Annotated in this window: 56 protein-coding genes and 2 pseudogenes (2 of these 58 cut by a window edge); 18 read left to right on the top strand and 40 right to left on the bottom strand. The window is 61.7% G+C overall.

The window, feature by feature from the left end; all coding sequences use genetic code 11:
• From QRQ56_RS33970 to QRQ56_RS33930, 9 genes are all read right to left on the bottom strand, one after another.
• A protein-coding gene (locus QRQ56_RS33970) for an ABC transporter substrate-binding protein (RefSeq protein WP_438745780.1) crosses the window boundary here: on the bottom strand, window positions 1–78 show its 5' portion. 1,227 nt of this gene lie to the left of the window's left edge; only the first 78 of its 1,305 coding nucleotides appear in the window; it begins with the start codon at window positions 76–78; its stop codon lies beyond the left edge, outside the window.
• Between the two features lie 26 nt (window positions 79–104).
• On the bottom strand, window positions 105–812 hold the full coding sequence (locus QRQ56_RS33965) for an ABC transporter ATP-binding protein (RefSeq protein WP_438745779.1): 708 nt from the start codon (window positions 810–812) through the stop codon (window positions 105–107).
• Complete coding sequence (locus tag QRQ56_RS33960; protein WP_438745777.1) at window positions 809–1,564, bottom strand: ABC transporter ATP-binding protein; 756 nt, start codon at window positions 1,562–1,564, stop codon at window positions 809–811. Before QRQ56_RS33960 ends, QRQ56_RS33965 begins: the two co-directional genes overlap by 4 nt.
• The gene (locus QRQ56_RS33955) at window positions 1,561–2,559 is read right to left on the bottom strand and encodes a branched-chain amino acid ABC transporter permease (protein WP_438745776.1); all 999 of its coding nucleotides are present in this window, start codon (window positions 2,557–2,559) and stop codon (window positions 1,561–1,563) included. The genes QRQ56_RS33960 and QRQ56_RS33955 overlap by 4 nt, the downstream gene beginning before the upstream one ends.
• Window positions 2,556–3,413: a branched-chain amino acid ABC transporter permease gene (locus tag QRQ56_RS33950; RefSeq protein WP_438745774.1), complete on the bottom strand. Its 858-nt coding sequence runs from the start codon at window positions 3,411–3,413 to the stop codon at window positions 2,556–2,558. The genes QRQ56_RS33955 and QRQ56_RS33950 overlap by 4 nt, the downstream gene beginning before the upstream one ends.
• A gap of 352 nt (window positions 3,414–3,765) precedes the next feature.
• Entirely contained in the window at window positions 3,766–4,893 is a 1,128-nt protein-coding gene (locus tag QRQ56_RS33945; RefSeq protein ID WP_438745773.1) for an ABC transporter ATP-binding protein, read from the bottom strand.
• Window positions 4,890–6,032 (bottom strand): M24 family metallopeptidase, encoded by a 1,143-nt coding sequence (locus QRQ56_RS33940; protein ID WP_438745772.1) that lies wholly within the window; start codon window positions 6,030–6,032, stop codon window positions 4,890–4,892. Before QRQ56_RS33940 ends, QRQ56_RS33945 begins: the two co-directional genes overlap by 4 nt.
• Window positions 6,033–6,134: 102 nt before the next feature.
• The gene (locus QRQ56_RS33935) at window positions 6,135–7,943 is read right to left on the bottom strand and encodes an ABC transporter permease subunit (RefSeq protein ID WP_438745771.1); all 1,809 of its coding nucleotides are present in this window, start codon (window positions 7,941–7,943) and stop codon (window positions 6,135–6,137) included.
• Window positions 7,944–7,952: 9 nt separating this feature from the next.
• A complete protein-coding gene (locus QRQ56_RS33930; RefSeq protein ID WP_438745770.1) occupies window positions 7,953–9,065 on the bottom strand; it encodes an ABC transporter substrate-binding protein in 1,113 nt (370 codons plus the stop codon).
• Window positions 9,066–9,188: 123 nt separating this feature from the next.
• On the opposite strand from QRQ56_RS33930, the gene QRQ56_RS33925 reads away from it, so the two are divergent.
• Window positions 9,189–9,671, top strand: a complete 483-nt coding sequence (locus QRQ56_RS33925; protein WP_438745769.1) for an Lrp/AsnC family transcriptional regulator — start codon at window positions 9,189–9,191, stop codon at window positions 9,669–9,671.
• Between the two features lie 13 nt (window positions 9,672–9,684).
• On the opposite strand, the gene QRQ56_RS33920 is transcribed toward QRQ56_RS33925, so the two are convergent.
• Entirely contained in the window at window positions 9,685–10,884 is a 1,200-nt protein-coding gene (locus QRQ56_RS33920) for a diaminopropionate ammonia-lyase (protein ID WP_438745767.1), read from the bottom strand.
• A gap of 251 nt (window positions 10,885–11,135) precedes the next feature.
• Between QRQ56_RS33920 and QRQ56_RS33915 the strand changes: the two genes are divergently transcribed.
• Window positions 11,136–12,326 (top strand): aminotransferase class V-fold PLP-dependent enzyme, encoded by a 1,191-nt coding sequence (locus QRQ56_RS33915; RefSeq protein ID WP_438745766.1) that lies wholly within the window; start codon window positions 11,136–11,138, stop codon window positions 12,324–12,326.
• 17 nt (window positions 12,327–12,343) lie between these two features.
• Here the strand turns inward: QRQ56_RS33915 and QRQ56_RS33910 are convergent, their stop codons facing one another.
• Both QRQ56_RS33910 and QRQ56_RS33905 read right to left on the bottom strand, forming a co-directional pair.
• Window positions 12,344–12,724 (bottom strand): RidA family protein, encoded by a 381-nt coding sequence (locus QRQ56_RS33910; RefSeq protein WP_438745765.1) that lies wholly within the window; start codon window positions 12,722–12,724, stop codon window positions 12,344–12,346.
• Window positions 12,725–13,128: 404 nt separating this feature from the next.
• Complete coding sequence (locus QRQ56_RS33905) at window positions 13,129–14,082, bottom strand: LysR family transcriptional regulator (protein WP_438745764.1); 954 nt, start codon at window positions 14,080–14,082, stop codon at window positions 13,129–13,131.
• Between the two features lie 140 nt (window positions 14,083–14,222).
• Between QRQ56_RS33905 and QRQ56_RS33900 the strand changes: the two genes are divergently transcribed.
• A complete protein-coding gene (locus QRQ56_RS33900) occupies window positions 14,223–15,083 on the top strand; it encodes an alpha/beta fold hydrolase (protein ID WP_438745763.1) in 861 nt (286 codons plus the stop codon).
• 148 nt (window positions 15,084–15,231) lie between these two features.
• A complete protein-coding gene (locus QRQ56_RS33895; RefSeq protein ID WP_438745762.1) occupies window positions 15,232–16,185 on the top strand; it encodes an alpha/beta fold hydrolase in 954 nt (317 codons plus the stop codon).
• Window positions 16,186–16,469: 284 nt separating this feature from the next.
• Here the strand turns inward: QRQ56_RS33895 and QRQ56_RS33890 are convergent, their stop codons facing one another.
• From QRQ56_RS33890 to QRQ56_RS33845, 10 genes are all read right to left on the bottom strand, one after another.
• Window positions 16,470–18,023 (bottom strand): tripartite tricarboxylate transporter permease, encoded by a 1,554-nt coding sequence (locus QRQ56_RS33890; protein ID WP_438745761.1) that lies wholly within the window; start codon window positions 18,021–18,023, stop codon window positions 16,470–16,472.
• Complete coding sequence (locus QRQ56_RS33885) at window positions 18,023–18,490, bottom strand: tripartite tricarboxylate transporter TctB family protein (RefSeq protein WP_438745760.1); 468 nt, start codon at window positions 18,488–18,490, stop codon at window positions 18,023–18,025. Before QRQ56_RS33885 ends, QRQ56_RS33890 begins: the two co-directional genes overlap by 1 nt.
• Window positions 18,491–18,500: 10 nt before the next feature.
• Window positions 18,501–19,034, bottom strand: a complete 534-nt coding sequence (locus tag QRQ56_RS33880) for a helix-turn-helix domain-containing protein (protein ID WP_438745759.1) — start codon at window positions 19,032–19,034, stop codon at window positions 18,501–18,503.
• 89 nt (window positions 19,035–19,123) lie between these two features.
• The gene (locus tag QRQ56_RS33875; RefSeq protein WP_438745758.1) at window positions 19,124–20,074 is read right to left on the bottom strand and encodes a PDR/VanB family oxidoreductase; all 951 of its coding nucleotides are present in this window, start codon (window positions 20,072–20,074) and stop codon (window positions 19,124–19,126) included.
• Complete coding sequence (locus QRQ56_RS33870; RefSeq protein ID WP_438745757.1) at window positions 20,075–20,584, bottom strand: MOSC domain-containing protein; 510 nt, start codon at window positions 20,582–20,584, stop codon at window positions 20,075–20,077.
• A 32-nt stretch (window positions 20,585–20,616) separates the two neighbouring features.
• The gene (locus QRQ56_RS33865; protein ID WP_438745756.1) at window positions 20,617–22,260 is read right to left on the bottom strand and encodes a thiamine pyrophosphate-dependent enzyme; all 1,644 of its coding nucleotides are present in this window, start codon (window positions 22,258–22,260) and stop codon (window positions 20,617–20,619) included.
• Entirely contained in the window at window positions 22,257–22,934 is a 678-nt protein-coding gene (locus tag QRQ56_RS33860) for a 3-oxoacid CoA-transferase subunit B (protein WP_438745755.1), read from the bottom strand. Before QRQ56_RS33860 ends, QRQ56_RS33865 begins: the two co-directional genes overlap by 4 nt.
• Window positions 22,931–23,593, bottom strand: a complete 663-nt coding sequence (locus QRQ56_RS33855; protein WP_438745754.1) for a 3-oxoacid CoA-transferase subunit A — start codon at window positions 23,591–23,593, stop codon at window positions 22,931–22,933. The genes QRQ56_RS33860 and QRQ56_RS33855 overlap by 4 nt, the downstream gene beginning before the upstream one ends.
• Window positions 23,594–23,613: 20 nt before the next feature.
• On the bottom strand, window positions 23,614–24,792 hold the full coding sequence (locus QRQ56_RS33850) for an acyl-CoA dehydrogenase family protein (protein WP_438745753.1): 1,179 nt from the start codon (window positions 24,790–24,792) through the stop codon (window positions 23,614–23,616).
• A gap of 17 nt (window positions 24,793–24,809) precedes the next feature.
• Window positions 24,810–25,805, bottom strand: a complete 996-nt coding sequence (locus QRQ56_RS33845; RefSeq protein ID WP_438745752.1) for a Bug family tripartite tricarboxylate transporter substrate binding protein — start codon at window positions 25,803–25,805, stop codon at window positions 24,810–24,812.
• Window positions 25,806–26,048: 243 nt separating this feature from the next.
• On the opposite strand from QRQ56_RS33845, the gene acuR reads away from it, so the two are divergent.
• The 5 genes from acuR (at window position 26,049) to QRQ56_RS33820 (ending at window position 30,418) form a co-directional block, all read left to right on the top strand.
• Window positions 26,049–26,720 (top strand): acrylate utilization transcriptional regulator AcuR, encoded by a 672-nt coding sequence (gene acuR / locus QRQ56_RS33840; RefSeq protein ID WP_438745751.1) that lies wholly within the window; start codon window positions 26,049–26,051, stop codon window positions 26,718–26,720.
• A gap of 14 nt (window positions 26,721–26,734) precedes the next feature.
• Window positions 26,735–27,718 carry an acrylyl-CoA reductase (NADPH) gene (gene acuI / locus QRQ56_RS33835; protein ID WP_438745919.1) on the top strand — a complete coding sequence of 328 codons (984 nt, stop codon included), beginning with the start codon at window positions 26,735–26,737 and terminating at the stop codon, window positions 27,716–27,718.
• A 99-nt stretch (window positions 27,719–27,817) separates the two neighbouring features.
• Window positions 27,818–29,029 (top strand): trans-sulfuration enzyme family protein, encoded by a 1,212-nt coding sequence (locus QRQ56_RS33830; protein WP_438745750.1) that lies wholly within the window; start codon window positions 27,818–27,820, stop codon window positions 29,027–29,029.
• Window positions 29,030–29,067: 38 nt separating this feature from the next.
• Window positions 29,068–29,559: an ester cyclase gene (locus QRQ56_RS33825; RefSeq protein ID WP_438745749.1), complete on the top strand. Its 492-nt coding sequence runs from the start codon at window positions 29,068–29,070 to the stop codon at window positions 29,557–29,559.
• 232 nt (window positions 29,560–29,791) lie between these two features.
• Entirely contained in the window at window positions 29,792–30,418 is a 627-nt protein-coding gene (locus QRQ56_RS33820) for a LysE family translocator (protein ID WP_438745748.1), read from the top strand.
• Here the strand turns inward: QRQ56_RS33820 and QRQ56_RS33815 are convergent.
• From QRQ56_RS33815 to madL, 4 genes and pseudogenes are all read right to left on the bottom strand, one after another.
• Complete coding sequence (locus tag QRQ56_RS33815; protein WP_438745917.1) at window positions 30,415–30,744, bottom strand: DsbA family protein; 330 nt, start codon at window positions 30,742–30,744, stop codon at window positions 30,415–30,417. The genes QRQ56_RS33820 and QRQ56_RS33815 overlap by 4 nt on opposite strands.
• A gap of 388 nt (window positions 30,745–31,132) precedes the next feature.
• Entirely contained in the window at window positions 31,133–31,852 is a 720-nt protein-coding gene (locus QRQ56_RS33810) for a GntR family transcriptional regulator (protein ID WP_438745747.1), read from the bottom strand.
• A pseudogene (madM, locus tag QRQ56_RS33805) lies at window positions 31,853–32,616 on the bottom strand (malonate transporter subunit MadM).
• A pseudogene (madL, locus tag QRQ56_RS33800) lies at window positions 32,613–33,041 on the bottom strand (malonate transporter subunit MadL). The pseudogenes madM and madL overlap by 4 nt, the downstream one beginning before the upstream one ends.
• Window positions 33,042–33,236: 195 nt before the next feature.
• On the opposite strand from madL, the gene mdcA reads away from it, so the two are divergent.
• From mdcA to QRQ56_RS33765, 7 genes are read left to right on the top strand one after another with little or no spacing between them, the layout of a single operon-like run.
• Window positions 33,237–34,883, top strand: coding sequence for a malonate decarboxylase subunit alpha (gene mdcA, locus QRQ56_RS33795; RefSeq protein WP_438745746.1), 1,647 nt, complete (start codon window positions 33,237–33,239; stop codon window positions 34,881–34,883).
• Window positions 34,884–34,893: 10 nt separating this feature from the next.
• On the top strand, window positions 34,894–35,211 hold the full coding sequence (mdcC, locus tag QRQ56_RS33790; protein ID WP_438745745.1) for a malonate decarboxylase acyl carrier protein: 318 nt from the start codon (window positions 34,894–34,896) through the stop codon (window positions 35,209–35,211).
• On the top strand, window positions 35,208–36,122 hold the full coding sequence (locus QRQ56_RS33785) for a biotin-independent malonate decarboxylase subunit beta (RefSeq protein WP_438745744.1): 915 nt from the start codon (window positions 35,208–35,210) through the stop codon (window positions 36,120–36,122). The genes mdcC and QRQ56_RS33785 overlap by 4 nt, the downstream gene beginning before the upstream one ends.
• Entirely contained in the window at window positions 36,109–36,846 is a 738-nt protein-coding gene (mdcE, locus tag QRQ56_RS33780; protein ID WP_438745743.1) for a biotin-independent malonate decarboxylase subunit gamma, read from the top strand. Before QRQ56_RS33785 ends, mdcE begins: the two co-directional genes overlap by 14 nt.
• Window positions 36,839–37,486: a malonate decarboxylase holo-[acyl-carrier-protein] synthase gene (gene mdcG, locus QRQ56_RS33775; RefSeq protein WP_438745742.1), complete on the top strand. Its 648-nt coding sequence runs from the start codon at window positions 36,839–36,841 to the stop codon at window positions 37,484–37,486. Before mdcE ends, mdcG begins: the two co-directional genes overlap by 8 nt.
• Complete coding sequence (gene mdcB, locus QRQ56_RS33770; RefSeq protein ID WP_438745741.1) at window positions 37,483–38,331, top strand: triphosphoribosyl-dephospho-CoA synthase MdcB; 849 nt, start codon at window positions 37,483–37,485, stop codon at window positions 38,329–38,331. Before mdcG ends, mdcB begins: the two co-directional genes overlap by 4 nt.
• Window positions 38,331–39,269 carry an acyltransferase domain-containing protein gene (locus QRQ56_RS33765; RefSeq protein WP_438745740.1) on the top strand — a complete coding sequence of 313 codons (939 nt, stop codon included), beginning with the start codon at window positions 38,331–38,333 and terminating at the stop codon, window positions 39,267–39,269. The genes mdcB and QRQ56_RS33765 overlap by 1 nt, the downstream gene beginning before the upstream one ends.
• A gap of 30 nt (window positions 39,270–39,299) precedes the next feature.
• On the opposite strand, the gene QRQ56_RS33760 is transcribed toward QRQ56_RS33765, so the two are convergent.
• The 6 genes from QRQ56_RS33760 to QRQ56_RS33735 all read right to left on the bottom strand — a co-directional run bounded on the left by QRQ56_RS33760 (window position 39,300) and on the right by QRQ56_RS33735 (window position 46,907).
• Complete coding sequence (locus QRQ56_RS33760) at window positions 39,300–41,054, bottom strand: FAD-dependent oxidoreductase (protein WP_438745739.1); 1,755 nt, start codon at window positions 41,052–41,054, stop codon at window positions 39,300–39,302.
• 72 nt (window positions 41,055–41,126) lie between these two features.
• Window positions 41,127–41,975: a sugar phosphate isomerase/epimerase family protein gene (locus QRQ56_RS33755; RefSeq protein WP_438745738.1), complete on the bottom strand. Its 849-nt coding sequence runs from the start codon at window positions 41,973–41,975 to the stop codon at window positions 41,127–41,129.
• Window positions 41,976–42,032: 57 nt separating this feature from the next.
• Complete coding sequence (locus tag QRQ56_RS33750) at window positions 42,033–43,103, bottom strand: ABC transporter substrate-binding protein (RefSeq protein WP_438745737.1); 1,071 nt, start codon at window positions 43,101–43,103, stop codon at window positions 42,033–42,035.
• A gap of 94 nt (window positions 43,104–43,197) precedes the next feature.
• Complete coding sequence (locus QRQ56_RS33745; RefSeq protein WP_438745736.1) at window positions 43,198–44,271, bottom strand: ABC transporter ATP-binding protein; 1,074 nt, start codon at window positions 44,269–44,271, stop codon at window positions 43,198–43,200.
• Window positions 44,272–44,299: 28 nt separating this feature from the next.
• On the bottom strand, window positions 44,300–46,030 hold the full coding sequence (locus tag QRQ56_RS33740) for an ABC transporter permease (RefSeq protein WP_438745735.1): 1,731 nt from the start codon (window positions 46,028–46,030) through the stop codon (window positions 44,300–44,302).
• Between the two features lie 121 nt (window positions 46,031–46,151).
• A complete protein-coding gene (locus QRQ56_RS33735) occupies window positions 46,152–46,907 on the bottom strand; it encodes an SDR family NAD(P)-dependent oxidoreductase (protein ID WP_438745734.1) in 756 nt (251 codons plus the stop codon).
• 178 nt (window positions 46,908–47,085) lie between these two features.
• Between QRQ56_RS33735 and QRQ56_RS33730 the strand changes: the two genes are divergently transcribed.
• Window positions 47,086–48,129 (top strand): LacI family DNA-binding transcriptional regulator, encoded by a 1,044-nt coding sequence (locus tag QRQ56_RS33730; protein WP_438745733.1) that lies wholly within the window; start codon window positions 47,086–47,088, stop codon window positions 48,127–48,129.
• Window positions 48,130–48,297: 168 nt separating this feature from the next.
• Here QRQ56_RS33730 and QRQ56_RS33725 read toward each other — a convergent pair whose 3' ends face one another.
• Window positions 48,298–49,872 (bottom strand): TonB-dependent receptor, encoded by a 1,575-nt coding sequence (locus tag QRQ56_RS33725; protein ID WP_438745732.1) that lies wholly within the window; start codon window positions 49,870–49,872, stop codon window positions 48,298–48,300.
• A gap of 18 nt (window positions 49,873–49,890) precedes the next feature.
• Here QRQ56_RS33725 and QRQ56_RS33720 point away from each other — a divergent pair, with 18 nt between their 5' ends.
• The gene (locus QRQ56_RS33720) at window positions 49,891–50,142 is read left to right on the top strand and encodes a hypothetical protein (RefSeq protein WP_438745731.1); all 252 of its coding nucleotides are present in this window, start codon (window positions 49,891–49,893) and stop codon (window positions 50,140–50,142) included.
• Between the two features lie 44 nt (window positions 50,143–50,186).
• Here QRQ56_RS33720 and hypA read toward each other — a convergent pair whose 3' ends face one another.
• The 7 genes in view from hypA to QRQ56_RS33685 are tightly spaced (at most 13 nt apart) and all read right to left on the bottom strand, a layout consistent with a single transcriptional unit that may run on beyond the window.
• Window positions 50,187–50,543: a hydrogenase maturation nickel metallochaperone HypA gene (gene hypA / locus QRQ56_RS33715; RefSeq protein ID WP_438745730.1), complete on the bottom strand. Its 357-nt coding sequence runs from the start codon at window positions 50,541–50,543 to the stop codon at window positions 50,187–50,189.
• A complete protein-coding gene (gene hypE, locus QRQ56_RS33710; protein ID WP_438745729.1) occupies window positions 50,537–51,604 on the bottom strand; it encodes a hydrogenase expression/formation protein HypE in 1,068 nt (355 codons plus the stop codon). The genes hypA and hypE overlap by 7 nt, the downstream gene beginning before the upstream one ends.
• Window positions 51,601–52,731 (bottom strand): hydrogenase formation protein HypD, encoded by a 1,131-nt coding sequence (gene hypD, locus QRQ56_RS33705; protein WP_438745728.1) that lies wholly within the window; start codon window positions 52,729–52,731, stop codon window positions 51,601–51,603. The genes hypE and hypD overlap by 4 nt, the downstream gene beginning before the upstream one ends.
• A complete protein-coding gene (locus QRQ56_RS33700) occupies window positions 52,728–53,420 on the bottom strand; it encodes a D-sedoheptulose-7-phosphate isomerase (protein WP_438745727.1) in 693 nt (230 codons plus the stop codon). The genes hypD and QRQ56_RS33700 overlap by 4 nt, the downstream gene beginning before the upstream one ends.
• A gap of 13 nt (window positions 53,421–53,433) precedes the next feature.
• On the bottom strand, window positions 53,434–53,715 hold the full coding sequence (locus QRQ56_RS33695) for a HypC/HybG/HupF family hydrogenase formation chaperone (RefSeq protein ID WP_007594357.1): 282 nt from the start codon (window positions 53,713–53,715) through the stop codon (window positions 53,434–53,436).
• A complete protein-coding gene (gene hypF / locus QRQ56_RS33690; protein WP_438745726.1) occupies window positions 53,685–56,144 on the bottom strand; it encodes a carbamoyltransferase HypF in 2,460 nt (819 codons plus the stop codon). Before hypF ends, QRQ56_RS33695 begins: the two co-directional genes overlap by 31 nt.
• Window positions 56,141–56,677: the 3' portion of a hypothetical protein gene (locus QRQ56_RS33685; protein ID WP_438745725.1), read on the bottom strand. 402 nt of this gene lie beyond the right edge of the window; only the last 537 of its 939 coding nucleotides appear in the window; its start codon lies beyond the right edge, outside the window; its stop codon occupies window positions 56,141–56,143. The genes hypF and QRQ56_RS33685 overlap by 4 nt, the downstream gene beginning before the upstream one ends.

Below are 56,677 nucleotides of genomic sequence, written 5' to 3'. Positions count from 1 at the left end.
GCCTGCGAAGGCGTGAGCAAGAAAGCTGCGGCGGGACTTTCCCGATGCCGACCCACTCTTGGTATCCTTTGGCGCCATGATTGTCTCTCCTGAGAATGCCGTCGCTACAGTGCGACGCCGAGGTAGCGATGAATGGTACTGGGGTCGCTCTTGAGCTGCTCCGGAGTCGCCTCGTGGACGACGACTCCCTTCTCCATCAGATAAATGCGCCCGGCAAGGTTGAGCGCGGTTCGCAAGTTCTGCTCGATGAGCAACACCGAAACCCCGCGAGCGGCGATGGCGGCGATTTCGCGCCTGATGTCCGCGACCAGCTTCGGCATGATGCCTTCGGTCGGCTCATCAAGCAGGATCAGCGAGGGGCGCCGCATCAGGCAGCGGCCGAGCGCCAAAATCTGCTGCTCTCCGCCCGAGAGCGTTCCGGCGGCCTGTGTCCGTCGCTCCGCAAGGCGCGGAAATCGACCGTAGATCTCGTTGACCAGCGCCGGATCCGGCAATCCGCGCAGGCCAAGGTAAAGATTTTCCTCCACCGTCAGCAGCGGAAAGATGCCCCGCCCCTGCGGGACATAGCCGATGCCGAGACTTGAGAGACGGTGAGGAGCAATTCGCCTGAGATCTGTTCCGTTGAACGTTACCGCCTCCGCCCGACGCGGCAGCAGCCCAAGAATGGCCCGCAACGTCGACGTCTTGCCAACGCCGTTGCGGCCGAGCAGCGCGACGGTCTCACCGGCGCGCACTTCGAGATTCACGCCGTGCAGAACCGGCACTCGCCCGATTGCAGCCGTCAGCGCAGAAACCTTGAGGACCGGGCTCATGTTGCCTCCTCGGCTGCGCCAAGATAGGCTTCCTGCACCTGTCGATCGGCAGATATCTCCCGCGGTGTTCCGCGCGCAAGAACCGCGCCTGCGGCCAGTACCGTGATGTGATCGGCGATTCCGAACACGACCTCCATGTCGTGCTCGATCAGGATGATCTGCATCGACTTCGAGAGCGCCACGATCTGCGCGACCGTACGTTCGGTCTCCGCCGGGCTCATGCCGCAGATCGGCTCGTCGAGCAGCAGGAGCTTCGGGCAATTGGCGAGTGCCAGCGCGATCTCGAGAAGCGCCACGTCTCCATACGCTAATGTGCCGGCAAGACGCTTGGCCTGCCGTGTGAGTTGCACCTCAGCCATGATTTCCTCGGCGCGTTCTGTGACGCGTCGATACCCGGCTGCCGGTCGAAACGGGTTGGTGATCTTCTCGTGGGTCATGACCGCAACGCGGATGTTGTCTATCACGCTGAGCCCGAAGAAGACGCTCTTGACCTGCAAGGTTCGCGATATGCCCCTCGCCGCTATCTGATGCGGCTTGAGACCCACGATGTCTTGCCCGTCGAAAATGACCTGACCTTCGTCCGCCCTGATGATCCCGGTGACGAGATTGAACAACGTCGTCTTGCCCGCGCCATTCGGACCGATGAGGGCGTGCAATTGTCCGAAGCGAAAATCCAGATCAACGGAGTTGACGGCCAGGAGCCCGCCGAACTTCTTTGAGAGATTCCGGATGGAGAGAGCGCTTTCCATCATCGCTCCTCCGTCGAATCCGGCTTGATGCCGGTTGCTCGGCTCCAAATGGCCTGAAAAGCGCCGACCATTCCCTGTGGTGCGAACATTACGACCAGGATCGTGATCGCGCCCACGGCAATCAGGTAATTCTCCCAAATGCCCGACATCACCTCACGGAACGCAATCAGCAACGCGGTGCCTAGCAGAGGCCCCAGCAGCGTGCCGACACCTCCCACTATCGCCCAGACGACAGCTTCACCAGAGACGTGGTAGAACATGTACGAGGCCGAAGCGTATCGGCCGAAAAGGCCGAACAGGCCTCCTCCGATTCCGGCGAGCGCCCCCGCCATGACGAAGGCCAGCCACCGTGTCAAATAGACATTGATGCCGATAAGCCGCGCCCGGCTTTCGTTCTCGCGGACGGCAGCGAACCGAAGCCCAAGCGGCGACCGAACCACCAGCGCGACCAGGATGTAGCAGGCCAGCGTGACCAGCAGGATGAAGTAGTATTGCGTGGTGCGATCGGAAAGGCTGAGCCCGGCGGACGCAAAAAGGGGCGGTGCGGAAAAGTTGATACCGTCATCGCCACCCGTTAGCTCCTTCGCCGACATAGCGATAAAATAGAAGATCAACGAGAAGACGACGGTGATGATGGCGAAATAATGCCACGTCAACCGAACAGCGAGTGCACCTGCCAAGGCGGCCATCAGTGTCGCGGCGGCCACCCCGAGCCCCAGCGCTGGCCACAGTCCGAGCCCGAGCTTTGAAATGCCGATTGCAACCCCATACATGCCGACGCCGAAATAGAGAGCTTGCCCGAACGAGAGCAGGCCGACATACCCGAGCAGAAGATTGACGCTCGCGGCAAGCAAGGACCAGATCAGGATCTCCGCAACGACGTTGATCCAGAAATTGGCACCGAACATCGGAAAGAGTATCGGCACCAGCGCAAGCGCGGACACCAATCCGAAGGCCGCGATGGATGTCGCGGCAGGTCGACGCGATGACGCATTCATCGGCTTGCTCCAGCGAACAAGCCGTGGGGGCGGGCCAGAAGCACCGTGCTCATCAGGGCGAGCGAGGCAATTCGAGCGACAGTCGGGTCGGCGAAGCTTGATACCACCCCCTCGAGAACCGCCACGAGGACCGCCGCAGCCACCGTGCCTTGCAGATTGCCCAATCCTCCAATCACGACCGCCATGAAACAGGCCGGGAGGATGTCGACACCGGTCCGAAACTCCACCGTCGTGATAGGTGCCGCGATCGCCCCACCAAGCAATGCCAAGGCAGTTCCGAGCGCAAACGTGAACGCGCAGACCAGTGTTACGGGAATGCCGAGCGCGGTTGCCGTCTCGCGGTCATGACGTACCGCACGGATCCACGTGCCAAGCCTCGTGCGCATCAGGAACAGGAAGAACAGGCAGATCGCGCTGGCGGCGAAGACGGCGGCAACGACACGATAGATCTCGTAGTCGATGCCGAAAATGTGGATCGTGCCCTCTACCGGCGGCGTCATACGTCGCGGCTGAGGTCCGAAGGTCGCGCGGACCACCTCCTGAAGTATCATCGAAAGCCCGAACGTGATCACGATGGTTAGCGCAGGCGGCCCCTTGGTCGGACGCACCACCATTCGCTCGACCGCCCAGCCGAGCAGAAAGCCAAGTGCCGGCACCAGCACGAGGGCGATCCAAAACCCGGTGCTGGTCGAGATGACCAATCCCAGGACTGTTCCGACCATGAAGAAGTCACCATGGGCGACATTGATGATATCAAGCAGGCCGAAAATGATGGAGAGACCGAGCGCGATGAGAGCGACGATCAATCCCCAGACCAGACCGTTGAAGGCCAGCGCGATGATCAGTTCAAGCATGGGCCCCCTTGCCGCTCCCCCGTTCCGCTTCATCGTGTTCGCAACGGCGATCCACGCAAACTTAGAAAATGCGCAAGGGGCTTCGCGGAAAAGGGCTTTCGGCAGTGCGGTCACTCCATGGGCACAACGCCCAAAGGAACGGCATTTTCTGCGCGTCAGCGACGCAGAACAGCGTCGATCAGTCCACCGCCGGCGGCCTCGTGTCCTTGCCCCGTACGCGCCTTCGCACTCGCGACCAGCTGCGCGAGCGTCGACCGCAGGGCACCGGACCTGAGCTGATCAGTTGCGCCCTCGATTGCTGCCGTTCGGCTCATCTTGAGATGCTCCTTCAAACTTCGACGGCTTCGGTAAACTACGGCTCGGCCGCGAACACCCGTGTATGGGCAGTGTCGATAGAGACCCGCACATGTTGACCGGATTGAAACAGAGGCAGCCCAGGAACTGCCGGAGTCCGTGCCGTCAGCCTCAGCCCGCCAATTCTCACCAGGACGGTTTGGTTTGTACCGGTATAGGCCGATTCAAGGACGGTCGCATTGCTGTCGTCGTGCGCCTCAAGACGAATGTATTCGGGCCGCACCGCGAGCCGACCTCGATCGCTATGCGAAAAGACTCTTTCTCTTTGCAAGATCATCTGCTGCCCGAGATCGGCGCTGTTCGCGGCGACGGCGTCGCCAAACCGGCCAAGCTCGACCGGCAGAAAGTTCATTTCGCCGATGAAGTCCGCGACGAAGGCCGTGGCCGGCTCCTCATAAAGATTCCTCGGCAGGCCGAATTGCTGCAAGCGACCGCGATCGAGAACCGCCACGCGATCCGCCATGGAGAGAGCTTCTTCCTGATCGTGGGTCACGAAGATGATGGTACTGCCCACCTCCTTGTGAATGAGCTTGATTTCCATCTGGAGCTGCTGGCGAAGCTTTCGATCCAGCGCTCCGAGCGGCTCGTCCATCAGCAAGAGCGGCGGGCGGAACACCAGGGCTCGAGCCAGTGCGACACGTTGCTGCTGTCCACCTGACAGCTGGCTGGGAAGGCGGGCTCCATATCCGTCGAGCGCGACGAGCTTCAATGCGTTTGCGACCTCCCGCTCAACATCGGAGCCGCCCAGGCCTCGCCTGCGCAGGGGATAAGCGATGTTCTCGGCAATTGTCATATGCGGAAACAGCGCATAGTTCTGGAACACCATGCCGAAGCCACGACGATGGCTTGGCAGATCGTTGATCCGCGCGCCGTCCAGCTTGATATCCCCAGAGGATGGCGTCTCGAAACCGGCGATCATCATGAGAAGCGTCGATTTGCCGGACCCGCTGGCCCCCAGCAGGGCCACGAATTCTCCCGCCTCAATGGACAACGACACGCCGTCGACAGCCTTTACGCTGCCGAAGCTCTTTGACAGCACGTCGATCGATACGGCGCCGCGCCGCGGTTTCGCATGGCCCGCGCGGGTCGGCGAAAGCTCGTTGGTCATGTCCGCGGTGATCGTCATGTCGCGTCCGTCTCGAAGATCTGACGTGGCGTCTTGGTCAGCCGCTCGCCGCCACTGTTTGTCACGACGACGGAATCACTGATGGAAAGACCGGCGGCCGAGGTGTACATATGGAAGACCATGCCCTCTTCGAGCACCCAGTCCGAACGTGGCGTGAAGCAACGATGGAGATCGCTGGTATGCTGAGACACCAGCGGGGTCACGCCGAGCGTGTAGCCTGTGATATTGTCGTAACTACTTCTCAGCCCGGCCGCCACGACGCCTTTTCGCACGATGCGATCGACGTCGGCTGCGACGGCCCCCGGGACGAGGGCGGCAATCTGGCGATCCTGCAGTTCGATGAGAGTTTCGGCCGCCTGCTTTTGTGCAGCCGTGGCGCGCCCAACGATAACCGAACGCATGATCCGAATGGTGTAGAAGCGCAGGCGCGGCAAAAGCTCAATATGAACGATATCGCCGTCGATTAGCGGGCGTTCTTCCAGGAAGCCGTGCAGCGAATCCCAACTGGATCCGACATTGAGCGGACCAACGAAGCCATCGTCGAACCCGAGCTGATAATAGGCGCTTGCGGCCGCGGCAGCGACGTCGCGCTGGCTTCTTCCCCGAGCGACCTCGCTGACCGTCCTTGCCAATGCGCTGTCGAGGAGCCCACCAGCCCGCTTCATATGTGCGATCTCTTCGGCCGACTTGCATCGCCTGAGGTCCCATGCGGAGCGCTCCAGGTCCCCGATCACGGAATCCGGGAGGAGTCGGCAAAGCGTTTGATAGCGCAGCACCGTGAACGAGTTCGATTGGAAATCGACGCCGATGCGCGAATGGGCGATCCGCCCCCTCCGCAAAGCATCGACAAGGACGGTCAACGGATCCTCCCAATCGCCAAAGCCGACGATGGCCTCGAACCAGCTACGCTGCCGAGCCGGCGGAATATCGAGCTTGCGAACCAGAAGGAATGGTTGGCCGGATGCAGGCACGATGCAGGCCCGCCAGAGATTTTCGGAGACGGTGTAGCCCGAAAGCCAGGCCATCATCTCGGGTTCGTCGAGGATTAGACAGTCGAAGCCACGCTCCTTCATGAGCAGCTGCAAGCTGCTCAGGCGGCTCTTATACTCATCGAGAGAGAATGTGAGGTCCCTCGTCATGTTCGCTTCTCCACAAAAATGAAACGCTGGGGGGCCTCAACGGATAATCGAGCGCCTCGACCGCATTCCCAGGTACTTCAAGCTAGACATTCTCTCAACCCTCTAACCATGCCCGGCTCGAACCGCGGCCCGATCCTGTCGGCCCTTGAGGGCCGCGCCAACGAAGAGGCGTAGAAGACACAGGGCCGCGAGGACGACCAGGAACAGGACGGCGATAACCGCAATTTGAGGGCTGATCTCCAGTCGAATGTTGTCCCACATTCTCATCGGCAGCGGTGTCGCAGACGGCCCGCTCAGGAAGAGACCGAACACCACATCGTCGAACCCGACGATGAAAGCGAATATGGCCGCGCTCGCGAGGGTGGGCAGCAGCAATGGGAGCGTCACCGTTCTCAGGGTCGTCAATGGACCTGCGCCCAGGCTCGCCGCTGCACGCTCCAGAGTACGATCGAATCGCTTCAACCCGGCGACCATCACGACGATGGCATAGGGAGCACCAATGAGCGTGTAGCTGAGCGCAAATGCGAGCGGCGACCCGATCAGGGGAGACTTCGCAAAGGCAAAGAAGAGCGAAACGGCCATCACGACGTGGGGGATGATCAAAGGCGAGATCAGAAGGAGGTAGATGGGAAGCCGGCCGGGAAAGCGATGACGAACCAATGCGAAGGCGGCAGGAATGCCCACGAGGGCGCTCAACAGGGCCGAGAACCCCGCCCAGCGCAGGCTGAAGCTCAGTGCGTCCAGCCACTGGCTGTTGCCGAACAGACGGGTGAACCAGCGAAGTGAGTAGGCCGGTGGAGGAAACGTCAGATATGGAGCGTCACTGAATGCAAGCGGCACTACGATCGCGAACGGCAGGACAAGCAGCAGAATAGCCAGGCCGGCGCAGAAAAACAGGAGAGGCCGGCGGACGAGCGACAGCAATTCATGCGAGCGCAGGAGAACACCGTGAAGTGCAGAGGACAAGCGTCCTGCCAGCGGATGCGCCAAGCTCAGACCGCTGGCAGCACGGTCTGACGAAATCCCCGCACCTCCTTGCGGACGGTCATCGAGCTCATCCGCAATTCGGTTCCGGAACACCAAGAATATAAGAATGACTGCAATCAGCAGCACGGACGATTGGGCCGCCGCTTCATTGAAATTGCCGAGGATCAGAACCCGCAGGCTAATTCCCTGCGCGATAAGATAGTCGTCGGGCCCCCCCAATAGTTCAGGCGTGATGTAGAAGCCGAGGCAAGACAGGAACACGAGCGTACACCCACTGACGAGGCCCGGCATGGAGGCCGGCAGCGTCACACGCAGGAATGCGTCGGAGGGAGGGCTGCCCAGGCTCTGTGCGGCATTCGTCAGACTGGGATTAATGCGGACGAGCGCCGCATACAGCGGGAACACCATCAAGGGGAGTTGGACCTGGACCATTCCGATATAGACGCCGGCAGAGTTGAAGACCATCTGCAGGGGCTCGGAGATGAGGCCGACGTTCAGCAGCATCTTGTTGATCGGGCCGCTTGGGCCAAGCAGCACGATCCAGGCGTAGGTACGAATGAGAACGCTCGTCAGATACGGCAGCGTGACGACGAGAAGCAGCGATGTCGCCACTCTCGGTGAACAACGAGAAATGGTGTAAGCCAATGGATATGCGACAATCAGGCAGATCGTCGTGACAGTTGCGGCGAGCTTGAGAGTCTTCAAGACGATCCAGAAGAACGAAGATGAGCTGGCAATCTCGGAATAGTTCTTGAGTGTCCAGCCACTCTCGGATTGAACGCTCTTGAGAACGAGTTGTGAGATCGGGAAAACGTAACCGATCAAAAACAGCGCCGCGATCGGGAGCAGCAGCAGGACGGGAATGAGCCATTCCCGCCTCGTGCGGTCGCTGCTGGTGCTCGACATCGTCGTGCCCTCGATCAACACCGTAGCCTACCGTCCGCCCGACAGCCATCGCTCCCACTGCGCCACCGCGATTTCTGTATTCGCCTTTCCATCGACCTGCGAATTCCAGAACGCATAGTCCTGCACGATCTGTTGCTTGCGCGCCTCCGGAGACGTCGGAAGAAGCTTGGCGCGCTCCGGAGGAACGAACTTGAAGGCCTGCGAATTGGGCGGAGCGTAGAGAATGTGTTGAACGAACTTGGCCTGGTTCTCCGCGCGAGAGGCGAAAGCGAGGAACTTGAACGCATTGTCCGCGTTCTTCGCGCCCTTCAGCACGACCCAGCAATCATATTGCAGCAAGCCTTGATTCCAGGTGTAGCCGATCTTCGCGCCCTGTTCGTTGGCTGCTGACACGCGACCGTTCCAGGCACTTCCAGCCGTGATGAGCTTGTCGACGATCAACTGCGGCGCCTCGGCGCCGTTGTTCCACCACTTGACGATATTGGGCTTGATGCGGCCGAGGCTCTTGAACGCGCGATCCCAATCGATGGGATAGAGCTTTGTCGGATCCACACCATCCGCCATAAGGGCAGCTTCGAACGTGCCGCCATCGGACGCCCATGTACCCGCCATCAGCGAACGTCGTCCTGCGAACTTCTGGACGTCCCAGACGTCCGCCCATGAGTTCGGTGCGTCGGACGTGAATTTCGCCGAGTCGAAGGCGATAAATAGTGAGTAGACGATGGCCGGCACCGTGTACTTGCCCAATTTGATCGGATCAAACCCGTCGATGTCGGATCTGTTGAAATAGCCGTAGTCGATCGGCGTCAGAAGATTGTCCCGCTCAAAAGTGGGGGCTTTGCCACCGGGCAGGATGGTAACGTCGTAGCGAGGTGCTCCCGCGAGAACGCTCGCCCGGACGGCACCCGTATCGGTTCGCGGCTGAGCGATCACCTTGATGCCCGTCTCGCGCTCGAAGGGCTCGAAATAGGCAATCCGCTTCGCCTCTCCCCATGATCCGCCGCCGTCGTAGACCACGACCTCGCCGGATCCTTTCGGAATTTGAGCAATAGCTGGCGCGGGGAGCAGAGATCGCGCCGCAGCCAGTCCCCCCGCCAGTGCAGTCCCCTGAAGAATTCGCCGCCTTACGATGTTAACCATCGTTGATCCTCCTCAATAGCTTGCCCAAAAACTGTCCATGCATATATTCTGACACCCGGGAGACGAAATTCGCCATTTTCGGTGCCATCAACGCCGAATAACTGCATTTTAAGGGATTCTTGAGTGGCTAACGGACGCGCGGATCTTGACCGCCTTGACTTCAAGCTGCTGATGTTGCTCCAGGAGAACAATCAACAGACCTCCGAAGAACTCGCCGAGCGTGTTGGCCTTTCGCCGACCTCTTGCCTGCGTCGGTTGCGTCGACTTCGCGAATCCGGCGCCATCATGTCCGATGTATCGATCGTTTCGCCGTCAGTCGCGGGAGCGCGGGTTACATCGATCGTGCTGGTGGCACTCGAGCACGAACATCTCGATCTCCTTGATACCTTCAAGACCCGCATGAGCGCCTATCCCGAGGTCACGCAATGCTATTACGTCACCGGATCGGCCGACTTCATACTTGTCGTGAACACCGGCTCGATGGAAGAGTACGGGGCATTTACGGAGAGAGCATTTTTTCCGGACAAGAATATCAAGTCGTTTAGTACCTTTGTGGCCATGCAGACCGTCAAGTTCACGACTCGCGTCAATCTCGACAATCATTGACGCTCGGCCCTCGCTACCGACTCCCGCTCCAGGCAGAGAGATCCGTCGGACCTTCCGTTGCGAAGAGCAACACTCTGGACGTGCGGTCGACGACCGGCTTGTCCTGCCCCCTACCTGCCGCGGCTCTTATCAGACCCGCTAGTCCCGCAGCTCCCGATTCCCCCACCCGCAGTGCAGGATCTCCGGACGTCCCTGTGTTCAGGAGACGCACCGCGTCGGCGGCCTCTTCGTCTGTCACCGCAATAAAGCCGGTCGCCAGAGAGTCTATGATCGGCCACACGAGCAGCGAAGGACTTTGGCATTCGAGCATGGACATGTTCGTGGCCGGTCCCGGCGGAAGCCGGACCGGCTCTCCGGCACGGGCGCTCTCGTACAGGCATGCCGATCGTTCGGGCTCGACGATCCACAATTGTGTTTCCGCGCCGAACAGTCCGCATGCCCATCCGTGCCCGAAAACACTTGCAGCAAGTCCGCCGACACCGGCCTGAACCAGCACGTGTGTAAAAGATGCTTCGGGCCCGTTGGCCGCCGCCATGATCTCGTCAATGAGGACCGCATAACCCTGGACCACGAAAGTGCAGGCCTTCTCATCTTCCCCAGGCCCAACCGTATCGGGAACGGCGATCCAACCGTCCTGATGCGCGGCTTTTGCGGCCGCTTCGACAGAGTCATTGTAGTCTCCAGCGACCCGTACGATGGTGCCGCCTAGTCGGGAGATATGAGCAGCACGTTCGTCGGTAACGCCTTCGTGGAGATAGACGACGGCCCGAGCCCCGATGAGCCTCGCCCCGGCCGACACGGAGCGACCGTGATTGCCATCCGAGGCGCAGGAAAAAGTCAGCGCTGAAAGCAACGAACGCACGCCAGGCTCGAGCAATTCGGCAGGCAAGATCGCCCGCCCGGTACACCGCCGAGCATGCTCCATGGCCATTTTCAGGACGGCATAGGCGCCGCCCAGACCTTTAAAGCTCCCAATGCCGAGCCGCTGCGTTTCGTCCTTTATCCACACTTCCGCGACGCCCAATTGTTCGGCCACGCCGGGAAGTGAAATCAGCGGGGTCGGCGCGTACCGCGGACATGATCGCAGCAGCCGGCGCGGCTCATCCCCTGCGCCTTGATCGCACCACCAGGGAAGCTGATGGGGACCTGCCGCGCGATTACGGAGCAAAATCGGGCGACGCTGCTCATGCAAACTCGGCGACGCGCCGTCCATAGGGTTCGAAAGCGCTCCCAAATCATCCTCCTCGACCGGTGCGACTGCCTTGGGGGCTAAAGTGCCAAACTGCGAGGCCGGTTTTGCGCATAGATTGGGCACTTCGCGAGATTTTCCTGCATTGTCCTGCCTAAAATGGCGGGTTTCCGCTTCGCCGATCGCTACGATTAGGAAAGCTACCCAATGGAACGCGCCGCAAGTCTGTTCGCGCGGCCGGCCCCAGCCTGTACAGCCGCGAAGAGGTCGCTTGCGTGCAATATTTGTCGGAACTCGAGATTGATCGCCTACGCCGGGATACGCCCGGAGTGACAACCCGGACTCACTTCAACAACGCGGGTGCAGCACTCATGCCCCAGCCTGTCGTGGACGGGATGATCAGCTACCTCGAGCGAGAAGCTGCCATCGGCGGCTACGAGGCTTCCGCCGAAAGCCACGATCGCCTCGAGCGGGTATATGACAGCATCGCTCAGCTCATCGGGTCCGCGCGCGAGGAGATCGCGCTTGCCGAGAACGCCACGCTGGCTTGGCAACGTGCCTTTTACTCGCTGCGCTTCGCTCCCGGTGATCGAATTCTCACGACCACGGCGGAATTTGCCGCCAATTATCTCGCCTATTTGCAGGTCGCACGCCGAACTGGTGCAAGCATCGAAGTCATCCCCGACGATGAGAACCGGGCGCTCGATCCTCGGGCGCTTGAGCATATGATCGACGAGCGGGTACGCCTCATCGCCATCACCTGGGTACCGACCAACGGTGGTCTCATCAATCCAGCGGCCGAGGTCGGACGCATTGCTCGCAAATATGGCATTCCCTATTTGCTGGACGCTTGTCAGGCAGCGGGTCAGATGCCGATCGACGTCGCGTCAATCGGTTGCGACATGCTGACGGCGACTGGTCGTAAGTTCTTGCGCGGTCCACGCGGAACCGGCTTTCTTTTTGTCCGGAGTGGCTTCCTGACGGGAATCGAGCCGGCCATGATCGACCTATTCGGGGCACGGTGGACTGGTCAGCGAGATTACGAGCTTCGATCTGACGCTCGCAGGTTCGAAACCTGGGAGGCCAATTTTGCGGCCCGACTGGGACTCGGAATTGCGGTGGACTATGCGCTTGCGCTCGGCATCGACAAGATCGAGCAGCGTTGCCGCCTGCTCGCAGAGGAATTGCGCCGAGAGCTGGCAGCCATCCCCGGGGTGTCAGTCTGCGATATTGGAAAGAATCTCGCCTCGATCGTATCGTTCACGGCTTCCAACGTCGACGCGCGCGAGATGATGCGGCGCTTGTCCACCGAGAATATCAACGTGTCAGTCTCTCCGCCAACAAGCACACCGCTCGACGCTGCAGCGAGAGAGCTACCGAATCTCGTCCGCGCTTCGCCGCACTATTACAACACGGTCGACGAGGTTCGTCGCCTGACGTCTGCAGTTCGACGTATTGCTGCTTGAGTCCGATTTGCAGGTCGTCAAGGCGCGATCGCGATCATCTCGATCTCCACGTTTGCGCCGAGCGGTAGAGAGGCGACACCGATCGTCGTGCGTGCGGGGTAAGGTTTTGAAAAATGGTTCGCATAGACGCTATTCATGGCAGGGAAATCGTTCATGTCGGTCAGAAAGACGTTGCATTTGATCACGTCGTCAAGCTTTAGACCTGCGCCTTCAAGTACAGCGCTGAGGTTTCGGAAGCACTGACGCACCTGGGCCTCTATCCCGCCATCTACCAACAGACCGGTGGCACTGTCGACGGGCGTCTGGCCGGACAGAAAGACCAAGCCGTCAACCTTCATGCCATGCGAGTAGGGACCTATCGCGGTCGCGCCCCTCGCCTCGATTGCTTCTTTCATCATTTGCCCTTTCCTCAATTCGAGCTTCGAAGTTCAGCGTCAAATATATCCGGCCGGCACATTGAATGCGAAGATGGAGGTTCCGGCCCCGACCGAGTTCACCTGCGCGGCCTCGACGATGTTTCCGCCGCTCTCGAACGGGCAACCCGAGACATCGGCCGCGATCCCAGTCAAGTCGCGGCTTGGTGAGGGATGGCTATCCCACGAGGAGCAAGGGCGGACGCGCTATTGCCCGGTCGAGATTCGTGACCACCGCTGTGGACCACTGCTCCGACCGGCAAGGACTGGAAAGTCAGGTGATTTGGGAACGACTATGGCAGGCCGACGGTCACCCCCGCATGACGCGGAGTGGCGTTCGCTACTCGCTGGAAGGAGGAGGCCGGAAGCCTTCGCGCGATGGCCATCCGCTAGAGGGTCGGCGCATCGGGTTCTCGTCGCGCGGACGAATTGTGGGCGTGAAGCATCACGTCCACCAGCCTTTGCCGCAGGCGCGGAACGACGAAATCGACGAAGGCGCGCAACTTGAGCGGTAGACGGTTCTGTGAGTCGTATACGAGGTGCACGGGACGCGCCTGAGGCTCGAACTTCTCCAGCACGAGCGCCAACCGGCCCGCCCTCACGTGCTCGGCGACCTGATAGGAAACCGCGCGCACGAGACCGGCGCCGGACAGCGCGGCATCGATCGCCGCGTCGATCGTATTGACGCTGAGGCGCGAACTGAACGTTGTCGAGATCTCGACGCCCGCCGCTTCGAACGTCCACGAACTGAGCGCCGATATGCTCTGGAACGAGATCACGCGATGTTTCGCGAGATCTTCAGGCGTATGCGGCGCGCCGTGCGCAGCGATGTAGTCAGGACTGGCACAGACGATATGCCGGACGGTGCCCAGCCGAGTCGCAACGAGGCTGCTGTCGGGCAGCGAACCGATCCTGATCGCGACGTCGACCTGGTCCTCCAGGAAATGCGCGACCCGATCTGTCAGCACGAGTCCGACGGATACGTCCGGGAAGGCGTCGAGAAAGCGGGTGACGACCGGAAGGACGTTCAACCGTCCGAACATGATCGGCGCCGTGACGACGAGATCGCCCTTCGGCTCGACGTACTCGCCGGCGGCAGCCCGTTCGGCTTCGTTCAACTGCTCCAGGATCGACTTCGCGGCGGTGACGTAGGACCGGCCGGCAGGCGTGAGTTCGAGGCCTTTGGCTGACCTGGTCAGAAGGGTCGCGTTCAAATGTTCCTCGAGCTCGGACACCTTCCGACTGACCGTCGCGAGGGGCAAACGCAGCCTCTTGCTCGCCTTCGAGAGGCTTCCGCATTCGACCGCCGCGAGAAGGACGGACATCGCATGCAATCGGTCCAATTTAGACCTTCCAAAATTTGAGAGGGTTATTTCCGATTTTATAGCCTACCCGCCCAATCTGGAAAGCCTCAGAACGACGTCATGGACCAAGGACGGCAGGCGGGATGCCCGCCCGGATCCGGACACGGAGGATATTTCAGATGACAACGCAGACCCTTCACCGCACCGCCACCGTCAAAGGCCGCAAGATATTCTATCGGGAAGCCGGAGACCCGGCGTCTCCGACTATCCTGCTTCTGCACGGCCTGCCCACGAGCAGCCAGATGTTCGGGGACCTGATGCCGGCGCTCGCCGATCGCTTCCATCTCGTTGCACCCGACTACGTCGGATTCGGCCACTCGGATGCGCCGTCGAACAAGGAGTTCGTCTATTCATTCGACAATTTGGCGGACCACGTCTCTGGTCTGGTCGACGTTCTCGGGCTGAAGGACTACATCCTCTACATGCAGGACTATGGCGGCCCGATCGGCTTCCGCCTATTCACGCAGCGCCCCGAGAAGGTGAAGGGCTTCATCATCCAGAACGCCAACGCCTACATGGAAGGTGTCGGCGACGCCCCCAAGAGCGTGCTACTTCCCTTGTGGGAAAATCGGACGCCCGAAACCGAGAAGCCGGCCCGCGACTTCGTCGGAATAGAGGGGACGAAATTTCACTGGCTGGTCGGCGCGAAAAATCCCGAGGCGATCAATCCAGACAACTGGGTGCTCGATCAGGCGCTGCTGGACCGTCCGGGCGTGCAGGACTACCAGGTCGATCTGCTCGATAACTACAAGACCAACATCGGTCTGTATCCGGAGTGGCAGGCAGCCTTCCGCGCCCACAAGCCGAAGACGCTGATCGTCTGGGGAAAGCACGATCCCTTCTTCATTCCACCGGGTGCCCGTTCGTACCTCAACGACATCCCGGAAGCGAAGCTAGTCTGGCTCGATGCGGGACACTTCGTTCTTGACGAGAACGGCACCCAGGTCGCGGCCGAGATCAAGACGGTCTTCGCAGACTGAAATCGTCTTCCTCGCAGCCGGCTACCTCAGGACAGCCGGCCACCATTCCAAGGAAATTCATCATGTCAACGCCGGGAGCCCACGTCGTGACCGGCTCTCGAAGCCGCCTACGAAGCACTTTCCCCCGAATCATCGAGGACGCAATGCCATGAAGAACCACTTGCGAAGCACCCTGATGGCGACCGCGGTTGCCTTGACGTGGTCTGCGGGCGCGATCAGGGCGCAGACGCCGTCGACGTCCTCCACCACGACATTTCACAGGGCATCGGTCGACGGCGTGAACGTCTTCTACCGCGAGGCGGGTCCGAAAGACGCGCCGACCATCCTGCTGCTGCACGGCTATCCGTCCTCGTCGCGACAGTTCGCCACTCTGATTCCGCTTCTCGCGGACCGCTACCATCTCGTGGCGCCCGACTATCCGGGTTTCGGCGAAAGCGACGCGCCGCCCGCGGAGCATTTCCGTTACACCTTCGACAATCTCGCCCGGATCGTGGATCGACTGACAGAGCAGTTGGGACTGAAGAGCTACGTGCTCTACAACAACGATTACGGCGGACCAATCGGCATGCGTCTCACGCTCGCCCATCCCGAGCGCGTGAAGGCGATCATCGTACAGAACGCGGTGTCGCACGAAGAAGGGCTCGGTCCGGCCTGGGACATCCGAAAAGCGTTCTGGAAAGACCGGGCGACCTACGAAGACAAGGTCATCCCGGGGTTCATCTCGCTCGATGGCGCCAAGACGCGACACCTCGGTTCTTCGCCGCGCCCCGAGCGCTACGACCCGGCCGAATGGGAGGCGGAGGCAGCGCATCTTGCGCGGCCCGGCCAACGGCAGATCCAGTCCGATCTGTTCTTCGACTACCGGACCAACGTTGCGAGCTATCCGGCCTGGCAGGATTGGTTGAAGCGCTACCACCCGCCGCTGCTCGTCATTTGGGGCAAGTACGATCCGTCCTTCGCGCTACCGGGAGCTGAGGCCTACCGCCGCGACGTGCCCGACGCCGAAGTCCATCTGCTCGAAGCCGGTCACTTCGCGCTCGAAGAGGGCGTGGACGAAGCCGCCAGGCTGATCCGCGACTTCCTCGCGAAAGTGAAACTCTGACGAACGGGAGATACGAAGAAAACGACGCTCGCGAAAACATCGGCTTTCTGTCTCGATCGCGGCCTTCACCCTGCGATCGCCCCGGCAGCCGAAGTGAATGCGCGCGTCGATCGCTGCTATCCGGTCATCGAACACGCACGTTTAGCGGACGAGGATTTCGGCTCGACGTGAGTCAGACCCAATAATGGAGACCCGATGATAGCTCCCTCCCCATCAATTCTGGTTGCGGCTCCTGTCCTAGCCGGGCTGACAGCGGGCAACCGGCTTTCGCAGGAGGACCAAACTTACTGGGCGGGGCGTGCGACCGTTGATTCGGTCCTGTCTGCGGGGTCGAGCGCCGTAAGCGCCTTCGGTTTCCGCACGCGCACGTAGACCTGCGCCGCCAGAAGTACCACGCACAGGACCAGAAAGAACGCGCTGATCGGCCGTTCGACGAAAATCATGGCATCGCCCCGTGAGACCAGGAGTGAACGGCGGAAGTTCTCTTCCAAGCGCGGCCCCAGGACGAAGCCGAGCAGAATCGAGGCTGGGTGAAAATCGAGCAGGAGCAGCAGATAGCCGATAAGCCCGACCACCACGGTCTCGCCGACCTGGAACATGTCGTTGTTGGTGGAGTAGACGCCGATCGCGACAAAGAACAGTGCGCTTGGATAGAGGTATTTGTACGGAATCATCAGGAGCTTCACCCACAGCCCGATCAGCGGGACGTTGAGCAGGACCAGCATGACGTTGCCGATCCAGAAGCTCGCGATCAGGCCCCAGAAGATATCCGGATGCTCCTTGATCAACTGGGGCCCGGGTACGATGCCCTGGATCATCAGCGCGCCAAGGATCAGGGCCATGACCGCGTCGCCGGGAATGCCGAGGCTCATGGTCGGAATAAAGTCGCCCTGTACCGACGAATGCGTGGAGGCCTCTGGACATGCGACGCCTTCGATCATTCCAGTTCCGAACTTCTCAGGCGTCTTCGAAACCTTCTTCTCGGCCGCGTAGGAGATGAAGGACGCGATCGTCGGTCCCGTTCCCGGAATGAGGGAACAAAGGCTTCCTATGATCGTGCCGCGCAACATCGCCGGGATCGAACGGCGAAGTTCATCGCGCGATGGACGCAGGTCGCGCAGGCCGACGTTCGAATACCGCGTGTTCACCTCGGAGTATTGGTTCACGCTCTTCATGAACTCGGCGATGCCAAACAGACCAAGCGCGAGTCCGACGAGTTCGATGCCGTCAAGAAGATTCGGGATTCCGAGCGTGAAGCGCTCCGTGCCGGTCTCAACATCCGTCCCCACTATTCCGAGGAAAAGGCCGAGCAACGTCATGGCGATGCCCTTGAGGGGCGAGCCCTTTGCCAGTGTCGAGCCGGCGAGCAAACCGAGAAGCATCAGCGAGCAAATCTCGGTCGGACCGAACTCCAGCGCGACCTTCACCAGCAAGGGAGCCAGAAAGATCATCTCCAGAATGCCCCAGGAAGCGCCGACAAACGAGGACAGTACTGTAATGCCGAGCGCCGCGCCGCCGCGGCCCTGCTTCGTCAGCGGAAACCCGTCGAGGCACGTCACAGCGTGCGGCGGATGGCACGGCAGGTTGAGCAGGATTGAACAGATCGCTCCGCCATATTGCGCTCCATAGAACACGCCCGACAGCATCAGGATCGCACCGACCGGCTTGATGCCGAACGTCAAAGGTAGCAGCACGGAAATGGTGGCAAGCGGTCCCATTCCCGGCAGGACGCCTACCATGTTGCCGACCAGAACGCCGACGAAACACCACATGAAATTCTGCGGCTCGAAAGCGACTCCGAAGCCATACCATAGATCGGAAAGCGCGGTCGCGAACATCAGAACTCCCAACGGTACAGCGGAAAAGGAACCTTCAGCACGAAAGAAAAGAGGAGACAGCCGGCGACCGCCACGACCGCAGCCAGGATGGCCGAGCCTTTCAGTGTGGCCGTCCTGTCGCCGAGCGCGGACACGAAGACGCACATGAAAATGGCCGCGGCCATTCCGAAATAGACGCCGAAGAGAATGAACATCAGCGGCCCCGCGAGGATGCAGGCCCAGCCGCGCCACTCCATCGCGGCCGGCAATATGCGCTCCCCCTCTTCGAGAGGCGTCGCCAATCCGGTGACGAAGATCAGCGCTCCGACGAGAACCATCATGATGCCGAGCATCAACGGAAACATGCCCGGTCCCACGTGTGCGAAGGTCCCGAGCGAATATGTCGTCGCGTTGACGCCGATCCCCGCGCCCAGCAGCACCATGAGAAGCCCGGCGTAGAAATCCTTCTTTCGCAGCATGGTCATCATCTGGGCCTCTCTAAGCGGTCTTGGTCGCTATTACGACCAGCGCCGATGCCGGTTCGGATGACACCTGAATCAGCTTGTGCGGGATCGTGGAATCGAACTGGATGCAATCGCCGGGACTCAAGGTCTCCTTGCGCTTTCCGATGACGAGCTCGATCCGGCCGGTAAGGATGAACAATATCTCCTCACCTTCGTGGTGGCTCATGATGCGGCCGCGCTTCGCCGTCTTGGTGGGCCGCACGATGAAGGCACGCATCGTACGATCGGGTGCCAGTCCGGCGACGAGCGACAGGTGCGTGTCGACGTCGCCCGCCTTCCCGTTCTTCGCGCGCACGATCGTGATCGGGTCGTGGTCATCAGGCTGGCCGTAGAAATGGTCTAACGTCGTCCCGAGCGCCTCGGCGATCTTGATCGCAGATCCTATCGACGGAGAGGAAAGCCCGCGTTCCAGCTTGGAAAGATAGCTGCGGGTCAGACCGGAATCGGCTGCAAGCTGCTCCAGAGTCATGCCGCTCTGCACGCGGAGGAATTTGAGGTTGAGTGTCATGGCGCCCAGATCTTCCCGAAGTTATTGCCTGCGTCGATCTCGCATCAAACCGCCAACAATTCAAACCGTGGACCGGGATCTCGGTCAGATCACAGATCCAGCACCAGTCTCTGTCCCGCGCAGTCCCCCACACAGACGATGAGTTCGTTCTGCCGCTCAGCGGGCGAAAGCACCCGATCGCGGTGGATGGGCGGCCCCTCGGTCCAGCGGGTGCGGCAGGCGCCGCAGATCCCACCGCCACAGGACACGGGCACCTCCACGCCGAGCGCGTCCAGCGTCCCGAGAAGACCAACGTCGGGAGTGACAGTCGCCAGCTTCTTGCTCGCCGACAGATAGAGCTCGTAGGGAGGCACGTCGCTTCTGGCGGGGACCTTCGGCGGCGTGAACATCTCGATGTGCTTGCGGTCCTCCGGCCAGGCCGAAACGGCATCTTCGAAGGCCTTCAACATCGGGGCGGGTCCGCAGCACGCCGCCAGACCGGATCCTGCGAAATCCCCGACGATCTCGGCGACGACGGGTTGGGCCTGCTTGGTCGTGTCGTAGAGGCGGACGCGGCCCGCTTCGATCGCCGGCACGATCATGTCGCGCAGAATCGGCAGCCCGCGGCTGGTCCAATGCAGAGCGTAGTTCGACTGCCCCCTTCGCTCGAGATGCCGGATCACGGAGATGAACGGCGTCACGCCAATGCCTCCCGCGACGAACACGTTCGTCCCCGCTGGATTCGGCACGATCCCGCCGCGCGGCAACGAGACGGAAATCGGCTGCCCCACCTCGACGCAGTCGTGCAGGAAGCTCGAGCCGCCGCGGCCTTCCCGTTCGCGCTTTACCGCGATCACGTAGCGCCGATCGTCGTCCGGCTCGTTGCAAAGCGAATAGGTCCGCACGAGACCATTCCCCAGGTGGACATCGATGTGCGCCCCGGGCCGGAATGGCGGCAGTTCCCAATCGTCCTGATCGACCAGCGTGAAGCGCTTGGTGTCGTGGCCTAGATCCTCGACCTTGGAGACAATTGTGGAGACCGCCTTGATCGCCTTCGCCATCTAGATTGGCCTCACGGCATCGCCAACCCGCAGGGTACCCCCAGCGATGATCTTGCAGTTCAACCCCGACCGGTTGATCAGCGGATCGAAGACCGATTTGCCGAGGATCTCTTCGATATGCCGGCATGGCGTCGAAAGGCGGGTCGCCTCTACGATCGTCTCTCCCAACCGGAAGCGGCGGCCGACGAGATGATTCAGCGGAACGCCCTCGACCGTCACGTTGCGGCGATGTTCCTCGGGCAGCAGTTCGATGTTGTGGTCGCGCCGCAGGGCCTCGAGCGTCTCCACCTCGAACAGGGTGACCTGCCGTCCCTCCTCCGGCTTGTGGGAGTAGAATCCGGTTTCATGCCCCACGAAATATCGATCGCCCTCGATGCCGCGTCCTGCGACGAGCTCCAGTGAAGGAAACGAGCGCATCGGCAGAAAGGCGCGCGGAGTCTTGTGCAGGAAGCGCACAACGCCTTGCCAGGACATGGCGACTTTGGCCTCCTCGGTTGCGATTGCGTCCATCTTGATTCTCCCCAGGTCCTAATCCGAACGATTCAACGCGACGCGGCGACCGATTTTTCGAGTGTCTGGCGCACGTCCGATCGCACCTCAATCACGACCGGTCCCTCGGCCGCCATGGCTTCCTCGACCGTCGACGGGGCACTTTCCGCGTCCTCGACGACGAAGCCCTTCGCTCCGAAAGCGCGTGCCAGAGCGGCGAAGTCGGGATTCGAAAGATCGGTGCCGTACGGGCGACCGGGAAATGCCCGCTCCTGGTGAGATCGAATAGTGCCGTAGGACCGATTATTGGATACGACGATTTTGAGGTTCACACCTCTGGCAACAGCCGTCGCCAGTTCGTTACCCGTCATCAGGAAGCCACCGTCTCCGCAAAAGGCGACCACCTGCCGCCCAGGAAAGCGAAGGCTCGCGGCGAGACCGGACGGAACTCCGCTTCCCATCGCCCCGCAAGCCGAGCCAACTAGCTGGGCGGTCGGCTCCAGGCCGAAGATTCGGTGAACCCATCCGGCAAAATTGCCGGAGTCCGTCGTGACGATACCGTCAGAATTGAAGTGCGTCGCGATGGCCGCCACGGCGTGGCCGAAGACGTCCGCTGTCGGTACGCCAGAACGAGGCCAACCGTGAGTGGCCGATCGCACGGCGGCGGCTGCCTCGAGCCAATCGGCCCGGTCTCGAGCCGTCGTAGCAACGGCGAGCATGGCCGACACGAACGCCTGCGCTCCCGAGACGACCGCAACATCGGCTCGGACGCGCTTTCCGATGACATCGGGATCTGGATACACGTGAACCAGCGCCTGGCGCGGCTCATCTTGTCTTGGAAACGCAAAGCCAAGCGAGGACAAATCGCCCAGGCGCGTCCCGACGGCGACGACAAGGTCGCAGCGTTCGAGCAGTTTCACGTGGGGCTGAGACGGAAAGAATCCGAATTGACCGGCCCACAGTGGATGTGCGTTCGGAAACTGGTCCTGCATTTTGTTCAGGGTAACGACAGGAACGTTCCACTTTTCGGCGAACATGATCAACTGGTCGCGGAACGATGCCGTCCGACATTCGCCGCCGATCAGCAGGATCGGCCGCTCCGCCGCCGTCAACGCCGCCGTGGCCTTTTCGATCACCGCAACGCTTGGCTCTGGACGCGCGAGCCCGTTGGTCCTGACAGCGAGCCCCTTGGCCGGTTCCTCGAGGAGATCCTCAGGCAGCTCGACGGCGACCGGGCCGGGCGTTCCCCCATAGGCTACCGCGAACGCGCGGGCCATCATCTCCGGAACGAGAGCCGCCGAATTCAGACGCACCGACCACTTCAGCACGCCATCGAAAGACCGGCCGCAGTCGATCTCCTGCACCGCGTCCCTCGCGAGGTTCGGACGATCGACCTGACCGACCAGCATGACCAGCGGAATCGCCTCCTGCTGGGCCACGTGCAGTCCGAGCGCAGCGTTGAAGGCGCCCGGACCGCGGCTCACCATCACGACGCCGGCGCGGCCTGTGAGCTTGGCGTCGGCTACGGCAGCAAGAGCCGCACTTCCTTCGTGCCGGCAGGTCACCAGATCGAAATCGCGGCGATCGCGCAGCGCGTCCAGCAGCGCCAGAAAGCTTTCTCCCGGTACGCCGAAGGCCCTGTCCACCCCGTGCGCAACGAGACAGTCGGCAACGAGTTCCGCGACGCGATAGGTCATGCGACGCTCCCGTCCTGCCTGATGGTCAGGGGATCGGCCATGACCCGCAGTGGCGCCTCCGTCCGATCTCGCAGCGCCTCGATCGCGAGGCCGTCGAGCAGCGCCCGGACGGCCAGGCCCTCCTCGGTTACGTCGATAATGCAGAGGTTGGTGAAGATGCGGGTCACCACTCCGCGCGCCGTGAGCGGATATTGACATCGCTCGACGATGCGGGAGCGGCCGTCCTTGGTGGTGTGGTCCATCATGACCCAGATCGACTTGGCGCCGACCGCCAGATCGATTGCTCCGCCGATGCCGGGCGGAGACCCGTTGTCACCGGTCGTCCAGTTGGCGAGATCTCCGTCCTTGGACACCTGAAAGGCGCCGAGCACGGCGACGTCGAGATGACCGCCTCGCATCATCGCAAACGAGAGGCTGGAGTCGAAGTAGGAGCCGCCGGTCCGGAGCGAGATGGGCATCTTCCCTGCATTGATGAGATCCCAGTCCTCCTCGCCCGCCGCCGGCTTCGGACCCATGTTGAGAACGCCGTTCTCGCTGTGAAGGATCACGCCCGACCCCTCCGGCAGGTAGTCGGCGACGTGCGTCGGGGCGCCGATACCGAGATTGACGAAGCCTTCCTGCGGCAGATGAAGTGCGACCATGCGCGCCAGCGCGTCGCGTGAAAGCGGCGTCATCGAGAGCTCCTTGCGAAAACGCGGTCGACGAAAATACAGGGCGTGACGATGGCTTCCGGATCCAAATCTCCGGGCTCAACCACTCGGTCAACCTCCACCGCGACCGTGCGGCCTGCGGTCGCCATGACAGCGCAGTGGTTGCGCGCCGTCTTGTTGTAGGTGACGTTGCCGAGCGTGTCTGCGAGGTGCCCTTTGACGAAGGCGAAGTCCGCCCGAAGGGGAAGCTCGAGAATGAACTCTCGCCCCCCGACGACGATCTTCTCTTTGCCGTCCGCGAACACCGTTCCGACGCCGACGGGAGAAAGGAAGCCGCCGAGACCTGCGCCGCCGGCGCGGATGCGCTCCACCAACGTGCCTTGTGGAACGAGTTCGAGCTCGACGGTGCCGGCACGATATTGTTCCGCGAACTGCTTGGCGCTGCGCGGATACGAGCAGACGATCTTGCGGACGATCCTGGCTTCGAACCACAACGACAGGTCATCTTCCGTGGAGCCGGCGTTGTTCGATATCAGCGTCAGGTCGCGGACGCCCCGATCTAGCACCGCCTTGATCACGCCGAGCGGAAGGCCCGCTCCCCCGAACCCGCCCATCATGACGGCGTCGCCGTCCTTGATGCCCTCCACGGCCGCCGCCGCGTTCTCGACCACTACGTTGCGCATCGTGAAATCCACCGTCTGTGTTACGGAATCGACGTGAGATACGTCGTGGACAGACCACGGCCGACCCGGTCGAGCAGCATCTCGTTGGTACCGTCGGCGTAGGCCGCCATCCGGACCTCGGCGAAATGCATGTTCAGGCGGTGGGCCACGCTGGCGCCGGTCGCGCCCACGATCCGGATGCACTGATCGATGCCCCAGAGCGCAGTGTCCACGGCGAACTTCTTGGCTTGTGCAGCGAGCGCAACCGGATTTTCTCCAGCCTGGATCTGCTCGGCGGCGCGAAAGACCAGGGCGTTGGCGGCCTCGAGCCGGACCGACACCTCCGCGAGCTCCCAACGCAAGCCCTGATGGCCTGTCAGCGGCTTTCCGAAGGCCTGCCGGCCTTCGCAGTAGTCAACCGCCTCGCACAGCGCCGCATATAGCGTCGCGACACACATGGCGGCCACGTGGACGCGGGCCGCATTGACGGAAGTCATCGATGCCTTGAGTGCGGCGCCAGGCGCCGCGATCAGGCACCACTCGGGAATGAAGTGGGCGTCGAAGGCAATCTCGGCCAGGCGGAAGGAACGCGCGCCAGGAACGACGATCTCGCTGCGCCTCACCGTCCCGGCATCGCCGAATGGCACATAGAAGCTGGCGATGTCCCCTGTGCCCGCAGCGTCGCCGACGCGGGCGAGGACAATCAACCCGCCGACCAACAAGCCATCCGTCATCCACGCCTTCGTGCCGGTCAGAGCCCAGCCGCCGTCAACGGGAACTGCCGTTGTGGCAAGGGCCGAGACATCGCTTCCACCCGCCGGCTCGGTCATGGCCGTCGTCAGGAGCAGCTCGCCACGTAGCGCGGGTTGCAGGAGACGCTCGATCTGGACCGGCGTACCGGTCTGAGAAAGTCGCGTCGCTCCGCCCTGGTGATGGTTCAGGCAGAACGCCGCCGCGAAGCCGTGGTGCGCCATTTCCTGCGCGACGCGGATCTTGCACAGGTACGAAGCTTCCAGCCCGCCGTGAGCGCGCTTCGCCTGAAGTCCCAACATGCCGAGCGCCGCCCATTCGGCGATCGATTTTTCGGGAAACGCCTCGCCTGCCATGTACGCCGCGAAGATGCCCTGCGAAAAGGGACCGGCGCAGAATTCCCGCGCCTTGGCCACATGCCCGCGCTCCTCCGCAGACAATCGAGTGTCGTACTGGTGATAAAAGTCCATGGAAGATCCTCGGCCAGCTACTTCTGAAGTGGCGCTCCGATGTCCTTGGCCCACTGATTCCAATAGGCTTCTTCCTTTCCGACGTCAGCCGTGAAGGTATCCACCGTCGAGCCAACGATCGGAGTTGCGCCGATCGTCTCCAACTGCTTCAGGAAATCCGGATCGCTCGAGGCCTTGTCGAGGGCTGCCCCAATCTTGGCGACGACGTCGGCCGGAAGGCCGGGCGGACCCGCGATCCCAAACCATGGGGAGATATCGACAGGCTTGCCGCCCGCCTGTTCGATCGTCGGCAGTTCCGGGAAGGCCGGGGACCGCTCGGCCGATGTCACCGCGAGCGCCTTCAGTGTGCCGGCCTTGACCTGCTGGCCGATCGTGGCCTCGGTAAAGAAGCCCACCTGCAAAATCCCCGACATGCAATCGACTATCGGTTGATTGCCGCCCGAGTAGTTGATGAACGTCATTTTCGTGTCGTAGGCCATATCGAACAGCGTGCCCCCGACGTGAGATGTCGCCCCGAACGTACCCCCGAAGTTCACCTCCCCCGGATGCGCCTTCAGATAGGCGACGAGCTCCGGAACGCTGGAGACGGGAAACTTCGGATTCACGACGAGCAGATTTCGCTGCTTTGCGACCTTCCGAATGTAGGTGAAGCCATTCTGCTGATCGTAGCGCACGGACGCATAGAGTGCCTTGGCGCGAGTGTTCGAGGACTCCACCGCGACGAGAAGCGTGTACCCGTCGGGCTTCGCGCGGGAGACGTTCGACGCGGCGATCATTCCGCCGGCGCCGCCATTGTTCTCGATGATGACGGTCTGGCTCAACTCCTTCGAGAGCAGACGGCCGATGACGCGACCAATGATGTCGGTCGGGCCTCCAGCCGGGAAACCCACGACCAGCTTGATCGTGGTCGAGGGATAGGCATCGGCCGCATCGGCCGGCTCGGCGATCGGGCCAAGGAAGAGGACGGCCGCAGCAGCGGCAAACAAAGTGGCTTTTCGGAACGAGCGAAACATGCAGTACCTCTCTCGAAGAACGACCAAGCTTCGAGCCTAGGACACTTTGTGTCAAGTAAGAAACTCTGGTAGCGCCGCGCCGCGCCGCACAATGACAGGGCAAAAGTTGCGGAAAAAGCTCTCATATGCAAATACGGGCGGCAACGAAGTCAAAGATGACAACCTGGAAACACCGGCAGCGGGCTCTCGGCTTGCCCAAGTTCACAATTTGTGTTCTAGACGATCGGTCTACTGAGGACGCAAATGGCTAAATCTCAAGGTGGTCGACGCCAACCGGCCGAACCGGTTCGACGCGACGTCGGGTATGCACCGGCGCGCGAGGTTCTGATCCGTTGCGGAATGGAAGTGATGACCCAGCAGGGGTTTGCCGCCACGGGCCTGGACGCATTGCTGCGCCGCGCCACCGTGCCAAAGGGCTCGTTCTACCATTACTTCGACAGCAAGGCGGAGTACGGCCGCGAAATCATGAGGGCCTACGATTCTTTCTTCCGACACAAGCTGGACCGCGCCTTGGACGATGAAAAGCTTGCTCCGTTGGCCCGCATGCGAGCCTTCGTCGAAGGCGCCAAGGCGGGCATGGCGAAATACAGCTACACGCGCGGCTGCCTGGTCGGAAACCTCAGCCAGGAGGTCGAGGCGCTGCCCGAAGATTACAGGCCCGCTTTGGACGGAATCATCAAGGGCTGGCAGCGGAAGGTCGCGCGTTGCCTGGAACACGCGCGCGACGCCGGCGAGATCGGAGACGCCGCGGATTGCGATGCCTTGGCCGAGTTCTTCTGGATCGGCTGGGAGGGAGCGGTGATGCGGGCGCGCCTCGTCAGGAACGGCACTCCACTCGATACTTTCATTTCCGGCTTCGTCGCCGGTCTCCCGCGCCCGGATGGGCCGAAGCCCAGATCCAAGGAAAGAACGTGAAAGAGGAGTTCGAGTTGTTCAAGGCCGTGCTGATTGAAAAGGACGATGAAGGATACCGCGCCGGCGTATCCGAGTTGTCAGAAGACCGCCTCCCCGAAGGAAACGTGATCGTCGACGTCGAGTACAGCACCTTGAACTACAAGGACGGACTGGCGATCACCGGCAAGGGTCCCATCGTGAGATCCTTTCCGCTGGTGCCCGGGATCGATTTCGCAGGCCTGGTCTCGTCGAGCTCCGACCCGGCATTCTCCCCGGGAGATCGGGTGGTTCTCAACGGGTGGGGTGTCGGCGAACAACATTGGGGTGGCCTGGCGCAGCGGGCCAGGGTCAAGGCGGACTGGCTGATCAAGCTGCCGGCTTCGATGCCTTCCAGACGCGCAATGATCATCGGCACCGCAGGTTATACCGCGATGCTGTCGGTGATGGCGCTCGAGAAGTATGGCATCCGACCAGGCGCGGGCGACGTGCTGGTGACCGGCGCCAGCGGGGGCGTCGGCAGCATCGCGATCATGCTTCTCCACAAACTCGGCTTTCGTGTCGTGGCCTCGACCGGACGGCCGGACGAGGCGCCGTATCTCAAGAGCCTGGGCGCGGCCGAGATTATCGACCGTTCACAATTGTCACAGTCGGGCAAGCCGCTGCAGAAGGAACGTTGGATAGCCGCGATTGACTCGGTGGGCAGCCACACCCTCGCCAACGTTTGCGCCGGAATCAAAGCGGACGGAGCGGTGGCAGCTTGCGGCATGGCGCAAGGATTGGACCTTCCCGCAAGCGTCGCTCCCTTCATCCTGCGCGGGGTGGCATTGCTCGGCATCAACAGTGTGACCCGTCCAAAGGCGGAGCGCGCCCAAGCCTGGGATCGTCTCGCCACATTGCTCACCGAAGCGGATCTGGAGAGGACGGCGGTCGAAATCGGCTTGAACGACGTCGTCTCCCTCGCGGGCCGGCTCATGAGTGGCCAAGTGCGCGGGCGCGTGGTCGTCAACGTCAATAGGTGACCTGGACCGAGAACCGAAGCGATTCGATCATCAGGGATCGCGCACCGAAGTTAACCCGACGGCAACGCCCGCTCGCTCGGAATGGGAGATCTCGAAACGATGGCCAGTTCGGAACGAACTGCAAGCGATGAACCCGGGCTCGGGTTCTCGACGCGAGCGATCCACCATGGGTACGACCCTTCCCATCACTCGCGCGCGGTATCCCATCCCATCTATACGACGTCGACCTTCGCCTTCGACGGCGTCGCAGATTTGGATGCGGCGGCCGCGTTGGGTGGCAGGCTTTACGCGCGGGAGTTCAATCCAACGACCGCGTTGCTGGAATCCCGTCTAGCCAATCTGGAGGACGCCGAAGATGCCGTGGTCTTTGCCTCTGGAATGGCCGCCTTCGGAGCATTGATTCTTTCGCTGCTGTCCCAGGACGATGAGCTCATCGTTCATCAGACGCTGTATTCGAATACGACGACGATGACGGAGCAGGGTCTGCCCCGGTTCGGTATCAAGACCGTCCCGGTAGACCTGGGTAACCCCGCCAGCCTCGATACTGTTCTTACGTCGCGCAGCAAAGCCATCTATTTCGAGACACCTATCAATCCTACGGGCGACGTCTTGGACATCGAAGCCATCGCGGAACGTGCGCGACGGGCCGGCCTCCTGGTCTTCGTGGACGGCACATTCGCATCACCAGCGTTGCAGAGACCTCTGCAGCACGGGGCGGACATCGTGCTGCACTCTCTCACCAAGTATGTCAGCGGACATGGAGACCTTCTCGGAGGTGCGCTATTGGGGCGGACCGAACTGATCGAGAAGATCCGAGATCGCGGCCTCCGATACATCACGGGCGCCGTGCTGTCACCGATGGTGTCGTCTCTGATCCTTCGCGGGATCAAGACGCTTCCTCTGCGAATGGATCGACATGGATCGAACGCGATTTCAATCGCACGGATGCTCGGTAGCCATCCGGCAGTAGGTTGGGTAAATTATCCATTCCTTCCGTCCCATCCACGGCACGCCATCGCAAGACGGCAAATGTCGGCGGGGTCCGGAATGCTGTCTTTTGGGCTTCGCGGTGGGTTTGACGTCGCCCGCCGTTTTCTCGACCATCTCGAGCTCATTACGCTCGCCGTCAGTCTCGGAGACGCTGAAACGCTCATCATGCATCCCGCGAGCCTGGTTCGCGCCCGGCTTGCCGTTCGCCCAGAAGCGCGTCTTCAAAGGGGCGTCGGAGATGACTTGATTCGCCTGTCGGTTGGTCTGGAAAACGAGGCAGATTTGCTTCGGGACCTCGAGCAGTCGTTAAATCGTCTCTAGCTTGCCTACAAGCAGCGTTCGTCAGGGAGAGGCCAAATATGATCGCCCCACCGCCAGGACTTGAGCCGGCCTTGGACTTCGGTCCGATTGCATTGAGCCCGCAAAAGGAAGTCGTCCGAAAATTTTACAAGGACATGTGGGACAACGCCAACGTCGATCTGATCCCTGAAATATTCCAGCCCGGCTTCACCTTCCGGGGTTCGCTCGGCCCCGTCCTGGTTGGCTTCGATCAGTTCGCCGACTACGTCCGATGGGTGACGGACTCTCTTGAGAACTACACGTCTGACATCCTCGATCTCTTCGAGGACGGCAACGTGGTCACGGGCAAGCTGCGCTTCCACGGTATCCATCGAAAGCCGATGTTCGGCCACGCGCCCACCGGACGCCATGTGTGGTGGCATGGTGCGCCGATCTTCAAGTTTGAAGGCGACAAGGTGAGCGACCTTTGGGTTCTCGGCGACATCCACGGGTTGATCGGTCGTCTCGCGCCGGACGCGACCAGCAAGCCGGAATTCAAAACTAACAAGTAGTCCTGCGCCATGATCGCTCGCACGGAGCGGCGACAACCCTCGACCCGCAACGGAGACAAGCCATGTACACCCCTGCCGCCTTCAAAGATGAAGGCATCGAGAGCATCCGCGACTGCTGCGCTTCCAAGGCAAGTGCAGGATGAGTCGGAACCGTTCGGCGGCCGATTCCGCCGACGTGCGAGCCGTGGCGCAGCCCCGCCGTTCCCGTGGCCGCCTAAATTCCGGAGATACGATGTTCGAACTTCAGTCTTTCGCATTGTTCCTGGCCGCGGCAACGCTTGTCGCTATCACGCCCGGGCCGGGCATCTTCTACATCATCGCTCGCACCCTCGCCGGCGGTAGAACCGAGGGACTGGCGTCCAGCGTTGGCCTGGGTCTCGGTGGTTTGGTGCACGTGCTCGCCGGCGCAATCGGCATCTCGGCGCTGCTTATGGCGAGCGCCGAAGCATTTACTGCGCTGAAGATCGCCGGCGCGTTCTATCTCATCTGGCTCGGCATCAAGACCTGGAGGCAAACGCTTATCTCCGCCCCGACCGAGGTCCGGACGACCGGTGCAAGCCGTGCGTTGCGCGAAGGCATCGTCGTCGAGGCACTGAATCCGAAGACGGCTGCGTTCTTCCTCGCTTTCATTCCGCAGTTCGTCGACGCGAGCGCGAATGTGGCTCTGCAGTTTGTCGTCCTGGGCACGATATCGGTCGCCTTGAACACCAGTGTCGACCTGATCGTGACCCGTTGGGCGGCCAAAGCGAGGGATCGACTCGCCGGACGGCACACTTTCATCGCCCGCACGAGACAGACGTCCGGAGCCGTCATGTGCGGATTGGGAGTTGCCTTGCTGACCGCGCGTCGTGCGAGCTAAAGCTCGCCGCGAGTCGCTACGGTTGGAGTCAATGTTGCAAGTCGAACGGGCGAAGTTCGCCGCCTATTTGCGGTCTTCGCCCGAGATCGCCACACTTGGCCCCGATCAAGCGATCCTCCAGCATCTCGAGGCGATCCTGGCCCCCAGAATCGTTCGCCGTCGAAGACGTAGAAGGGCGAGCCAAACACGCCTGCTTCGAGCGCCCTTGGCGTGTTGGCGGCATATTCCTGACGGGCCTCCGGCATCGATGCCGCTTCCAAGAGCGCTTTCCCATCGTACCCCGCACCGTTCGCGGCCGCGATTGGCGGCGGCCTTGCCCCGATCATCGCAACCACGCTTCTGGCGACGACGGGAAGCACGTTGGCGATAGGCGTTTATTTGTGCGGGCTTGCCGTACTAGCAGCCGCTTGCGCATTCGCGATGAAAGCACCGAAATAGGCATCTGCACCGTCACGACAGCTACCGCCCGATACGCCGGTGCGCGCAACTTGCGCACCGGGGCTCTGCATGAGGACTGCTAATGACCTCTCAATCCAGCATCTGGAGCTATACCGATGTAGGAAGTGGTCTCGCGTGTCTTCGCAAATCACTTGATGGCTGGCACGGCAACGGCGCGAGCTTGCTCAAACGCAATCGTATCCGCAATGAGTCTGTGGATTTCGCTTCATGTTCTTTTCAGAAAAAACTGCCGCTGGAAAACGTCGAAGCGCGATGTCAGTCGGTCTCTGCCTCGGGACCAGCGGCAAGCCCGCCGAGCCGATCGTCGATGTAGCGCCTGAGCGCCGTCGCCGCATTCAACATGTGCGCACGCATTCTGCGCGAGGCGGCATCACCGTCACCTTCCGCGATCGCCTGCATGATGGCCTCGTGCTCCTCACGAGACTTGTGAATGCGATCGCCCTGGCGCAATTGCGTCCGGCGGAACGCGCTAAGCCGGGAACGCACATCCTGGGCCTGTTCAGACAGGAATGAATTATGAGTCGCGCGATAAATGCCTTCATGGAAATGTCGGTTGAAGCCATCATAGGCATTCACGTCATTCGCCTCGACCATCGCACGCGAATCCTCGTGGAGCTCCATCAGATGACTGCGTTCGAGCGGGGTCATGCGATAGGTTGCCAGCCTGACGCACATCGCCTCAACCTCGGCGCTGGTTTCGAACATGTCCATGATGCGTTCGGGCGTCATCCGCGCCACGACCAGCCCGCGACGGCCACGCACCTCGACGAGCCCGCTCACGACGAGCTGCCGGAGCGCTTCCCGCACCGGCGTGCGGGACGCCCCGAAGCGATCGGCAAGCTGCTGCTCCTCCAGCGCCGAACCGGCGACGAGCGCGCCCGAGGCAATCTCGTCCGTGAGCGCATTGCGGATGCGATCGGAGAGGAGGCCGCCATCTTCTTCTGCCTCGGTCGCGACTTTGAACAGACTTGCCATTCAGCTCCCTATGATTGCACGCCCGTGAAGTAGAGGATCGATGGCGCGGCCAGGCATCCGAGCCCGGTATGGAACGTCGCGGTCAACGCACCCTAAGGCACCAGGCGCCGATCGGTCGCCGCAAGCCCTCCGGAAACGCCGCTGATCGTTCCCATCAAGCCGCCGAACACCATCGCGCTGTGCGGATTGTCAAGGCCGATCATCTTCGCGACGAATGGCGTGCCGATCATCACGATCACTGCCTTGAATACACCCGTCGCGATCGACAGCGCAATGACCGGCGACGACGCGCCGATCGCCGCCCCGGTGACCGGTCCCACGATGTAGGTGACCGCGCCGGCGCCGATCGTCGTCAATGATTCGGCGTCAGTGTAGCCAAGCGCCGCGGCGACGAAAACGCCGAGAATGAACGGAACGACCGTTCCCAGCCCGAGCGCGACCGCGCCGATCAGCCCGGCCTTGTGCGCATGGACGACGTCGACCTCGAAGGCGGTGGCGACGATGGCGAAGTCCCGCAGCATCGCGCCGCCCATCAGACCGATCCCGGTCAGCGCCGGCAGGTCGGCGACGCCCTTCTCGCCGCCGGTGGCAAGGCCCCCGAAAAAGGCCAGCACGAGACCCAGCATGATCGCGATCGCCGAGCCGTGAATGCGTCCGAAGGTGAGGTATTTCGAGATCGCCCCCGAGATCCACATCAGGATGCCGACGGCAGCGAAGGCGGTGATCAGCGCATTGGCTGCGAGAATGTGAGAGATCATGGTCATCCGATCCTCCCGGACTTGAAGTGGGGCACATTCGCCTCGATCGCCTCGCGGGCCTCGATCTCGTCCATGGTTTCGACGCGGCCACTGAGCCGGCAAGGCCACCATCGCGAAACACACGGCGACCGCGCCGGCGCCCGCAAGACGACGATCGGGCCGCCCTTCGCCGCGGCGACGACGTTCTGCTGCGCGGCCATGGCGACCACAATCGGAATGTAGAAGCTGCCCCAGAACCCGACGCCGGTATTGAGCCCGCGGCTGAGCAGGCCGTGCCGCATCAGCCAGAGCCGGGCGGCGATCAAAAACATCATCGCAATGCCGACGCCGCCGACATTGGCCTTCACGCCGAGGGCAACGCCGAGCAGGTCCCCGAGCAGGCCTCCCAGCAGGGTGCAGATCGCAAGCAGAGCTACGCCGGAAATGGTCAGGGGCGCCTCCCCCATGGCGAGCGGCGCGCCGGCCACTTGATACGGGCTTTCTGTATGCATTCGCATCATAAATCCAATCCTGTGCATGCGAATATCTGTCGATTATGATATAACGTATACACTGATTGACGTTCCGAGGCAATACGCATACATTAGCGCCTATCGAAGCCAACCTCGCATGCCAAGGGAGCCGACATGAGCGATTGGGGTATGCAAAAGGCCGCCCTGGGCGAGCGCCTCGCGGCCGGCCGACAGCACGCCAGGGGGAAGGTCGTCCCTATCCCCAGCCTCCCCGCGTTCCTGAAGGCGGTGGTCCAGTCAGGCGACCGGGTGTGCCTGGAGGGCGACAATCAGAAGCAGGCCGACATCCTCGCCTCCGCGCTCGCCAATCTCGATCCGAAGGATGTCCATGACCTGCACATGGTGCAATCGGGCGTGGTGCTGCCCTCCCACCTCGACATCTTCGAGAAGGGCATCGCGCGGCGGCTCGACTTCTCCTATTCGGGCCCGCAATCGGCGCGCATCGCGCGCATGCTGTTCGGCGGCAAGATCGAGCTCGGGGCGGTCCATACCTATCTCGAACTGTTCGCTCGCTACTTCATCGACCTCACGCCGAACGTCGCGCTGATCGCGGCGGTGAGCGCCGACAAGGACGGCAATCTCTATACGGGGCCGAACACCGAGGACACGCCGACCGTGGTCGAGGCGACCAGCTACAAGAACGGTCTGGTCGTGGCGCAGGTCACCGAGATCGTCGACAAGGTGCCGCGCGTCGACATTCCCGGCGACCTCGTGCATTTCGTGGTCGAGGCCGGCCGCCCCTTCTATGTCGAGCCGCTCTTCACCCGCGATCCCGCCGCCATCACCGAGACGCAGATTCTGACGGCAATGCTCGCCATCAAGGGCATCTATGCGCCCTACAGCGTGCGCCGGCTCAATCACGGCATCGGCTTCAACACCGCCGCGATCGAGCTCCTGCTGCCGACCTATGGCGAGAAGCTCGGACTCAAGGGCAAGGTCTGCACCCATTTCGCGCTCAATCCGCATCCGACCATGATTCCGGCGATCGAATCCGGCTGGGTCGAGCAGATCCATTGCTTCGGATCGGAAGTCGGCATGGAGGACTATGTCGCCGCGCGCTCCGATATCTTCTTCACGGGGCCCGACGGTTCGCTGCGCTCCAACCGCGCCTTCTGCCAGACGGCGGGCCTCTATGCCTGCGACATGTTCATCGGATCGACGCTGCAGATCGATCTCGAGGGCCACAGCTCGACGGTGACGACCAGCCGCATCGCCGGATTCGGCGGCGCGCCCAACATGGGCTCCGATCCGCGCGGACGCCGCCATCCGAGCGAGCCCTGGCTCAAGGCGGGCGCCGAAGCCGATCCGGATTCCAGCGCCGCGCTGCGCCGCGGCCGCAAGCTGGTGGTGCAGATCGGCGAGACCTTCGGTGACGGCAATGTCCCGCTCTTCGTCGAGCAACTGGATGCGCTGGAGCTCGCGCGCAAGCTCGACCTCGATCTGGCGCCGGTGATGGTCTACTCCGACGACGTCACCCACATCGTCACCGAGGAAGGCATCGCCAACCTCTTGATGTGCCGCAGCAAGGACGAGCGCGAGCAGGCGATCCGCGGCGTTGCCGGCTACACCGATATCGGCCGCGCCCGCGATGCGAAGATGGTCGAGCAGCTCCGGCAGCGCGGCGTGATCCGCCGTCCCGAAGATCTCGGCATCGATCCGCTCGACGCCGACCGCCGTCTGCTCGCGGCCCGCTCGATCAAGGACCTCATGCTGGCCTCCGGCGGTCTCTACCGCCCGCCTAGCCGTTTCCGCAACTGGTGAGGAGTTTTGCATGGAAAAGCTCAGCTTCAGACTGACCGCTGCAAGATCCGCCGGCGGCACCCGCGCGCAGGCGATCGTCGGCGTCGTCGCCTCCGGCAATCTCGAAGTGCTGCTGGAACGGACCTCGCCGGCCGACGTCTGCACCATCGACATCGCGACGGCGGCGCACGGCTTCGGCATGGTGTGGGATGCCGTGGTCCGCGACTTCGTCGCACGCCGCTCCGCCGGCGGCTTGCGCATCTCCATCAATGACGGCGGCGCCCGGCCCGACACGGTGGCGCTGCGCCTTGCCCAGGGCGTCCGCAAGATCGAGGAGCCGGAACGATGACAGCCCTCACCGCCAACGACGTCTCGCTGAGCTGGTACGAGGCGAGCGCCCGGCAACGCATCGACGCGCTGGTCGATGCCGGCAGCTTCTGCGAATTCATCGGTCCGGAGCTGCGCGAGATCAGCCCGCATCTGTCGATCTTCGACCTGCCGGAGCAGTTCGACGACGGCATCGTCATCGGGCGCGGCCGTCTCGACGGCACGCCGGTGCTCGTTGCCGCACAGGAGGGCCGCTTCATGGGCGGCGCCTTCGGCGAAGTCCATGGCGCGAAGCTCACCGGCTTGATGCGCGCGGCGCTGACGCTGAAGCAGGACGTGCTGATCCTGTTCGACACCGGCGGCGTGCGGCTCCAGGAGGCCAATGCCGGCGAGCTCGCGATCGCGGAGATCATGCGCGCGGTGATCGAGGCGCGCCGTGCCGGCGTCAACGTCGTCGGCCTGATCGGCGGCCGCGCCGGCTGCTACGGCGGCGGCAGCCTGATCGCCGGTACCTGCTCGCGCCTGATCATCTCCGAACAGGGGCGACTCAGCGTCAGCGGCCCCGAGGTGATCGAGACCAACAAGGGCATTGAGGAATTCGATTCGCGCGACCGCGCACTGGTGTGGCGGACCATGGGCGGCAAGCACCGCTATCTGATCGGCGGCGCCGACATGTTCGTCGATGACGAGGCGCTGGCGTTTCGCGAGGCTGCGAGCGCGGCGCTCAGGCGCGAGAAGCGATGCGACGTTGCGGTGCTCGAAGCCGAGCAGGCGCGCCTCGCGCGGCGGCTGCAGCGCTTTGGCGAGGCCGAGGATGCCGTCGAGATCTGGCAGGCGCTCGGCATCGACGATCCGGCCGATGTTCCCGCAATTCCGACCAGCGCGTTTCTTCGCGCGGCCACCACCAGGGAGAACGCCGATGACGCTCGATGACATCCTGGCCGGCCTGTTCCCGAACGGCCGCAAGATCGAAACCACGGGCGTGCTGATCGCGGGACAGGCGACGCTGCCCAACGCCGGACCGATTCACCTGATCGGCGTCACGCAAGGGCAGCCGCTCGGCGTGGACGAAGCGATCGTGCTCGCAGGGCACGTGATCGAGATCGTCAAGTCAGGGCATCGGGCGCCGATCCTGCTCCTGGTCGATTCCGCCAGCCAGCGCATGAGCAAGCGCGACGAGCTGCTCGGCCTCAGCGAATATCTGTCGCATCTCGCCAAGGCGCTGCTGCTGGCCGAAGCCGAAGGACATCGCACTATCGGCCTGCTCTATGGCGGCAGCGCCGCCGGTGCATTCATCGCCACCGCGCTTGCCACCGGCACGCTGGTGGCGCTGCCCGGCGCGCATCCCGCGGTGATGGATCTACCGTCGATGGCGCGCGTCACCAAGCTTCCGATCGACGTGCTCAAAGCCAAGGCGGAGGCGACGCCGGTGTTCGCGCCCGGGCTCGACAATATGGTGCTGACAGGCGGCGTTCACGTCGTCTGGGACGAGACCGCGCCGCTGGCGCCGCAGCTTGCGGAGGTGCTGCGACGGCCGCAGGGGCAGGATGAGCGCGGCCGGCTCGGCGCAGAACACGGCGGACGGCGGAAAGCGGCCGAACTTGCCGAGCGCGTTGCGTTCGCAGCGGCCTCACATCAGGGAGCGCGACATGGCTGAGCCGCTCGCGCGCCACAGCATGGTGAAGGCATCGACGGCCGGATGGGCCGCTGTGATGACCCGCTGTCCGGAACTCGCCGGCGAGCCGATGGTCGCGGGCTGGGCACACGCCGGCCGTCCCCTCGTCGTTCGCCGGCCGGCTTGCAGCGACACCGCCGGTATGATCCCGCTCGGTCTGCCGCTGCCGCCGAGCCTCGGCAAACGGCGCATTGCGGTCTCGCTCACGGCGGCCGAGATCGTCGCGTCCGCGCCGCCGCCTTTGCTGACCGATGCCGCGAATGCTGCGCCCGCGACCTGGCGCGAGCCGATCGAGAAGCTGCTCCAGCTGCTACCGGAGACCCGGACCTATGGCAGCCTGGCCTGGCAGCACCTGACTGGCCTGCCCTATCTCTCGGACGGTTCGGATCTCGATTTGCTCTGGCCGCTGTCGTCGGCCGAACAAGCCGGCACGTTGTTGTCCGGCATCGCTGGGATCGCCAGGCAAGCGCCGATGCGACTGGACGGCGAGATCACAGGTCCCGCCGGCGGCGTTCAATGGCGTGAGCTGACCGGCACCGACGAAGACGAAGTCCTTGTGAAGGGCGAGCGAGGCGTCACCACGATGACGCGCGCGGCCTTCCTCACGGGTCTCGCGTCATGACTCAGGTGCTCAGGTGGCAATCGCGGCCGAACCGTGCGCTCGATGCGGCGCAGCTCGGCCACCTCGCTTCACTTTGCCTGAAGCTCGAAGTCGAAACCCATCCGAAGCCCGGCCTCGTCAGCCATGTCGACAACGGTGCGCACCGCGACATGGACGCCGCGCTGTTGTGCCTCAGCGCCGAAACCCTGACGGCGTTCTTCGGCGAGCTCGCCGCCGCGGGCGCTGAGGGTTCCGGCATGAGCCGACTTCGCGCCATCGGCGTTGCCGCCGAGCGCGCGATGCTGGCCGCGACGCAGGGCGTCAACACGCATCGCGGCGCGATCTTCGGGCTAGGCCTGCTCTGCGCCGCGGCCGGATACCGGAACGCCGTCGGCATCCGCAAGTCGCTCGGCCGTCTGGTCTCAGAGCGTTGGGGCCACGACATCCTGTCAGGCCCGGTCTCGCTGCGGAGCCATGGCGCGGTGGCCGCGCGCCGCTACGGCGCCGGCGGCGCCAGGGTGGAGGCCGCCAATGGCTTTCCGTCGGTCTACGACATCGCCCTGCCCGCGCTGCAGGCAGCGCGCGAACGTGCGCCTCATGACGAGGAAGCCGTGCGCGTTGAAACCTGCATGAGGTTGATCGCCGACGTCACCGACACCAACCTGCTGCATCGGGGCGGAGCCGAAGGATTGCGCTTCGCCCAAGAGAGCGCCTCGAGCTTCCTCGCCGCCGGCGGCGTCGGGTCGCCGGAATGGCGCGCGCGTGCTACCGACATTCATCAGGCGCTCGTCGCCCGTAATCTCAGCCCCGGCGGCTCCGCGGACCTGCTCGCGATGGCGCTGTTCGTCGATCGGCTGGAGGTCTGATGCTGGCCCTGCTCTGCGGCGGACAAGGTACGTTGTCGGACAAGATGTTCGATCTTGTCGCGGACCAGCCTACTGCCGAGCCGATCTTTGCCGCGGCGGCCCCCGTTCTCGGCGCTGACCCGCGGGACGTCATCCGGACCCGTACCGCGGATGAACTCTCCGTCAATCGTGCCAGCCAGATCCTGACGGTGACTTCGGCGCTCGCGGTCCACGCCTGCATCGCCGACCTGCTGACTGAGCAAACCGCCGTCACCGGCTACAGCGTCGGCGAAATGGCGGCCTGGAGCATCGCTGGCGTCTGGACCGCCGACGAAGCGCTGCGGCTCACCGATATTCGCGCCCGCCTGATGCAAGATGCGGCGGGGCCCGATGGCCGCCTCGGCTACGTCCGCGGGCTTGACCGTTCCGCGCTCCAATATTTGCTCGACAAACACCACTGCGAGATCGCGATCGTCAATCCGGATCTTCTGTTTGTGGTGGGCGGTACAGAGCAGGACGTGATCGACCTCTGCCATGAGGCGGAGGAAGGATCTGCACGCACCGGCCTTCTCGCCGTCAGAATCGCCTCGCACACGGCTCGCCTCGAGCAGGCCTGGAAGCCGTTGCAACAAGCGCTCGACCACAGCGCCCTTTCCGCTATCGCAGACAGCCGACTCCTGCTCGCTGGAGGCGACGGCGAGCGGATCTTCTCTGCAACCTGTGCGACCGCAAAGCTGGCGCGCCAAGTCGCCCGGCCGATCGACTGGTCGGCTACGTTGGAAGCCGTGGCAGAGCTTGGCGTGACCCGGGTTCTGGACTTGGGTCCGGGACATGCACTTGCAGAGATGATGCAAGCCTTTCAACCGACAGTTCGGTGCTATGCCGCAGATGGATTTCGCACACTGGACGGCTTGCGAAACTGGATCACGTCCGAAAGGCCAAGCATTTATTGTAGCTGAGCCCCCTTTTCCCGATCCAGCTTCGGGTCTTTACCCCTCAACGAGACCGCGGCGCATCGTTGCGTCATCGTCGTCGGTTGGGTCGGCGAGGTAACGGCCGACGATATAGCCGAAGGTCATAGCTGGCCCGAGATTGATGCCGCCTGAAGGGTAGTAACCGCCCATCACGCTCGCCATATCGGCCCCGACCGCGTGCAGCTTCGGTATTGGTCGGCCTTGACGGTCGAGCACCCGCGTAAGTTCATCCGTTTTCAGGCCGGCAAACGTGCCGAAGCTGCCTGGCAGTACCTTCACAGCGTAGAATGGTCCAAATTCGATCGGCGCGACGCAGGGATTGGGTTTCACGCTCGCATCGCCCCCCCTGCGGTTGAATGGCGTCGAGCCGCGACCGAACGCAGGATCCTCGCCCCGTCGCGCGTGATGATTGTATTCGTCGAGCGTCCGGCACAGTCCTTCCGGATCAATGCCGCAGGCGCGCGCCAATTCTTCCGGAGTCCGGCCGACTTTGATGTAGCCGGACCGAATATAGGGCGCAGCCGGCAAGGGGCTTGGTCGCGAGATGCCGAGACCGTACCGTCGCTGGAAGCCGCGGGTGCAGATCAGCCAAGAGGCCACTTCCCGACCCGGCGGCGTTTCACGGATCATGGCACTGACGTAATCGTAGTAGCCGTTCGCCTCGTTCACGAAACGGCGTCCATCGGCAAGGACCGCAACAATGCCGGGCTTCGCTCGCTCGATGATGTGGGGAAAGCGGCCCACCGTGCCATCCGAATAGGGAACCAACGATACCGGGCACCAGGCGCTTGGAGAAGCGAGGGATTTGTCAACTTGACCGCCCGCCTCTTCGCCGAGACGCAGACCGTCGCCGGAGGCGCAGTCCGGCGTGACCGACCAATGTTCCTCCCCGGAAGGCGTATAGCCGAACAGCTCGCGTCGGCGCTCCCGATCATGCGGAAACCCGCCGCCGGCCAGAATCGTCCCGCGACGAGCGTGAATTGCGTAATCGGCGTTCGGACCGCCAACAACCGCGCCTGTCACCACGCCATTCTCGACGGTGAGACGCCTCGCCGGCGCCGACACGCGGATCTCGACGCCGAGTTCGGCGGCAGAGAGGCCGAGCCGCGCCGCCAATGCATTACCGTTCACGAGTTGGGTCGCCCGACCAAACAGTGCCAGGTCGATGAGGTGGCGACCAACCCGCCTGGCAACATGGAGCGCGGAGCGAGCCGAGCGCGTGACACTCATGAACGCCGCGAGATCCGCGCCCGCCATGATCGGCAATCCCAGGAACGCCGTTTCGCGCAGCGGTCGCCGCAGCTTGTCGAACAACTCCCCGAGCTTACGCCCGTCAAGAGGCGCCGCGCAGACTTGGTGTCCGCCTGTCGCGGCGCCCGGCGTCGCGCCATGCATATCCGGGATGGCGTTGCCGTCCACGAACTGAAGCTTGGTGTGACGCTCGAAGAACGCGACCATACGCGGTGCTGCATCGAGAAAGGCATCCACCTTGGCGGGTTCGTATTGATTGCCGAGCTCGTTGCGGAGATAGGTGCGCGGGCCCTCCGGATCTTCGTGGATGCCGGCGCGGCGGGCAAGCGGATTGCCGGGGACCCACATCCAGCCGCCCGACCATGCCGTCGCGCCACCAAACACGGGCTCCTTCTCGACGACGATCACCTTCAGTCCATGCCACGCGGCGGTGACGGCCGCCGACAAACCGCCCGCCCCTGAGCCGATGACGAGAACATCGCACTCATCCGGACCGCTGGGGTCTGTCGTCAAGGGCATGTTGATATCCTCTTTCGGCGCACGATTGGTCAGAATACACCGCGATCACTCAGTCGGTTCACCGCGGCGGCGCTACCTCGCTGCATGCCGCTCGAAGAACCCTCTGGACGCATCGGCAGCGGAATGGATACGCCGCGTGGTCGACCAATTTGCTTCAGCCGCAATCGGCGTCTCGATCACGAGCTGCGTTGCCTCCGGAAGCGCGTCCACGAGTTCATGAAGCGGTATGCTCCCTTCGCCAAGATGCAGACGTGAGCCGCGAGCTTCGGTCGGCAGATCCTTCAGTTCAGGAGAGGTCTGAACCGCATCGGAGAGCTGCGCATACGCTATACGGTTGGCCGAGACGCCAGCGACGTCTTTCGGCGTGCCACCTCCACGGTAGAGATGCAGCGTATCGATAATCAATCCGGCATTAGGACGGCCTGCCGCCTCGATCAAATCAAGAGCATCCCTCCAAGTGCGGATGTCGCGGTAGAGCATGAACTCGACACCGACATGCAACCCGAACCGGGCCGCCTCATCGCAGAGGCGGCCGAACAGATCGATACGCTGCGCCGGCTCGAGAAATGCGCCGTTCCCGATCACCTCTGTGCCGATCGAAGAAATATGCGTGGCACCCAGTTCCGCCGCAACTTCGAGCGCGGGACGAAACCTCTCTAGATTGGTGACTGGTGAAAGGATAAACGCTTCAACATCGAATACGCGTATGTTGTGCGCCTTCAGCGCCGATTTAACTTTGCGGATCACCTCAGGCCGACCGACAATCTCGTGCTGCAGCGGTTGCGCGGTGGCACTCATTAACAAGAGACCCACCGCGCCGAAGCCGCTTGCTGCAGCCCCTTCTATAAGTTCGACCGGATCAACGCGACCGACAGTCAGATTGGCAATCGAGACCTGACTGAGTGTAGCTTGGCTTTTCATCTACAATTCCCTCTGCGGCACGCTGATCTCGGTTGCCAGTTGCTTCACCGCGAACTCTTAGCGATAGCTGAAGCCGGTGCTTGCCGCCCACAAGCTCAGGATGGGGTCGCGATCCTTGAGTGCTTTTTCCAGATCCAGATCGAGGAGCTTAACGTCAGCCAGCACGGGGATACCCTTTGGCGAGGCGACGCCATTGCGCACCGGGTACACACCGGCTTCGGCAAAGATCGTCTGCATCTCGTGGCCCAGCGCGAAATCGGCCAGCAAACGAGCCGCGTTCGGATGCGGCGCGTTCTTGCCAATGCCGATCGCATTGAACTGAGCAACCCCACCGGACACCGGCACTGCCATGGTGACCGGAGCACCCTTGGCGATGATGCCGGAGATCGCAGTCGTGATGTTGAAGAAGTCAAGCGGCCGTTCACCGGTCTGCAGCTTCGTGGCCATGACGCCCATCGAAGGATTCAATTCACCCTTGGCGCTCCGGAAGCCCTTGAGGATAGCACCGCCTTTTTCGGGGCCGAATGTCTGATAGATCGCTGCAACGGTCGCGAACGTCGCCGAGGACGAGCCCGGATTCGACATAGCGCCGAGGCCATCCCATTCGGCCGGCGGGCTGATGTAATCAGTCCAATCCTTCGGCACTTTCTTGTTGGCCATGGATTCGTGATTGTAGGCAAACAGAATGAGGTTTCCATTGCCGCGAACATAGCCGCCGCCTGGTGGAAGGCCGAGCTTGCTTAAACTCCCGGCTTCATCGCTCGTAAAGTCCGTCAGGTAGCCCGAAGTCTTCGCCGTAATGACGGTATCCTCAGCCTGATACAGGACATCCAACAGCGGTTTTCCGGCTGTGTTCTCGGCGACGAAGCGATTGTATATCTGCCACGCATCACCGGTGGCGGACGTGACTTTGATTTTCGGGTATTTGACACCAAACGCCTTGATCAACAACGGAACGGTGAATGGGTCGCCGTAGACGACCAACTGGCCTTCCTTTTCTGCTGCCGCGACGAGTGCTGTATCGGCCGCGCGGGCCAACTGGGCAGTGGGCAATCCACCCAGCGCGCCGAGGACACCTGCGACTGCCAAACTATGAAGTACCTTGTCGCGAACCGTTTTAATTCCCATCGCTTTTCTCCCTTCAATCACATGATGAATTTATTGTTTATCCCGCTCCGATTGGACGGCGCTCTGGCGCGGAACACTCCAAAGCCACGTCTCGCTAGATCTCGCTGTCGAACAGATGGACTTGCTCGGGAGCGATAGAGAGCGAGAGTTGATCGTTGACGGCGAACCGTTCGTATCCGTAAGTCACGACCAATTGGGGCCCTATTGGCGTGTCGACACGTAGCTCCCGCCGGTCGCCGACAAACGTGACTTCTTGAACGTTGGCCGAGAGACCGGAACCGGCGCCCTTCGCCACGCGCCACGATTCCGGCCGCACCATGCACAAGGCGTCGCGCTGCGAGGACGCATTCGCCATCAGACCTTCTGAGATGATTTCTCCGGATGGCAATGCGGTGACACTCGCCCCGTGTTGGTTCGGGCGTACCGCTACCCGAAACAGGTTCGCCTTACCCAGGAATTCCGCGACGTAGCGAGCCGTTGGCCGGAAATACAGTTCCTCCGGCGGCCCCTTTTGGACCACCTTGCCTTTGCTGAAGAGAAAGATCTCGTCACCAAGCGACATCGCCTCTTCCTGATCGTGCGTGACGAACAGGATTGTGGCGGAGATCCGTTGCTGCAGTTGGCGAATCTCATGGCGCATCTCGACACGAAGCCGCGCATCGAGATTACTCAAAGGTTCATCCATCAGGATAAGCCTGGGATTGCCGACGAGGCACCGGGCAATTGAAACCCTTTGTTGCTGGCCGCCGGATAATTTCATGGCGCTCTTTTCGGCCTGATCGCTCAAGCCGACGATCTTGAGCGTGTCTTGCACACGCCGATCAATTTCGGCTTTGCCCAGCTTTTGCGCTCGCAGCGGCATAGCTACGTTGCCGGCGACTGTCAGGTGTGGCCAGATCGCATATGATTGGAACACCATACCAAGTCGCCGCTTCTCGGGCAGGACATCAACACCGCGCTCAGAACTGAAAACCGTGTCGTCGTCGATTTTGATCGAACCGCTGTTCGGTCGCTCCAACCCGGCAATACAGCGCAGCGTCGTTGTCTTGCCGCAGCCGCTGGCTCCCAGCAACACCGAGATCTTTCCGGCTTGAAATCCGACGCTTAGATCATCGATCGCTCGTAATGGACCGAACGCCTTCGTCAGCCCTTCCACTCGAACGCTCATGTCCTATCCCTCTCGTGGGCCGTCACGGTCAAACTGCCGCGACCTGCCGCTGTTTTGTTATGAGTGTCACGCTCCACATGACGCCCACGCCCATGACGAGCTGCAGCAATGAAAGGGCCGCAACCATAGAGAATTCACCGACAGCCCAGGTATCGAAGCTGAGGATGGATAACGTCCGCGTTTCCGCCGTATAGAGAGGAAGCACCATCGACAGCTCAGAGATAAAAATGCTGTACACCATGACCCAGCTCGAAATGATCGCCGGCATGACCAGAGGTAATGTCACACGGAACATCGTATTGCCCCAACCGAATCCCGAGATGCGGGCGCTCTCCTCGAGCTCGGGATGGATTTGAATGAGACTGCTGGTAATGGTGCGAACGGAATAGCTCACGTAGCGACCGACGAGGCCTACAATGATGATCCACATCGTTCCGTAGATACTGAATGGCATCCAGAGCCAAAAGAAACTCACTCCAAGCGCGAACGCGAGGCTTGGAACGGACATCGGTAGCAGCACCACGTGTTCGACAAGCCGGCGTCCCCACATCCGGGTCCGCGTCGTGATCCAGGCCACTGCCAGTCCCAGCGTCGTCGCGGCGGTTGCGGCCATAACCGTGATCAATAGGCTGTTGACGACTGTCGCCCGCACATCTTCTGACTGCCATAGAGTTTCTACGTTGGCCGATGTGAACCGGCCTGACCACGTAAACGTCGAAAACGCTGCCGCCGTGATAATGACGATTGGTCCAACGACGGTGAGCGTGAGATAGAGCCAAATGATCGCAGCGACGACATGGCGGCCGCCAGCGAGCTCAATGATTTTGGGCCTGAACCCCTTGCCAGTTACCGTGACGAAGGAACGTCCACGCAGTGCAATGCTCTGCAATATGTTTGCGAGCGTGGACATGAACATCAGGTAGATTGCGAGCACTGCAACTATCCCGAAGCTCGGCGGGAAATGCTGCAATTCCAGATAGATCCGCGACGTGATCAGATAGATTTCTTTCGTCATGCCTAGCAGCACGGGCGTGCCGAACAGCCCGATGCTGATTACGAAGGCGAGCACGGCTCCAGAGAGGATCGACGGCGCAACCACCGGCAGCGTGACGCTCAGCATAGTGCGCACACGGCTGAGCCCGCACACTTGTGCGGCCTCCTCAAGGCTCGGATCCATGTTCCGTAGCGCCGCCGCCACGATCATCATGACATAGGGCGCGATGTAGATACCTGTCGTCCAGATGATGCCGGTGTAGGTATAGATGTCCATCGGCTCGCCGAGCCCGAGGCCCCGCACCGGCAGATTGAACAGTCCCACCCGCGGTGCGCCGATCAAGACCCAGGCAAATGCACCAATGAACGGAGGGATGAAGATGGGCAACGTCGCCAGTTGCTCGAGCGTGCGCGCGAACGGAACGTTGGTGCGCACGAGACACCAGGCCAGAACCACGCCAATCATCGTGGCAAGCATCATTGCGCCGATGGAGATCACGACGGTGTTCCAAGTCGCCATCCAATAGCCCGGCTCGCTCAGAACGGCGTGCAACGCCCAGAGGGAAAGAACTGTGCGTCCATCTTGCGACTCTAGAAAGCCGCGGAGAACAAGAGCGACGAGCGGCATCAGCGCAAACACCGCCAAGATGACACAGAAGAGCGCCAGCCAACCTCGCTGCGCAAGGACGCGCGATGGTGTCGCCGCGAAGACCTTTCGGCGTCGCTCCGCACCCGAGCGCCGTGCTAACGTGGAAATGGAAAGCATTGTCTGTCCGGCCTCATGGGAACATCACATTGCAGCGTCGCGAATTTCGATGTGCCTGCTCTTGGTGTGCTTCGGGCCGACTGAAATTGTTCTCAGCCGGAAACATTGCATTCGGCGATTGCTAATAGGTCGCGCGTCCGCCAGTCAGATCGAAAGTAAAGCCTGTGGTGAAGCTGCAATCGGGGCTCGCTGCAAATGCGACCATCGCAGCCACTTCTGGAGCCGTTATGAAGCGCCCCATCGGAATCTTTGCTTTGATGGCGGAGATAAACTCAGGCGTCATCTCGCGAAGCAACTCGGTCTCTGCCATTGTCGGCGCGACGCAATTCACGAGTACACCCGATTTCGCAAGCTCCTTCGAAATCGACTTCGTATAGGCAATCACGCCGCCCTTCGCAGCTGCGTAAGCGCTGCCACCGGGATTACCTTCCTTACCCGCAATCGAAGCTATGTTGACGATACGGCCGTAAGCCTTTTCCCGCATATGAGGCACCACCGTACGGCAGCAATAGAACACGCCAGTCAGATCGATCGCGAGGACGCGATCCCAACTTTCGGTGGGGTACTCCCAGGCAGCAGCAATCGGACCGTTGATCCCGGCATTGTTGACCAAAATCTCAACCGAGCCTGTAGCAGCCAGCGTAGTCTGAAAGGCAAACTGAACCGCGGTCAGGTCCGCAACATTGACCGATTGTTGGAGCACTGGCGTGAAGCCGGCTGACGATCCATCGAAGGCTGGGATGTCCAGGTCCCAAAGGACGATCCGGCACCCCTCGGCCGACAGGCGTTGCGCAATGGCCAGGCCGAGGCCGCGAGCACCGCCAGTGACAATGGCGGTTTGCCCCTCAAGACTCCTGCGCGTGGCTGTGACGGTCATGATTTCGTTCTTCCCTTCGGCCCAATAAGGCTTGCACTTTTCTCCTGGATGGAAGCGCTTCCATAATGATTATTTGGCTTATTTCCCCGAGTCAAGGCTTTTTGGAAGCGCTTCCACGGACTATCATCCGATTCGACGGCGGAGCCGTTACCGCTGAGGTTGAACGAAGGTGTGAAGGTTGAGCCAGGAGACCGTCAAAGGCGCCATTCGCATCGCAGACGTGGCGCGCCACGCTAAGGTCGGAGCCGGAACCGTATCCCGAGTCCTCAATGGCTCCCAAAACGTCGCCCCGGAAACGCGCGACCGGGTTTTGGCAACGATCAGCAAGCTCGGCTACGTGCCCAATCTTGTGGCCCGCGGCTTGGCCGCCAACCGCACTGGCGTCATCGCGGCGATCATTCCGGTGATTGGTTATTCCCAGCATTCCGAGGTCATTCAGGGAATGACGGAAGTTCTCCACGAGCACGGGACGACCGTCATGATTGGCTCATCAGGCTACTCGCAGGACACCGAGGAAAAGATCGTCGCGACGTTCCTCGCGCGGCGTCCCGACGGCTTCTATGTGACCGGCACATGGCATTCCCAGAAAACCCGTAAGTTGCTGAGCGCAAGCAGCATACCCGTCGTCGAAGGAAGCAATCTGACCGACGATCCGATCGACACGGTCGTTGGCTATTCGAACTTTGCAGCCGCCAGGGAGCTGACCATGATGCTCATGATGCGAGGCTATCAGCGTATCGCGCACGTCACCGTCAAGCGCGATCTAAATGATCGCATCGGAGATCGATTGGTCGGTTATCGTGCTGCGTGCAGCGACCGAGAGAATACTCGGCCCACGCTGGTGATCGAATGCGAGAACAGCTTCACCGGCGGGGCGGATGCAGTCGCCTGGGCGCTGGAATCCTCCGACCCCATCGATGCACTGTTTTTTGCGACCGACGTGATGGCGGTCGGAGGCCTTCTCGAATGTCAGCGGCGCGGCATCGCGGTCCCCACGCAATTGGCAATTGCAGGATTTGACGATCTACCGATCGCATCATCCGTCATCCCCACTCTGACCACCGTACACGTCGATCGCGTCGGCATGGGGCGAAAGATCGCGGACGTGTTGTTGCAACGTATCAATGGTGAGCCTTCTCCATCCAACAGGATAGACGTCGGATTCCAGATCAGGGAGCGCAACAGCACCCTCAAGCCGGAGGCCTCTATAATTAACGCATAAAGGCGATGACTAGCGAAGAACGGTCGGCCAGTTCGCGCAGCTGCCGACATGCACCAAGTCGCAATCAGCGATGCGGACCTTCGCTAGTCTAGATTGAATGTAGTGCAACTCTCAGACGGGAGCGCCGGAGCAGGACCTCAGCTGGAATATTCGAGCTTTGATGTCGGGTCAAAATACCGTTGCAAACGTTACGCGCAAAGCTCTTGGTTCGGCCGGATGCACATGACGGTCGGCAATGCCGCCGATTGGTTCGCCGGGCAGCCGCGATAGATAGTAATATTCGATCTGGTTGGTCTGGGCGTCGAAAAGGTTAAGCAAGTCCAGGTGTAATCGAGCACCCGTTTCGAAGCGGTAGCCTGCGCGTGCATTGAAGATCAGGGAGGAAGCCGACCGAACGCTATCGTCCTCAATCAACGGACGGGGGCCGAAATAGCGCGCCTTCAGCGCGCCGAACCAGCCTGTTTCACGGCCGACGATGATGCTGCCGCTGGCGATCCATGCCGGAGCACCTGGAACGCGGTCGCCCACGGGATCGAAATCGCTGAAGCGCGCGCGGGTATAGGCAAGATCAAGGTCGAAAGTCAGCCAAGGCGCGGGCTTGTGACTATTGGTCCACTCCACCCCGAAACGTCGGCTCGGCCGGCTCGGTTCCGTCGTGCCCGCATCACCGACAAACAGGAGTTCAGAGTCAAAGTCGAGCACGAAGACTGCAACCGAACTGGTGAGGCCATCGATCACCCTGGTGCGGAGGCCGAGCTCGGCGCCGCGCGAACGCACTAGGAGCGGGACACGATCGAGCGGGGTTACCCTATCGCGTGGATCGACGCTAATGGTCGCGCCGCGGACATCATTGCTGTGCAGGCCGTAGCCGGCATTGCCGTAGAACTCGGTTTTGAACCAGGGACCAAAGACGATACCGGCCTTCGGGCTCATCATCGACGCCTGGGCCTTACCAGAATTCTGCGGCGTGTCGCTGAGAACGCGCCCGGCAAAGATGTCCTCGCGAATTCCAACAGTGGTCCGCAACCACTCGGCCCAGCGCGTGGTGCTATCCATCCAGAGGCCGACACTTCCTTCCCCCACGCGGTCCGCGCGTACGGTCGCAAGCCATCCGCGCTGCTCGGTCGTGAATAGGCCGACCTGGATATGGTCGTGGCGGCCCTGCACGCCAAAACGGGTCTGTGTTTCGAACCCACCAAAGCGCCAGTCGAATGCATGCCGCGCATCGAAACCGCCGAATGTGCGACGATCGAGCTGGCTGAACTGGTCGCCGTTCAGCGGATCATCGAGGACATAGGTGAAATTGTTGAAGAGCTGTAGCTCAGAACGGACGACATAGGCGCTGACATTGCTTTGACCGTATTCGCTTGAACGAGCCCAACTGCCGGAGAGGCTGAAGCGGCTGGAGGTGCCGCCGTCGGTCGGATCGAGCGAGCCGAAGCGGCCGATGACACCCAGATCGACGGCGCGCTGCGCGATCTGATCAGTCGAATTCCAGCCATTTGAGTAAGCCATTCCGGTGAGCCTAAACCCATCGGTTACGGTGCCCTGGCTATAGCGCAGGACGCTGTTGATCTTCCGCACATTGTCGGGCACGTCCCAGGGACCGTCGTATTTGCTGCTCTCGACCGCGGCGAGCAGTGCACCATCGCCCACCGCCGTTGAACCCGCCGCCAGCGCACGGCGATACCCAAAACCGCCAAACGTCATCTCTGCGATGTTTTTCGGTAGCTGCTCGATCACGCTGCCGGCAGCGTGATCGTGTCGATGCTCCCCGCTGAGACCATCGTGCACTGCATGACTGTGGCTGTGACGGGTGCCATCGGCGTGAACATGTTCGTGGACATGACCATGGTCGTGCGCATCGTCATGGGCGTGGTGGTGATCGTGACTGTGCATGACACCATCGCCGCGCAAATGATCATGTTTGAGGTGATGCGCGTGATCTTGGCTATGATCGTCGTGGTGAGAACGGCCGCTCATATCGATCTCCTTCCCGGTCTGAAGATTTAGGACGGTGGCGCCTCGCTTGTCTCCGCATCCGCAATGACCGCACATCAGGCGACCTCCTCTTCCAGTTCCATGCTCTTGATGTTCAATTCCTCGCCCTGCAATCGGGTCAGGCGGCGCGAACCACAGCTGCACGCGGTGAACAGCGTCTTGGTGACGAGCTCCAGCTCACAAGAATCGCAGCGGGCGCGTCCCTCAATCTTTCTGATCTCCAGCGTTGCGCCTTCCAGCATCGTTCCCCGGGCCACCGTCTCGAAGCAGAAGGCGATCGCGTCCGGCATCACGCCGGACAATTCGCCGACATCGAGATTGACGCGGCGGACCCGACGGCCCTTGGCCGCGTCGCTAACGATCGCGATAATGTTGCGAGTAATGCCTAGCTCGTGCATGAGCAGCCTCAGCAAATCCGCGGCAATTGCTCGCCCACCAGCATGTCGACGATTCGTTGTCCGCCAAACACGGTTCGCATGGTGACCCGCCCCGGTTCTCCCCGATTAACCCTGCCGACGACTGCTGCTCCCGCGCCCAGCGGGTGCGCCCGCATGGCTGAGAGTGCGGCGGCGGCCTGTTCTGGAGGCGTGATCACCACAATCTTCCCCTCATTCGCGAGATAAAGCGGATCAAGGCCAAGAATTTCGCAAAAAGCCTTGACCTCCTCGCGAATAGGAGTGGCGCGCTCGTCGATTTCGATTGCAACCTGAGAGGCCTCCGCAATCTCGTTGAGTACGGTCGCCAATCCGCCTCGTGTCGCATCCCGCATGAAACGAATTTCAGGAGCGGCCTCTAAGAGTGTCTCGATCAGACCGTGAAGGCAGGCACAATCGCTTTCGATCGACGTATCAAGTGCCATGTCGCCCCGCGCAGACAAAATCGCCGCGCCGTGGTCACCGAGCAGACCATTGACCATCACCACATCGCCTGGCCTTGCGTTGCCGACTTCCAGCTCTAGACTTCTGCGGATCACGCCGATTCCGGTGGTCGTGATGAAAAGCTTGTCGCAGGCGCCACGTTGCACCACCTTGGTGTCGCCGGTGCAGATGATGACGCCGGCGACCTTGGCAGTCATTGCCATCGAGCGCGCAACTTGGCGCAAGAGTTCTATGCTCGTTCCCTCCTCGATGATGACTGCACACGATAAATATAGCGGCTTCGCTCCGCCGACCGCGAGGTCGTTGATCGTCCCGCAAACCGCAAGTTCGCCGATGTCGCCGCCAGGGAAGAATAGCGGATCAACCACAAAGGAGTCCGTTGTGAAGGCGAGCCGGTCGCCATGGCCGGCCAGTTCGGCAAGGCTGAACCGAGCCTGGTCTTCCAGGGGCGCGAGCGAACGATTGTCGAAAGCCGCGACGAACACGTCATCGATCAGATCCTTCATCGCCTTGCCTCCACCACCGTGGGCAAGCGTGACCTTCTCGACGTTGACTTTGCCGAGCTTGCGAGCATGAATGAACGGCGCGACGTTCATACTGCCTCCTTGTAGCTCTTCTGGCCGCCATATTGGTAATAGGCCGCACAGGCGCCCTCGGATGAGACCATCAGCGATCCGAGCGGCATCTCCGGCGTACACGCCGATCCGAATACCTTGCACTGCCACGGCTTGATAACACCTTTCAGCACCTCGCCACACTGGCACGACTTCGGGTCCGCGATTTTCAAGTTTGGGATAGCGAACTTTTGCTCGGCGTCGTAGCCAGCGTATTTATCGCGTAGTTTGACACCGGAGTGGTCGATCGAGCCAAGCCCGCGCCATTCGAAGAACTCACGCAGTTCGTAGACACGTGAGACTGCCTGCAGCGCGGCTGCATTTCCGCCATCCGGAACGATGCGGGCATACTGATTCTCGACCTCGCTGCGGCCATCCTTGATCTGCTTCAAAACCATCCAGATCGACTGGAGAATATCCAGCGGCTCGAAACCAGCCACCACCATTGGCTTTCCATAGAACTTGGCGATGAATTCGTAGGGAGCTGTGCCGATCACCATCGAGACGTGACCGGGTCCAAGGAAGCCGTCGAGCTGGAGGCCCGGGCTGTCCAAGATCGCCTTGATCGTGGGAACAATGGTGATGTGATTGCAGAACACCGAGAAGTTGGTAATTCCCTCGGCTTCCGCCTGTAGGACGGTCAGCGCAGTTGATGGCATCGTGGTCTCGAAACCGAGCCCGAAGAAGACCACCTCGCGATCCCGGTTCTTGCGGGCCAGCGCCAGCGCATCCATCGGCGAATAGACCATCCGAACGTCCGCGCCGTCGGCCTTGGCCTGTAGCAGGCTCTTCTTTGAACCCGGAACCCGCATGGCGTCGCCGAAGGTTGCAAAGATGACGTCAGGGTTCTCAGCAATTGAGACGCAATCATCCACGCGTCCCATCGGCAACACGCAAACCGGGCAGCCCGGTCCATGGATCAGTTCGATCTGCTTCGGCAACATGCCCTCAAGGCCGTACCGGAAGATTGAATGGGTGTGTCCGCCACAGACCTCCATGATATAAATCGGTCTGTCGGGCGGCAGCGTCATGGTCGAGACCAGCGCTTCGATTTCCCGAACCAGGAAGCCGGCCTTTTCAGAATCGCGAAATTCGTCGACATATTTCATGCTGCGGCCCCCTTCGTGGTGGCTGATCCGCGATCATCCGCCAGCAGCGTGTGCACCAGATCCCACAGGATATGATAGGCCGCCACGTGGCATTCCTGGACGCGGTGGATGGATGTCGTCGGCACCACCAGGCAGAAGTCGACCAGACCCGATGATTTCATCTTGCCGCCTTCGCCGCCAGCAAGGCCGATCGTGACAATGCCGATCTCCCTGGCCTTGGCAAACGCAGACATCAAGTTATTAGAATTTCCGCTGGTGGAGATGCCAACCAGCGCATCACCGGCTTTTCCCTGTGCCAGCAGCTGACGGACAAAGACGTGCTCGAACCCTAAGTCGTTGCCAACGGCGGAGATCATTGCGAGGTCTGCAACGAGATTCGTCGCGGCGAGCGCCGGCCGGCCTGCAGTGATGGGATGAACAAATTCTACCGCCACATGGGAAGCATCGCAACTCGACCCGCCATTGCCCATCGAGAACAGCCGACCACCACGCCGGTAAACATGGGCCAGGGCCTTGGCGGCGGCGACGAGAACCGGCCCCTGCTCGTCGAAGAACCGTAGGTTGGTTTCGCGGGAGTCTCGGGCTTTCTCATTTACGGAATGCAGGAGGGCCGCATCTAACCGCTCCGGTGACTGCGGTTGTCCGTGCAAAAATGGGTAAAGTGCCGTGAGATCGCTCTCGTTGGACATGGTAAGACCCTCCTTACTGGGCCGCCGACAGCTTCATTGCCTCGATCTCAGCCTGGGCTTCGCCAAGCTCGATCAGTATTTTCAAGGTCTGGGCCGCTTCTTCCTCATTGATCCGGCTCATAGCGAAACCGACGTGGACCAACACCCAGTCACCCACGCACGACTCGACCGGATGGTCGTCGTTGACGATGCAGGCGATGTTGATTTGCCGCTTGACGCCGCCAACGTCGACCGTTGCGAGGCGCTTGGTCACATCGTCGATCTTCACGATGCGTCCGGGAATGCCGAGACACATGACCTGCTTCCTTCTGTTGACGGCCTTTGTTTATCAATCAGATGCGCAGCAGCAATGGCTGCCTGTCCCAGTGCCAGCCCACCGTCGTTGGCGGGAACCTGAGTATGCGAGAGCACCGAAAACTTCGCCTGCTCAAGACGCCGGCTGACTTCCTCGAATAGAACCTTGTTTTGGAAGCAGCCACCCGACAAGGCGATTGTCGAGAAACGCGTTTGCGTCGCATCGTCCTCGCCTCCGGCGAGCTTTCTCGTCATGGCAACGATAGAAGTCGCCAAACCCTTATGAAAGCGAGCGGCCATGACTGGCGCAGGCGTTTTCAGGATAAGATCACCGAGCACCGCGGCCCACATTGCTCGCGGTTCGATATAAGGCAGTCCCGAGCCTGGTAAATTCGGAATCGTCAGGGGATAGCCGAGCTCATCCCCCTCATACAGCATCGTATCAGGATCGACCAAGGCTTCCAATCGCGCCGCGGCCTCGCCCTCGTAAGCCTGCCGTTCGCGGCAGACGTCCAGCGCCGCCGCAACGGCGTCGAACAACCGGCCACATGACGACGCCGGCAGGGCGTTGATGCCCTTCTTGATCATGGCATCGAGGGTGCCGCGCGGCTTGCCTGACAAATAGCCATGAAGCGCGAGCTGGTCGAAATTCATCGAAAATTCCGGCCACTTCATCTCGGCCATAAGATGCGCATACAGGTTACGCCACGGCTCCCGGACTGCATGAGCCCCGCCGATCATCGGGACCGGCTTGAACGTGCCAAGCCGTTGATAACCCCGGTAATCGGCGAGCAAGAATTCACCGCCCCACAGCGTACCGTCGCCGCCCCAACCCAAACCGTCGAGCACGATACCGAGCACCGCGGGGGCATCCAGCGGATAATCATTCTCGGCAAGGCAGGAGGCGAGATGGGCGTGGTGGTGCTGAACTTCAATTAGCGGCAATTTATCGGCGACGGCACGCTCATGGGCGAATTTCGAGGACAGATATTCGGGGTGCAAGTCGACGGCCACAGCGGCCGGTGCGTGGTCGAACAAGCGAGCATAGTGCGCAAGATTCTTCCGGTAGTCATCGAAGCATCTCGCATCCTCGAGGTCGCCCTGATGCTGCGACAGGATAGCGGCGCCATCCTTAAGGAGGCAAAAGGTCGACTTCAACTCGCCGCCCATCGCCAGCACATTTGGTGCTGCCTCAAATCCCTTGGGCAAGACTATCCACTGGGGTGCATAGCCGCGGGCTCGGCGCAGCTGCCTCACGCGGCCGCCGACTACGCGCACAACAGAATCGTCAATTCGATTGGCGATTTCGCGATCGTGGACTAGGGCGTAGGAGGTGATCCCGCTCAGCCGTGAGCGCGCTTCCTCGTCTAGTACCACCTGCGGCTCGTCCGAGAGGTTGCCGCTGGTCATCACCACCGGCCGAGCCATCCTTCGCAGCATGAGAAGATGCATCGGCGTCGTCGGCAGCATAAACCCCAGCGTGGCAAGACCCGGGGCAATTGTGTCCGGTAAGCTTTCCGCGCCATTCGCCTCGAGCAGCACGATCGGCGCAGCGGGAGCCGTCAACAGTGCTTCTTCCTCGATGCTCACGTTGCAATAGCGACGAATCACCTCGAGATCGCGGGCCATCAGCGCGAACGGCTTAGCGTAACGATGCTTCGTTCGGCGTAGCCTCGCGACAACATCGCTCTTGGTGGCGTCGCAGGCCAATTGGTAGCCTCCGATCCCCTTGATCGCGACAATCTCGCCATTCTTTATCAGCCCACAGGCCGCATCGACATCATCCATCATCGAGAACTGGTCGAAGCTGCACGCCCGGCCGTCGAAACGAACCAACCTCGCCTTTGGCCCGCAGGCATGACAGGCGATTGCTTCGGCATGGAAGCGGCGATCGGCCGGATCTTCGTACTCGAGCCGGCAGTCTGTGCACATCACAAATGGCGCCATCGTGGTACTGGCGCGGTCATAGGGGATAGCGTTGACGATGCCGAGCCGTGGTCCGCAATTGGTGCAGTTGGTGAAGGGATAGCGATAGCGGCGGCCGAACGGGCTAGTGATCTCCTCGGCACATTCGGCACAAATCGCCGCGTCAGGTGCAACTTGGGTATGTGCGCCGCCGGTAAGACTCCCAGCAATGACGAATTGGCCTGGCAGACCGCCACGACCGGGCCTTGTCTCGATTGCATCGATACGGGCCAGTGGTGGCAAGTCAGTGTGGATGCGGGCAATGAGCGCAGCTATGGTGCGCTCGCTGCCGAAAAGGCGGATCAGCACGCCGTCAGCGTCATTTCGAACATCGCCTGACAGACCAAGCTCACGCGCGAAACGCCAGACCGCCGGCCGAAAGCCAACCCCTTGCACACGGCCGCGCACGCGAATCTCCGCTCCGACATTAGCGTTTGCTTGCGCGATGCTGCTACGATCGGTCACGAAAACGCCTCCCAAAGGAGTACGCGGTTATTGCCCGCGTCAGCCACGACCAGCAGATCACCGCAAGCTGAAGCAGCATAGGGCCAGCACAGGCTGTCGCGACTGGCGACATGCCACCGATTGTCTCCTTTCGCCGAGAACAAGGGCTGCCCAGCAAGCGCTATGGCAGGAGAATCCATTGATAGGCCGTCTAGTTCGAATCCAAGTAGCCGCGAATTGGCGGTATCGGTGACAACCAGCATACCGCCATGCACGGTGAGCCCATACGGCATGTTCATTGCGCTGGAGGTCGGGTAATAGGACGCGCGGTTGTGATCGAGCTTCGTGAAATCGCCTTGGCCGAGCACGAAATCGCAGGCTTGTCCGATGGAACGTGGAAATGTTCGCCACGCCATGACACGATTATTACCTGCGTCAGACACGAATAGCATGCCGCTGCAGGCCGCAATGCCGTGTGGCCAGCGCATGCCGACCACGCCCCCGGCCTGCCCAGCATTGTCATCGCGGGTCACAAAGTCGAACTGCCCCAAAAC

Source organism: Bradyrhizobium sp. U531 (assembly GCF_051710265.1).
GTDB lineage: Bacteria > Pseudomonadota > Alphaproteobacteria > Rhizobiales > Xanthobacteraceae > Bradyrhizobium.
The sequence above is the reverse complement of the archived record's forward strand: the minus strand, read 5'-3'. Positions and strand labels throughout refer to the sequence as shown.

Bases quoted from the DNA above. Each gene is read 5' to 3' on its own strand.
- QRQ56_RS33965 (WP_438745779.1), bottom strand. From the start codon at position 812: ATGAGCCCGGTCCTCAAGGTTTCTGCGCTGACGGCTGCAATCGGGCGA.
- QRQ56_RS33960 (WP_438745777.1), bottom strand. From the start codon at position 1,564: ATGATGGAAAGCGCTCTCTCCATCCGGAATCTCTCAAAGAAGTTCGGC.
- QRQ56_RS33955 (WP_438745776.1), bottom strand. From the start codon at position 2,559: ATGAATGCGTCATCGCGTCGACCTGCCGCGACATCCATCGCGGCCTTC.
- QRQ56_RS33950 (WP_438745774.1), bottom strand. From the start codon at position 3,413: ATGCTTGAACTGATCATCGCGCTGGCCTTCAACGGTCTGGTCTGGGGA.
- QRQ56_RS33945 (WP_438745773.1), bottom strand. From the start codon at position 4,893: ATGACGATCACCGCGGACATGACCAACGAGCTTTCGCCGACCCGCGCG.
- QRQ56_RS33940 (WP_438745772.1), bottom strand. From the start codon at position 6,032: ATGACGAGGGACCTCACATTCTCTCTCGATGAGTATAAGAGCCGCCTG.
- QRQ56_RS33930 (WP_438745770.1), bottom strand. From the start codon at position 9,065: ATGGTTAACATCGTAAGGCGGCGAATTCTTCAGGGGACTGCACTGGCG.
- QRQ56_RS33920 (WP_438745767.1), bottom strand. From the start codon at position 10,884: ATGGACGGCGCGTCGCCGAGTTTGCATGAGCAGCGTCGCCCGATTTTG.
- QRQ56_RS33910 (WP_438745765.1), bottom strand. From the start codon at position 12,724: ATGATGAAAGAAGCAATCGAGGCGAGGGGCGCGACCGCGATAGGTCCC.
- QRQ56_RS33900 (WP_438745763.1), top strand. From the start codon at position 14,223: ATGACAACGCAGACCCTTCACCGCACCGCCACCGTCAAAGGCCGCAAG.
- QRQ56_RS33895 (WP_438745762.1), top strand. From the start codon at position 15,232: ATGAAGAACCACTTGCGAAGCACCCTGATGGCGACCGCGGTTGCCTTG.
- QRQ56_RS33890 (WP_438745761.1), bottom strand. From the start codon at position 18,023: ATGTTCGCGACCGCGCTTTCCGATCTATGGTATGGCTTCGGAGTCGCT.
- QRQ56_RS33885 (WP_438745760.1), bottom strand. From the start codon at position 18,490: ATGATGACCATGCTGCGAAAGAAGGATTTCTACGCCGGGCTTCTCATG.
- QRQ56_RS33880 (WP_438745759.1), bottom strand. From the start codon at position 19,034: ATGACACTCAACCTCAAATTCCTCCGCGTGCAGAGCGGCATGACTCTG.
- QRQ56_RS33875 (WP_438745758.1), bottom strand. From the start codon at position 20,074: ATGGCGAAGGCGATCAAGGCGGTCTCCACAATTGTCTCCAAGGTCGAG.
- QRQ56_RS33870 (WP_438745757.1), bottom strand. From the start codon at position 20,584: ATGGACGCAATCGCAACCGAGGAGGCCAAAGTCGCCATGTCCTGGCAA.
- QRQ56_RS33865 (WP_438745756.1), bottom strand. From the start codon at position 22,260: ATGACCTATCGCGTCGCGGAACTCGTTGCCGACTGTCTCGTTGCGCAC.
- QRQ56_RS33860 (WP_438745755.1), bottom strand. From the start codon at position 22,934: ATGACGCCGCTTTCACGCGACGCGCTGGCGCGCATGGTCGCACTTCAT.
- QRQ56_RS33855 (WP_438745754.1), bottom strand. From the start codon at position 23,593: ATGCGCAACGTAGTGGTCGAGAACGCGGCGGCGGCCGTGGAGGGCATC.
- QRQ56_RS33850 (WP_438745753.1), bottom strand. From the start codon at position 24,792: ATGGACTTTTATCACCAGTACGACACTCGATTGTCTGCGGAGGAGCGC.
- QRQ56_RS33845 (WP_438745752.1), bottom strand. From the start codon at position 25,805: ATGTTTCGCTCGTTCCGAAAAGCCACTTTGTTTGCCGCTGCTGCGGCC.
- acuR (WP_438745751.1), top strand. From the start codon at position 26,049: ATGGCTAAATCTCAAGGTGGTCGACGCCAACCGGCCGAACCGGTTCGA.
- QRQ56_RS33830 (WP_438745750.1), top strand. From the start codon at position 27,818: ATGGCCAGTTCGGAACGAACTGCAAGCGATGAACCCGGGCTCGGGTTC.
- QRQ56_RS33825 (WP_438745749.1), top strand. From the start codon at position 29,068: ATGATCGCCCCACCGCCAGGACTTGAGCCGGCCTTGGACTTCGGTCCG.
- QRQ56_RS33820 (WP_438745748.1), top strand. From the start codon at position 29,792: ATGTTCGAACTTCAGTCTTTCGCATTGTTCCTGGCCGCGGCAACGCTT.
- QRQ56_RS33815 (WP_438745917.1), bottom strand. From the start codon at position 30,744: ATGATCGGGGCAAGGCCGCCGCCAATCGCGGCCGCGAACGGTGCGGGG.
- QRQ56_RS33810 (WP_438745747.1), bottom strand. From the start codon at position 31,852: ATGGCAAGTCTGTTCAAAGTCGCGACCGAGGCAGAAGAAGATGGCGGC.
- mdcA (WP_438745746.1), top strand. From the start codon at position 33,237: ATGAGCGATTGGGGTATGCAAAAGGCCGCCCTGGGCGAGCGCCTCGCG.
- mdcC (WP_438745745.1), top strand. From the start codon at position 34,894: ATGGAAAAGCTCAGCTTCAGACTGACCGCTGCAAGATCCGCCGGCGGC.
- QRQ56_RS33785 (WP_438745744.1), top strand. From the start codon at position 35,208: ATGACAGCCCTCACCGCCAACGACGTCTCGCTGAGCTGGTACGAGGCG.
- mdcE (WP_438745743.1), top strand. From the start codon at position 36,109: ATGACGCTCGATGACATCCTGGCCGGCCTGTTCCCGAACGGCCGCAAG.
- mdcG (WP_438745742.1), top strand. From the start codon at position 36,839: ATGGCTGAGCCGCTCGCGCGCCACAGCATGGTGAAGGCATCGACGGCC.
- mdcB (WP_438745741.1), top strand. From the start codon at position 37,483: ATGACTCAGGTGCTCAGGTGGCAATCGCGGCCGAACCGTGCGCTCGAT.
- QRQ56_RS33765 (WP_438745740.1), top strand. From the start codon at position 38,331: ATGCTGGCCCTGCTCTGCGGCGGACAAGGTACGTTGTCGGACAAGATG.
- QRQ56_RS33760 (WP_438745739.1), bottom strand. From the start codon at position 41,054: ATGCCCTTGACGACAGACCCCAGCGGTCCGGATGAGTGCGATGTTCTC.
- QRQ56_RS33755 (WP_438745738.1), bottom strand. From the start codon at position 41,975: ATGAAAAGCCAAGCTACACTCAGTCAGGTCTCGATTGCCAATCTGACT.
- QRQ56_RS33750 (WP_438745737.1), bottom strand. From the start codon at position 43,103: ATGGGAATTAAAACGGTTCGCGACAAGGTACTTCATAGTTTGGCAGTC.
- QRQ56_RS33745 (WP_438745736.1), bottom strand. From the start codon at position 44,271: ATGAGCGTTCGAGTGGAAGGGCTGACGAAGGCGTTCGGTCCATTACGA.
- QRQ56_RS33740 (WP_438745735.1), bottom strand. From the start codon at position 46,030: ATGCTTTCCATTTCCACGTTAGCACGGCGCTCGGGTGCGGAGCGACGC.
- QRQ56_RS33735 (WP_438745734.1), bottom strand. From the start codon at position 46,907: ATGACCGTCACAGCCACGCGCAGGAGTCTTGAGGGGCAAACCGCCATT.
- hypE (WP_438745729.1), bottom strand. From the start codon at position 51,604: ATGAACGTCGCGCCGTTCATTCATGCTCGCAAGCTCGGCAAAGTCAAC.
- hypD (WP_438745728.1), bottom strand. From the start codon at position 52,731: ATGAAATATGTCGACGAATTTCGCGATTCTGAAAAGGCCGGCTTCCTG.
- QRQ56_RS33700 (WP_438745727.1), bottom strand. From the start codon at position 53,420: ATGTCCAACGAGAGCGATCTCACGGCACTTTACCCATTTTTGCACGGA.
- QRQ56_RS33695 (WP_007594357.1), bottom strand. From the start codon at position 53,715: ATGTGTCTCGGCATTCCCGGACGCATCGTGAAGATCGACGATGTGACC.